Below are 57,671 nucleotides of genomic sequence, written 5' to 3'. Positions count from 1 at the left end.
TTCTGCTAGTTCATTTAGTGTGAGATTATTCTTTGAATAGATTTCGAGAAACTTTAATAGACCATATATTCCGTCAAAAACAGGTTGAAAATCAGGAAATATAAGGCCATCTTCACTAGCTCCAAATTTGGATTCTGTTCTTAATAAAGTTTTTGTTAGTTCAGAAGGTGAAATTTTGCTTCTTATTATTCTTCCTCCTAAATTATTAGCTATCTTTTCTATTGATTGGGAAATATTCACTGGTATGACTATTTGCGAGTTTGGATAAAGTTTTAATGTAAGATAGGTGAGAACTGCGATTAACTCATCTTTTGCAAGATATTTTCCCCCTGGTGTTATGATTGAGAAACTTTCACCGTCATTATTGATAATTAAGCCAAAATCAGCCCCAACAGCCTTTGTAATTTTAATAACTTCTTCATTGGGAACCTTTATTTTATGTGTATCTTCTCCATATATGTTAAGAGATATGTTTTCTATCTTTAATTGGGAGAGTATATTGGGTAAGAATAAAGAAGCGCTATTTCCTTGATAATCAATTACAACTTTATATCTTTTTTTCTCAATACTTGATTTATCTATTGATTTAAGTAATCCCCATGTATAATATTCTATTACATGCGGAGGAAATTTTATTTCTCCTACTTCTTCTGTGTAAGTTCTTCTAAAATCTTCTCTGAAGAAAGTATTTTCTATTTTTCTTTCAGTATTTTTATCAATGTTAATACCTGATCTATCAAAAAATTCTATTAATATTTTTTCAGGATCATAAGGTGATATTCTTATATGAACGCCTGCAACAGTATCCAAATTTGGGGTAGCATATCTGGATACGGGTATTGGAAGGGTCCTTATATCAAACACATTTACACCTGTAGAGAGAATACCTGTTAAAATAGCTCTTTTTATCATTCTGCAAGCTGGCCTTGCATCTCTACTCATTACCACATAAGATGATTTGGGAAGTATGGTACCAAAAGACGCGCCTATTTTAGTTGCAAATTCAGGGGTTATTTCTATATTTATTTTTCCTGTAATTCCCCTTTGACCAAAGAGGGTTTTTCTCCAATGGCTTCCCCAGACAATACTTGTATTAACAATGGATCCAGTCTCTATATATTTATTGGGCCATATTTTAACTCCTGTATTAATAAATACTCTATCTCCTATTGTATTGTTGTCACCTATGCTTGCTCCTTCTTCTATTTTTACGGAGTTTTTTATATTACATTTACTACCTATTATGGATGAATAAATATTTGTTTTTTTACCTATATAGGTATTATTAAATATCACACTTCTTTGAATCTTGGCTTCGCTATCTACAAATACAGAATCTCCTAAAACTGTTGGTCCAAGAATAGTTGCATTTTCTTTTATTTTTGAAAATTGGCCAATGTAGACGGGCGGCTTAATAAAGGCTGAGTGAGAAATGTCCACATCTTCGTTTACAAAGATACCAGGAAGAATTTCTCTACCTGGAATCTTTATTTTTACTTTACCAGTTAGTATATCAATATTGGCTTTGAGGAATTGTTCTAAATTTCCTATATCACACCAATATCCATTTGCTATATAACCATATAAAGGTGCACCTTTTTCAAGAAGCGTTGGGAATAGGTCTTTACTAAAATCAAAGGGCTCATTTTCTGGTATATAATCTAAAACCTCAGGTTCCAAAATGTATATACCTGTATTAACCGTATCACTAAATACCTCTCCCCAACTGGGTTTTTCTAAAAATTTAACTATTCTTCCCTCATCATCTGTAATTACCACGCCATACTCTAGAGGATTTTCTACACTTGTTAATACAATTGTAATTAAGGCTTTTTTTTCTTCATGGAATCTTATAATTTCTTGAAAGTTAAAATCTGTTAAGGCATCTCCACTTACTATTAAAATTCTTCCCTTTTCCTTATCCTTAAGGGCATATTTTACACTTCCAGCTGTACCGAGAGGAGATTCTTCAATAGAATAATCGAGTTTTATGTTCCAATTGGACCCATCATTAAAATATTCTTGGATGATTTCAGGTAAATAATATAGAGTAGCAATAAATTCTTTAAAACCCTGTTCTGAAAGAAGGTTAATAATATGTTCCATTATAGGTTTACCAACAATGTGGGTCATAGGTTTGGGACGTGTGATGGTTAGAGGTCTTAATCTTGTTCCCTCTCCCCCTGCCATTACAACAACTTTCATGAAAAAACCTCCCTTACCAATCAGTTTTTAGATATTCTCTATAAATCTCAAAGTAAACCTTTTTAGTTTCTTCAGCAATACTTTTCCAAGAATATTTTTCCAAAGCTTTTTTCATTGCCATTTTTCCAATATTTTCTTTTAACTCATCATTGTATAAAAGCATTTTTATTTTATTTGCTAAATCTAATATATTTTTAGGTTCAAAAAGTATACCGTCTATTCCATCTTCAATTATCTCAGCAAAGCCACCAAGCCTACTTGCTACTACAGGCTTTCCTAAAGCCATAGCTTCTAATGCAACTATCCCAAAGGGTTCGTAGATACTGGGAAAAACACATATATCAGATGCATGGAGTAGAGCATTTCTTAGGTTATCATCTACAAAGCCTGTGAATATAACTTTTTCTTTGACACCTAAATTCTTGCTTTCTTCAATTAAATAATCAAGTTGTGGCCCTGTCCCTACAAAGATGAATTTAACTTTTGGATAATCATTATTAATATAGGGTATAGATCTTAAAAGATACTCTGCTCCCTTTTGATAGTGCATTCTACCAACGAAGAGTATCATTTTTTCATCTTGACTAAGATATCTGCTTTTTATTTCATTATAATTTAATGTGGTTTTTAAGTTTTCGGGGTTTATACCGTTAGGGATAATTTTTATTTTGTCATCCGGTAAGTTAAAAAGATATTTTACTTCATCTTTCATATTGTTACTGCATACAATTACTTTCCAAGATTCATATGTTAGCCACCATTCTACATTGTGGATAAATTTTTGTTCTTCAGTATATATCCCTTGATTTCTACCATGTTCGGTTGCATGAATTGTTGATATAAGAGGTTTTTTAAGAGAGTGTTTTAGTACATATCCAGTAAAAGCAGATAGCCAGTCATGAGCATGTATGATATCTATGGGATTTGTTCTGTTTATTTCTAAGGCTTTAATCATCATGGAGATATTGAGAAAGAAGATCCATGAGATAAAATTGGGGGTGTCTATTATTTTTTCTGGTACTCTATAAACAGAGAGATTCTCTTTATGCTCTTCCCAAGGGACATCTTTTGTACCACATGTTACGATGGAAACTTTAGTATATTTCTCTGCTAAAGCATCACTGAGATCTTTCACATGTCTACTGAGTCCGCCTACAATTCTTGGTGGATATTCCCAGCTTAACATTAAAACATGAAGTTTTTTTTCGCCTTTTTGAAGCATATATAATTCATATCCTCTTCTCAATATTTCTTTTTCTTGCTCGAAGGTAAGAAGATTATATGCATCATTAAAATACAAGAATCTTCCATCTGAGAATACATCTTCCTCGATTTTAACATTATTAGAGTCATAGGATTCCATAAGAAACCATAATACTGTTTTGTCCTCTTCAGGATGTCTTTCTGTAGCGGGAGCAATATAGTGGGTCTTTCCTATAAAATCTATAATTTTCACATTCAAATTTGTTTCTTCTTTTACCTCTCTTATAGCTGCTTCTTCTGGAAGTTCTCCTTTTTCAATATGTCCCTTAGGGAGAACCCAATTAGAATTTTTTCTTTTTAGGATAAAAACTTTTTTGTTGATAGGATTAATAATTACTCCACCTGCTGAAATGGCATTTTTCATGAGTCTTCTCCTATTAAATCATTTACAAATCTTAATATTAGATCCTTAGGAATTCCACTTTTTTCTATTTCTTTCATTATTTCATCATGTCTAAGTCCTTTCGCTCTTAAGCTTTCTATCATTTTAGATACAAATTCTTTTCTTTCCCAAGGGAAGATTATCCATGCCTCTGTTTCTTTTATGTAAAAATCGGGTTTAATGATAGACCAGGGTTTGTAATATATGGTAGCAATTTTTACTTGAGTGGCCCCACATTGTTCTAAGTGTTCTTTAGCAACCTTTAAGCTTTTTCCACTATCTGCCACATCGTCAGCTATTAATACTTTTTTCCCTTCAACAATTGTTGAGATAGTTTGAGTTATAATTGGTCTTTCTTTAGTTTCTCCAACCCCTCTATAAAAATCAATTTTAAGATTAGCTGTATAAGAGTTTCCAAGAAGATCAGATAGTATTCTTGCAGGAATCCATCCTCCTCGTGCAATCCCAACTATAACTTCAGGATTAAATTTATTCTTATTAATCTCATCTGCAAGATCAAGACATAGATTATAAATTTCTTCCCAGCTGGGTGCCAAGTACTCCATTTTTCGCCTCCTTGCTTAATATTTTTATTTTTTCTAATTATATTCTATATTAAAGTGGCTTCTTTTAAAAGAAAATTTAAAGTTTTTATTAAGAATAAGTGTTATAATAACCTTAATAAAATAAAAACAAATCTAAATTAGGAGGTGTTTCTAATTATGCCTGCAATTCTTGATGTTCGTGGTAGAGAAGTTTTAGACTCAAGAGGAAATCCTACTGTAGAAGCAGAGGTCTATTTAGAAGATGGTTCTATAGGAAGGGCTATTGTTCCTTCAGGAGCATCTACAGGAAGTAGGGAGGCTTTAGAGTTAAGAGATAACGACCCTAAGAGATATAAAGGAAAAGGGGTTTTACAGGCGGTAAGAAATATAAATGAGGTAATTGCACAAGAAATAATTGGTATAGATGCATTAGATCAATATACAGTTGACAAAACAATGCTAGATCTTGATGGTACTGATAACAAGTCAAAACTTGGAGCAAATGCTATACTGGCGGTATCTCTTGCTACTGCAAGAGCAGCTGCAGAATCCTTAGGTGTCCCTCTTTATTTGTATTTAGGTGGAGTACAGGCAAGAGAATTGCCAACTCCTTTGATGAATGTAATTAATGGTGGAAAACATGCTGATAACCCATTAGATTTTCAGGAATATATGATTGTTCCCTTAGCTACTACTTTTAAAGAGTCTCTAAGATGGGCTGTTGAAGTTTTTCATACCTTAAAGAATATCCTTAAGAGTAAAGGTTTAAATACAAATGTAGGTGATGAGGGTGGTTTTGCACCATATTTAGAGAAAAATGAGGAACCTCTGGCTATATTGGTGGAAGCAATTAAATCTGCAGGATTTGAACCTGGTAAGGATGTAGCTTTAGCGTTAGATCCAGCTGCTAGTGAATTTTATGAAGATGGTAAATATATTTTGAAGGCTGAAAATAAGGTTTTATCATCTTTAGAGATGATTTCTTTCTATGAATATCTATGTGATAAATATCCTATTGTTTCTATAGAAGATGGACTTTCTGAAAAAGATTGGGATGGTTGGGAGAAGCTAACAGAAAAGTTAGGTAAGAAAATACAGCTTGTGGGTGACGATATATTTGTTACCAATCCAAAAATCTTAGCAGAAGGGATCAGAAGAGGAATTGCAAATGCAATATTGATAAAAGTTAATCAAATTGGTACCTTAACAGAGACTCTTGATACCATAAGAATTGCCCATCAAGCTGGCTATAGAACTGTCATATCTCATAGGTCTGGAGAAACTGAAGATACATTTATTGCTGATTTAGCAGTAGCAGTGAATAGTGGGCAGATAAAAACAGGTTCTTTGAGTAGAACTGATAGAATAGCTAAGTATAATCAACTACTTAGAATAGAAGAAGATTTAGGGGATTCTGCAATTTATAGGGGTATATTGAACTTCAAGAGATAGTTTTATATAATCTACTTAAGCTTCGTATAATCCCGAGAATATGGCTCGGGAGTTTCTACCAGGCAACCGTAAATTGCCTGACTACGAGCGGAAGAGCTCCTTAGGGTCTAAAGATCCAAGCGGAGCTGGCAAGATTGTTGATCTTGCTACACCGAAGGGATAAAAGCCCAGGCGGGTAGGTTCCCTCGTAAGGAGAACCTATGAGCTTGGGCTTTTTGCTTTTAAAGGAGGTAAAAAAAGTGTTAGAAAGATATAGTAGAAAGGAATTAAGAGAAGTTTGGTCTGATGAGAAAAGATATTCTCTTTGGTGGAAGGTAGAAGAGGCAGTATTAGAAGCAAGAGCTAAATTAGGAGAGATCCCAAGTGAAGCATTTGAAAAAATAAAAAAGAAAGCAAGATTTAAAGTCGAAGAAATTAAGGAGATAGAAAAGATTAATAATCATGAGATGATAGCATTTTTAACTAATGTGGCTCAATATGTAGGAGAAGGATCTGAATACATCCATCAAGGACTTACATCATCAGATGTTATGGATACTGCTTTTTCTTTACAAATTTTAGAAGCTCTTAATTATATAGAATCAGATCTCTTAAAATTGTTAGATGAAATAGCAAAAAAAGCAATTCAATACAAAGATTTGCCTATGATGGGAAGAACTCATGGAATGCATGCAGAACCAATCACCTTAGGTTTTAAGTTTTTGGGATGGTGGTCAGAGCTTAAAAGAAATTTAGAGAGGTTGAGAAAGGCAAGAGAAAACATAAGATATGGAAAATTTTCAGGTGTTGTTGGTACATTAAGTCATTTGTCACCTGAAGTAGAAGAATTGGCATGTAAGATTTTAGGATTAGAACCTGAACCAGTTGCTACACAAATTATTCCAAGAGATAGACATGCAGAAGTAATTTATGTTTTAGGAATGATAGCTTCGTCTTGTGAACGAATTGCTCTTGAAATTAGACATCTCCAAAGAACGGAAGTAAGAGAATTGGAAGAACCTTTTAGGGAGAGGCAAAAGGGATCGTCAGCTATGCCTCATAAAAGAAATCCTATTCTTTCTGAAAGAATTTGTGGACTGTCAAGAGTAATAAGGTCATATATGAATTCTGCTTTTGAAAACATTCCTTTATGGCATGAGAGAGATATTAGTCATTCTTCTGTAGAAAGAGTAATATTTCCAGATGCTACTACCCTCACTGATTATATACTTAATCTAACTTATGAGATAGTTAAAGATTTAAAAGTTAATGAAGAGAATATTCTAGAGAACATGAATACTAATTATAGAATATTTTATTCTCAAAACTTATTATTAGCTCTTACCCAAAAAGGGGTTTTAAGGGATATTGCTTATTCATGGATTCAAGAGGATGCATTTAAGGCTATCAATGAAAAAAGAGATTTTTTAGAGGTAGTTTTAGAAGATAAGAGAGTTACAGAAAAACTTTCTAAGGAAGAGATAGAAAGTTGTTTTTCTCCGCAAGTATTCCTTAAAAATATAGATTTTATATTTCAGAGATCTGGAGTTAAGGAGGAATTAAAGTGAAAGAATGGACAGTTATATTAGAGATCTTTTTAAAAGAGGGGATCTTTGATCCTCAAGGTAAAACTATTAGAAATGCTCTTCATTCCTTAGACTTTGAAGAAGTAAAAGATGTGAGGGTTGGAAAGGTCCTTAAAATTAAACTGATGGGGAATTCTGAAGAGGAAGTGATGGAAAAAGTTAGAAAAATGAGTGAAATTGTACTTGTTAATCCAGTTACAGAAGATTTTTCAATAAGGGTGGAAAGAGAATGAGGGTAGGAGTAGTGGTATTTCCAGGCACAAATTGTGATATGGATACCTTTTATGCTTTAAAGATTACAGGACATGACCCAGTTTTTCTCTGGCACAAAGATCATGATCTTCAAGAGGTGGATATGGTAATACTCCCTGGAGGATTTTCTTATGGAGACTATTTGAGAGCTGGTTCTATTGCAAGATTTTCTCCTATCATGAATGAGGTAATAGATTTTGCAAATAAAGGTGGATATGTGCTAGGTATATGTAATGGGTTCCAGATACTTTTAGAGGCAGGTCTTTTACCTGGAGCTATGTTACCAAATGTTACCAATACTTTTATATGTAAACCTGTTTTTATAAGAGTATTGAATAATCAAAATATCTTCTTGAATAGGTATTTAGTTAATCAGGTTATTAAGATACCTATAGCCCATAAAGAAGGTAGATATTATATATCAGAAAAGGGATTAGAAGATCTGAAGGAGAACAATCAAATAGTACTTAAATATGAATATGAAAATCCAAATGGTTCAATTGATAATATTGCTGGAATTATTAATAAAAAGGGTAATGTAATGGGTATGATGCCTCATCCTGAAAGAGCAGTAGAAGATATTTTGGGAAGCTCTGATGGGATTAATCTGTTCTTATCATTTCTAAAATAAAGGGGTGTAATCATGGGAATTTTTGGGCTTAAGGAAGAAGAAATAAAACATGCAAGAGAATTGCTTGGTAGAGAGCCAAATGATATAGAATGGTCTGTTATATCTGTAATATGGTCTGAACATTGTAGTTATAAACACTCAAGGAAATATCTAAAGGATTTTTATTCAAAAGCAGAGTGGGTAGAACAAGGTCCAGGCGAGAATGCAGGGATTGTAGATCTAGGAGATGGATATAAAATAGTGTTCAAGATAGAAAGCCATAATCATCCTTCAGCAGTTGAACCATTTCAAGGAGCTGCTACAGGAGTTGGAGGAATTGTAAGGGATATATTGGCTCTTGGAGCAAGGCCTATTGCTCTACTTGATTCATTAAGATTTGGTTCAATTGATAAACCAAAAAATAAGTATCTTTTTGAGGGAGTAGTAAGTGGCATAAGTTTTTATGGTAATTGTATTGGAGTACCTGTTGTGGGAGGAGAGATAGTATTTGATGAATGTTATTCATCAAATCCCTTAGTAAATGTTATGTGTGTAGGATTATTATCTCCAAATCAAAAATCTTATCGAGGAAAAGCTGAAGGTGAAGGTAATCTTCTAGTACTTGTTGGCGCAAGAACAGGTAGGGATGGTCTTCAAGGAGCAAGTTTTGCTTCAGAGAAGCTTGATGATGAAACTCACAAAAAGAAACCATCAGTTCAAGTAGGGGATCCCTTCTTGGGTAAGCTTCTTATTGAGGCAACTTTAGAGGCTGCAGCTAAGGATGGTGTTATAGGTATTCAAGATTTAGGTGCTGCAGGTCTTGTGAGTGCCTTATCAGAGTCTGCACGTAGAGGAAGAAGTGGAGTAAAAGTTTATCTTGATAAGGTTCCTCAAAGAGAGGAAAATATGACACCAGAAGAAATATTGTTATCAGAATCTCAGGAGAGAATGCTTTTTGTAGTTAGACCAGATAAAGTAAAGGATATTATTGAAGTGTTTAAAAAATGGGATCTCGAAGCAGAAGTTATAGGAGAGGTAATTAAAGAAGAAAGGTTTATAGCTTATTTTAATGGAGTAAAGGTTGTTGATCTACCTACCGAGCTTTTAGTGGATGGTTCTCTTATATTTGATCCACCATCAATGGGGCCCAAGAAGGAAAGGAAAGAAAACGTAGTAACAGTCACTAATGAGGATGTGGAAAAATATATAGAGATTCTAATTCAAGATATAAAAACTAAGGAAAAAATCTATACCCAGTATGATTATTCCGTGCAAACAAATACAGTTTTACCACCTGGGTTTGGTGATGCTGCTGTTTTGAGAATTAAAAATACTAATAAGGGTATTGCTATAGTTACAGATGGGAATGGTAGATATTGTTATTTGAATCCTAAACAAGGGGCTATGTATGCTGTAGCAGAGGCCTGTAGAAACATTCTTTGTGTTGGTGGCAAACCATTAGCTATAACTGATGGATTGAATTTTGGGGATCCCGATGAACCGGATGTTTTCTATCAATTTAAAGAAGTAGTAAAGGGTATTAATTTGGCATCAAGAATATTGGAAATACCTATAGTAAGTGGAAATGTTAGTTTTTATAATGGTCAAGGTGATAACAAAATTTTCCCTACTCCTATTATTGGTATGGTTGGAATTATTGAGGATCTTTCATATTTAATAACACCGGGATTAAAAGAATATGAAAATCCTATATATGTGATAGGTGATTTTTCAAGATTAACTTTAGATGGATCAAGATTTATGAAAGATCTTTATGGGGTTATAGAAGGTGACCCCCCATATGTAGATTTAATTTGGGATAGAAAATTAAAATATTTTTTAGAGGAAATAAGGTTGGAAAAAATTATTCTTTCTTTACATGATGTAAGTGAGGGGGGAATGTTGGCTTCTTTGTTAGAACTATCGATATGGGGAAATAAAGGATTGTATGTAAATCTCCCAAGAGAAGATAAAGCTAAAATGCTTTTTGGTGAAGGTTCTATTTTAATTGCGGAGGTATCAAGAGAAAAAGAAACTATGTTTTTAAAATATGCAGAGAAATATAACTTAAATGTACAAAAAATAGGTAAAGTAATTCCAGATAAATTTATAGTTAGACCTTTTCTTGAATTAGACATAAAGACCCTTTTCTGAAAGAAGGTGAAAGGTCAAATGACCTTAAGAGAAGAATGTGGGGTTATAGGAGTTATAGTTTTTAGTGAAAGATATGCAAGTTTTTTGGCATATAGAGGATTGTTAAAATTACAACATAGAGGCCAGGAAAGCGCGGGAATTGTAACTTTTTCCAGTGAAGGATATCATGTTCATAAGAATTTTGGTCTTGTTTCTCAAGTTTTTGATGAATTATCTCTTAAAAATTTAAAGGGAAAAATTGCTGTTGGACATGTTAGATATTCTACTTCTGGTAAGAAATCACCTCAAAGTATTCAGCCCTTTGTAGTGAATCTTCCTAGGTATGGTTATATGGCTCTTGCCCATAATGGTCATATATCTAATGCTAATTCTTTAAGAAGAAACTTGGAAAAAGAAGGGATAATATTTCAAAGTGATTCAGATACTGAAGTTATATTACATTTAACAGCTAAATCAAAAAAGCAAAGTTTACAAGAAAGGCTTGAAGAGGCTCTTAATCAAGTTGAAGGAAGTTACTCTCTAATAGTTGGAACCCACGAAGGTGTTTATGCAATCAGAGATCCATCAGGATTTAGACCACTTTTTATGGGAAGGCTCCAAGATGGTGGAGTTATTTTTGCATCTGAGACATCAGCTTTAAAAGATTTACCTATAATAGAAATTAAAGAATTGAATCCTGGTGAATGGGTTTTTTTCAGTAAAGATGGAAATGTTTTTAATTATAGATCATTTCAAGATAGACCCTCCAGATTTTGCTTGTTTGAATTTATATATTTTTCGAGGCCAGATAGTCTTTATGATGATAGGACGGTTTATTATTATAGAAAACAAATGGGAAGAATATTAGCAAAAGAAGTTCCTGTATCTGCAGATTGGGTTGTTCCTGTTCCTGATTCAGGTATTCCTGCTGCTATTGGGTATAGTGAGGAGTCAGGTATACCTCTACAGATGCTTCTTATGAGAAGTCATTATGTAGGCAGAACATTTATACAGCCAAGGCAAAAGGAAAGAGAATTGTCAGTAAGAATGAAATTTTTATTTGTTAGCGATTTAATTAAAGGAAAAAAAATAGTATTGGTAGATGATTCTTTGGTGAGAGGTACTACTGCCAAAATCCTTGCTGAGAAATTTAGGGAAGAAGGTGCTAAAGAAGTACATCTTAGACTTTCTTCACCTCCCCTTATTTCTCCTTGCCATTATGGAGTAGATATACCTAATACAAAAGAATTAATAAGTTATCATTACTCTCCTGAGGAGATTGCCAGACTTTTAGGTTTTGATTCTGTTGCTTTTTTAAGTATGGAGGGTTTAGTTAGTATACTTCCAGAAAGGGGTTATTGTGGAGAATGTTTTGGAAGAAAAATAGTAAAAAAAGAAAAAAAATTACTTATAGTCTGAGTGGTGTTAATATTTCTAAGGTAGAAAGAGCATTACAAGAGGTTAGAAAGGATATTGAATCTACCCATCAGGCATATGTATTACCTTATTGGAACGGTTTTTCCAGTATTTTAGAATTGGATTTTAAGCTATTTAAGAATCCTTTATTCTTACTTAGTACTGACGGAGTGGGAACTAAGTTGAGTCTTGCAGTTAAATATCGTAAGTTTTCAGGTATAGGTTTTGATTTAGTAGCTATGAATGTTAATGATATTCTAACCTCTGGCGGTAAGCCTTTAGCCTTTTTAGATTATTTTGGTGGATCAAAAATTGATCCAGATGTCTATAAAGAAATTTTGAAGAGTATTTCTTTAGCTTGCAAGGAAGCAAATTGTAGTTTGGTTGGTGGAGAAACTGCTGAAATGCCGGGTATATATAGGGGTAAGGAGATTGATTTGGTGGGTTTTGTACTTGGAATTGTAGAAAAAGATAATTTGCTTCCTAAAAAAGATAAAATGAAGGATGGTAATATTTTAATTGGGGTCACATCTTCCGGATTTCATAGTAATGGTTATTCTTTAATAAGGTATATTTTGAAAAAGAAGAAAATATCTTTGAAGAAAGATATAGACGGACATAATCTGTTAGAGGAGTTATTAAGACCGACAAAAATATATTCCCCTAAAATTTTGCCTCTCTTAGAGAGATATCGAGAAAATATTCTTGGCATTGCTCATATAACGGGTGGGGGAATTGTGGGTAATCTACCAAGAATTATTCCAGATAATTTAACCGCTATTATTGAATCTTCTTGGGAAATTCCATGGATATTTAAATTTTTTATAAAGAAAGGGAATATAAGTATAAAGGAGGCTTTTAGAGTTTTCAATATGGGGATTGGCTTAATTCTTGTGGTTTCTGATAATGAAGAAAAGATATTGGAAGATTTAGATTCTATGGGAGAAAAGAGCTATATTATAGGATCATTAAAATCTGGGAAAGGTGGCGTAAAAATTGAATGGAAAAGAAAAGACTTGGAGTTCTAGTCTCAGGTAGGGGTTCAAACTTACAAGCTCTTATTGATGCTTCAAAAAAAGATGATTATCCAGCGAAGGTAGTAGTTGTTATTAGTAATAAAAGAGAAGCTTATGCTATTGAGAGGGCAAAAAAGGAGAATATTCCCGTTTATGTTGTAAAAAGAGAAGATTACAGATCCAAAAGGGAATATGAGGAAAAAATAAGAGAAATTCTTCTTGAATATAAAGTAGATTTAGTAGTATTGGCGGGATATATGAAGATTATAGGTAAAACCCTTCTTGATGCTTTTCCATGGAAAATTATTAATATCCATCCATCTCTTCTTCCCTCCTTTCCAGGATTGGAAGCTCAAAAAAAGGCATGGGAATATGGAGTGAAAATAAGCGGATGTACTGTTCATTTTGTGGATGAGGGTATAGATTCAGGTCCAATAATAGGTCAGAGAGCAGTACCTGTCTATGATGATGATACTCCAGAGACTTTGGCTGAAAGAATATTGCAGGAAGAACATAAGTTAATAGTAGAATCTGTCAAAAAAATTCTAACCGAAGGATACAAGATAATAGGAAGAAGAGTAGTATTTAAGAAGAAGGGGGCTGAGAATATATGAAAGTGATGGTTATTGGAAGTGGTGGGAGAGAGCATGCTATATGTTGGAAATTATCCCAAGATAAAAGGGTTAAAAAAATTTATGCTCTTCCTGGGAATGCTGGTATCAGTAGTTTTGCGGAATGCGTACCTATAAAATCTGAAAATATAAATGAAATTGTAAGTTTTGCTAAAGAAAATAGAATTGATTGGACTATTGTAGGACCTGAAATGCCTCTTTCTATGGGTGTTGTAGATAGATTTTTAGAGGAGGGTTTAAGTATATGGGGACCAATTAAAAATCTAGCAATGCTAGAGGCAAGCAAGGCTTTTGCTAAGAAAATTATGGAGAAAGCAAAAATACCTACTGCAGATTTTAAGATATTTGATGATTTTGAATCTGCTAAAAGTTTCGTGGAAAAGGAGCATTATCCTTTAGTAATTAAGGCTGATGGTTTGGCTGCTGGTAAAGGTGTTTTTATTGTTAACTCTCAAAATGAGGCTGTAGAAGTCTTGGGTAAGTTATTAAAGGAAGGTATTTTAGGAGAAGCTGGAAGGAGAGTAGTGATTGAAAAATTCCTTGAAGGTAAAGAATTTTCTCTCATTGTAGCTATTAAAGACGGGGAAATCTATGTACTTCCACCAGCTCAAGACTATAAAAGAGTGGGAGAAGGAAACACTGGTCCTAATACTGGAGGTATGGGCTCTTTTGCTCCTGTACCATGGATTGATAGTAGTTTAATAGAGAAATCTTTAAAATTGATATTTAAGCCATTATTATCTGAACTTGAAAAGAATAATTTAAAATATGAGGGTTTTCTTTATGGAGGATTGATTTTGGTTAAAAACGAACTATATGTTTTAGAATTTAATGTTAGACTTGGAGACCCAGAGGCTCAGGTTATTCTTCCTATTATTGGTTTTTCTTTATTGGATCTTAAAGATGGTAAAAATATCAAAACATATAATGAGTATGAATATTCCGAAAAAAAAGCTGTATGTGTTGTACTTGCATCTAAAGGATATCCAGAAAAGTATGAGGTCGGTAAAGAAATTAGTGTAAAGGAGACAAAAGAGACAATAATTTTTCATGCAGGAACTTCCTTTAGGAATGGTAAATTGGTTACTTCTGGTGGAAGAGTATTAAATGTGGTAGGTTTAGGTAAATCCTTTAAGGAGGCGAGGGAGAAGGTTTATAAAAATATCCAAAATATCTTTTTTGAGAATATGTATTATAGGAAAGATATTGCCTTAGAAGTAGAAGATATGTGATTTTCACAAAAAAATTTTCAAAAATTATTGACATAGGGGGTTGATTGTATTATATTTAGCGTTGAACAAAATTTTGAGGAAAGGGGTAAAAGGAAGAAGAGATGTTAGGACCGCATTTAGTTTTAGACTTATATGGGTGTCCTAAGGAAAAGTTGGAAGATGTACAATATATCTATGATCTTTTAGATGAACTGCCTGATATGATAGGCATGCAAAAGATTATGCCACCATATGTAATGAGATATGTACCCGAGGATGATCCTTTAGATTGGGGTATCTCAGGAGTGGTGCTTATTGCAGAAAGCCACATTGCAATACATACATGGCCAGATTTAAACTATGCGAGTGTTGATATCTTTTCGTGCAAAACCTTCAATATTGATAAGGCTAAAGAAATACTTGAAGAAAAACTTTTACCTGAAAGATCTGATTGGGAAATATTGGTAAGAGGCAGAGATTTTCCGGTCAATCTCTTAAAAAGAGGAAAAAATGGATCAGTATAGACCCCTTCCTTCCTTTGGTGGACTTTCGTCTTTTACTATCGAAAATTCAAGAGTTGTTATTGTTCCTTTTCCTTTGGAAGTTACAACCACATACAAAAAGGGGACCCGTGAGGGTCCCCTGTCCATTTTGTTAGCTTCCTACAACATTGAATTATATGATGAAGAGATTGACGATATACCTGCTAAAATAGGTATCTTTACTTTTCCTGATTTTTTTCTTCCTTTAGGAGACTTAAAGAAGAGTTTGTTAAATATTGAGATGATAGTAAAAGATATTCTTGAAAAGAATATATTTCCCATATTTTTAGGTGGTGAACATACGATAACAAAAGGAATTTTAAGAGCTTATCTAAGTATGGGTTATAATTTTTCTGTTCTTCATTTCGATGCACATTCAGATCTTAGGGAAGAGTATGAAGGTACTGAAGATAGTCATGCGTGTGCACTGAGAGAAGCTTCAGAGAGGCTTAATATTGTTCAGGTAGGTATAAGAAGTTTAAGTGAAGGAGAAAGAGAATATATTAAAAAGAAAGCAAATATTAAGGTTTTTTGGGATTTTGAAATTCATACAAAGGATTTTAATATGGTGATTGAAGATATATTAACGAGCATTGAAAATGAAAATGTTTATATTACCTTTGATTTTGATGTGTTTAATCCTTCTGAAATGCCAGCTACAGGTACACCTGAGCCTGGTGGATTATCTTGGTATGAAGTGCTGAGTATTTTAAGGGAAATATTTAAAAATAAAAAAGTAATAGGAGTAGATTTCGTAGAATTTTCTCCTATTCCTGGGCTTAACTATGCAGATTATATAGCAGCGAGACTTATTTATAAAATAATAGGATATTATAAAAAATACAACATGGAGAAAACTAATGGATAAAAAGCGTATTGCATTAGTATTTGGTACAAGACCAGAAGCTATAAAAATGGCTCCTGTAGCATATGCCTTAAGGAATGTTGAGTTTTTTGAACTTCAGATTATCCTTACTGCACAACACAGAGAGCTATTAGATCAAGTTATGGAAATCTTTAAATTAAATTCTGATTACGATTTAAATATAATGCAGGAAAAACAAACCCTTACTCAAATAACCGTAAAGGTACTTGAGGGATTAGATGTAATATGGCAAAAAGATTCTCCTGATATGGTATTGGTACATGGAGATACGACTACAACCTTTGCAGCCAGTTTAGCTGCTTTTTATAAGAAGATATCCATTGGACATGTAGAAGCTGGTTTAAGAACTTATGATAAATATCAACCGTATCCTGAGGAGATGAATAGACATCTTACAGGTGTACTTTCTGATCTACATTTTGCTCCAACAAAGAAAGCAAAAGAAAATTTATTAAAAGAAAATATACCATCTAACAATATTTTTGTAACTGGTAATACAGTGATTGATGCTCTTTTATTTGTATATAACAACCTTGAAAAATTTGAGGTTAAACTTCCTGAAGAAGTTCCCAAAGGGAAATATATTTTAGTTACTTCTCATAGAAGAGAAAACTGGGGAAAACCTTTGGAAAACGTTGCCTTAGCATTAAAAGAAATCTTGAGTGAATTTGAAGATCTTTACATAGTTTATCCTGTACACCCAAATCCTATTATAAGAGAAACTGTAAATTCCATATTAGGTAATGAGAGGAGAGCTATTCTTATATCTCCTGTTGATTATGTAACAATGGTATATCTAATAGCAAATTGCAACTTAGTTCTTACAGATTCGGGGGGTCTTCAAGAGGAGGCTCCATCCTTAGGAAAACCTGTATTAGTTTTAAGGGAGGTTACTGAGAGACCTGAGGCAGTTGAGGCAGGTACAGTGAAGATAATAGGAACTGAGAGAAAAAGAATAGTGGAAGAGGTAAGTAAATTATTAATTGATGAAGACGAGTATAATAAAATGGCAAGAGCTCTAAATCCTTATGGTGACGGAAAGGCAAGTGAAAGAATAAGAGATATTCTTCTTTATTATTTCGGATTTAGCTCCTCTCTTCCAGAAGAATTTAATCCATACCATTCATGAGACATTATTTAGACTTTATTTTAGATATAATATTTCCCTCAAGATGTATTTTTTGTGGTAGATATGGATTAGGTTATGTTTGTCCAGAATGTTTTAGTAAATTCAAAATTCCTAATAAATATTGTAGATCTTGCGGAAGACCTCTTACAGGTATTTCAGAAATCTGTTATAATTGTACTAAAGAGAGCCCTATATGGAGCGGATTTGAATTTTTAGGATATTATGATGATATGTGGGAAACAGTAATTAAGAACCTCAAATTTAGAAATAAACCTAATGTGGCTAAATTTATAGCAGATCTTGCTAAGGATAAAATCTTAAGTAAGAAATGGAACATTGATTTTCTCACCTATGTACCATTGAGTAATAAAAGACTTGTGGAGAGGGGTTATAACCAATCAGAATATTTAGCGTATTTTTTAAGTAAAAGTCTTAAAAAACCATATGGTTCTCTTTTGTCATTAAATAAGGAGGTAAAACCACAAAAAACACTTAGTTTAAAGGAAAGGAAGGAAAATGTTAAAGGAGCATTTGGTTTAGTAGAAGAGGTAAAATATTTGCATTATGGAAATATTTTGATTGTAGATGACGTCTATACTACTGGATCTACAATAAAGGAGTGTGCTTATACCTTAAAAAACAATATAAAAATTTTGGATAAGATTTATGTATTTGTAGCTGTAAGAGCTCTTTTATAAAATTTTCAAGGAGGTTGGATTATGCAGATTAACTTTTCAAGTAAAAATGTGTCTATTTCTCCTAATTTGCAAGAATATGCTGAGAAAAAACTTTCAAAACTATCTCGCTTTTTTGATAATATTGAAAATATAGAGGTTATCTTTTCGGAAGAAGATTGGAAAGATGGTAGTCGAGCTCATAGAGTAGAAGTTACTATTAGGGCAAATGGAAAGATAATAAGAGCATCAGAGGCCAATCAAGATTTTAGAAGTAGTATAGATTTGGTAATTGATAAATTGGAAAAACAACTTAAAAAATATAAAGAAAAAATGATAGACAGAGAAAAGAGGGCTCCTTCTTTGACTGAAATGTTTACAAAAGAGGAAGATGAAGGAGAGAAAAAGGTTGTTAAAGTTAAAAGATTTTCATTGAAACCTATGGATATAGAAGAAGCCATATTGCAAATGGAACTTTTAGGTCATGATTTCTTTGTTTTCATAGATGCAGATACTTATAAAACTTCTATTTTATATAAAAGAAAAGATGGAAATTATGGATTAATTATTACGGACGAAGGAGAATAAGTAAATAATATGGGATTACTATCTAAATTATTTGATTCCAATTCAAGAACTTTAAAAAGATTAGAAGAATACGTAAAGAAAATTAACGCTTTAGAACCTGAGATAAGTAAATTATCTGACGATGAACTAAAAAGAAAAACATCAGAGTTTAAACAGAGATTAGAAAGGGGTGCTACCCTTGATGATTTATTAGTAGAATCCTTTGCAGTAGTAAGAGAGGTAGCAAAAAGAACTCTTGGGATGAGACACTTTGATGTACAACTAATGGGTGGTATTGTTCTACATCAAGGAAAAATAGCTGAAATGCAAACGGGAGAGGGTAAAACTCTGGTAGCAACTCTTCCTGCCTATTTGAATGCCTTAGAGGGAAAAGGAGTACATATAGTAACAGTTAATGATTATTTGGCTAAAAGGGATAGATATTGGATGGGACCAATTTATGAGTTTTTAGGTTTGGAAGTTGGTCTTTTACAAAATGATACTCCAATTTTAGAAAGGGAAAAAGCTTATTTGGCAGATATTACATATGGTACTAATAATGAGTTTGGATTTGATTATTTAAGGGATAATATAGCATTATCAGCTGATCATTTAGTTCAAAGAGAATTAAACTATGCGATTATTGATGAAGTAGATAGTATTCTAATAGATGAGGCAAGAACTCCTCTTATTATTTCAGGTCCAGCTAAGGGAGATAGTCGGATATATAAGCTTGCGATTAGAACTGCAAGATATTTGAAGAAGGATGAAGATTATACTACTGATGAGAAAACAAGAACAGTATCTTTAACAGAAGAAGGTTTGAGAAAGGCAGAAAAATTTTTAGGTGTAAAGGACCTATATGATTTTCAAAATATGGATTTAGCTCATGCTCTTCTTCAGTGTTTAAAGGCTCTTAATTTTTATCATAGAGATAGGGATTATATAGTTAAAGACGGAGAAGTGATAATTGTTGACGAATTTACAGGAAGATTAATGTTTGGAAGAAGATATAGTGATGGATTGCATCAAGCTATTGAGGCAAAAGAAGGTGTAAGAATAAGGGAAGAAAATGTTACTTTAGCAACTATCTCTATACAAAATTATTTTAGAATGTATAAGAAAATAGCTGGTATGACGGGAACTGCAGCTACTGAGGAAGAAGAATTTGTTAAGATTTACGGATTAGAGGTAGTTGTTATACCTCCGAATAAACCTTTAAGGAGAACCAATTATCCTGATCTTGTTTTTAAAACAGAAGAAGAAAAATTTGAGGCTGTGGTAAAGGAAATTGAAGAGTTATACAAAATTGGAAGGCCTGTGCTTGTAGGTACGACATCTATAGAGAAGTCAGAAAGATTAAGTAAAATGCTTAAAAAGAAGGGAATTCCCCACAATGTATTAAACGCAAAATATCACGAAAAGGAAGCTGAAATTATTGCTAAAGCAGGCCAGAAATATGCTGTAACTATTGCTACAAATATGGCAGGAAGAGGGACAGATATTGTTTTAGGGGAAGGAGTGGCTGAGCTTGGAGGTCTTCATGTTATAGGAACAGAAAGACATGAAAGTAGAAGAATTGATAATCAGTTAAGAGGACGTGCAGGTAGACAGGGAGATCCCGGTTCTTCGAGGTTTTACGTTTCATTGGAAGATGATCTTTTAAGACTTTTTGGAGGAGATCAGATAAAAGCTTTAATGGATAGATTGGGAATGGAAAAAGGGCAACCTATTGAATCTCCTTTACTTACGAGATTAATAGAAAATAGCCAAGCTAAGGTGGAAAAGTTAAATTTTGAAATAAGAAAACAACTTTTAGAGTATGATGATGTGCTTAATAAACAAAGAGAAGTAGTTTACTCTGAAAGAAGAAAAATATTAACGATGGATAATTTGGAAGAAATAGTACAGAAGATTTTAGATAGAGTATTAGAAAGATTCTTTAATCAGATGTCTTCTCAGGAAAAGGAAAGCTGGAAAAATATGTTTCTTGAGGTATTCGGATTTTTACCATCAAATTGGGAAGAGATTATAGCTGAAGATAATTTTGAGACTATTGAAGAGAAATTAGAGAAGGTAATTAAAGAAAAATATGAAGAGAGAAAGATGAAATTTGGAGAAGATACCTGGAAAGAAATTGAGAGAATAGTACTTTTATATGTAATTGATAAACTCTGGATAGAGCATCTTAATGATATGGAAGTTTTGAGGGAAGGTATTGGTTTGAGAGCTATTGCTCATCATGATCCTTTAGTAGAATATAAAAAAGAGGCTTATCAAATGTTCCAAGATATGGTAAATACTTTTGATTGGGAAAGTATAAGATACTTATTTAATATCCGTGTTACTGAAGAAACAAAAACAGCAAATCGTGGAAGGAGGAGTTGATTTGGGAGTTTCTGTAGCGGATTTGTTAATATCATATGAAGAAATATTAGAGACTTTCAATAAATTGGGTGGTTATCTTTGACTTAGATAGGATAAAGTCAAGATTAAAGGATTTAGAAAATAAAATTGCCAAGAGTAGCTGGGATGATCCGGAGAAAAATAAAGCCCTTTTAAGTGAATATAACAACTTGCAAAAGGAGTTAAATGATTGGCTTTCAATAGAAAAAGAAATTATTGAATTGAAAGAGTGGAGAGATCTTATTGAAGAGGGAGATGAATTTAGAGAGGAGTTTGAAAGGAAATTAAAAGAAATTGGAGAAAAACTTAAGAACTTTGAGATTAATTTAATTCTTAAAGAACCACATGATAATGCTAATGCTATTCTTTCTCTACATGCAGGGACAGGAGGTACTGATGCTCAAGATTGGACTGAAATTCTTTTAAGAATGTATATAAGATGGGCGGAAAGAAAAGGCTTTAACGTAAAAATATTAGATATATCTCCAGGGGAAGAAGCAGGAATAAAAAGTGCTACTTTATTAATAGAAGGTGAGAGAGCTTACGGATATCTTAAAGGGGAAAAAGGGGTTCATAGACTTGTAAGGATTTCCCCTTTTGATGCTAATCATAGAAGACATACGTCCTTTGCTTTAGTAGAGGTTATTCCTGAAATTCCTGAAAGTAATATTGTTATAAGACCTGAAGATTTAAAAATAGAAACTTTTAGGGCAGGTGGCGCAGGGGGACAACATGTAAATAAAGTTGAATCAGCTGTTAGAATAACCCATATTCCAACTGGTATAGTAGTTCAATGTCAAAACGAGAGGTCACAGCATGCTAATAAAGAGATGGCTTTAAGGGTTTTGAGAGCTCGTCTTGAGGAATTGGAAGAAAGGAAAAGAAGAGAACAAATAGCATCTTTAAAAGGAGAAGTACAAGAGATAAGTTGGGGGAATCAAATTAGATCTTATGTATTTCATCCATATACATTAGTAAAGGATCATAGAACTGGTTTAGAAGTGGGTAATGTACAAGCGGTTATTGATGGTGATTTAGATCCTTTTATTGAAGCATATTTATTTAGTGAATGGCAAAGGAAAAAAGATAAATGAAAAGAGTGCTTCTTTTTGGATACTTTGGTGAGGGGAATCTTGGTGATGAGCTTCTTTTAAAGAGCTTATTATTCTCTTTGAGTACGAATTTTGAGATAGGTGTTTTATCAAATAAAAAAGATAAAAATTCAAAGTATAAGGTTTTTAGTAAATTTTCACCCCTTCAAGTATATAAAGCTTTAAAATGGGCAGAAGTTGTTGTTGCAGGAGGGGGAGGTCTTTTTCAAGACAAAACAAGCTTAAAATCTTTTTTTTATTATTTATCTATAATTTTCTTTGCTTTACTTTTTAATAAAAAGATATATCTTTTGGGCCAAAGCTTTTCTCCTTTAAGAAATAGAATTGAAGAAAAGCTATTAGGTTATATATTAACTCAGTGTAACAAAGTATATGTAAGAGATTCTTTTTCTTATAATTATTTGAAAAAGATAAATGTCCTGGAAGAAAAGATTAAATCATCAACAGATTTAGTCTTTTTATTAGACTTTAATTATAAAAAGTTAGAGAGAAAATATATAGGAGTTAATTTGAGAAGATGGAAAGATTATAGTTTAAATGATATATACTCCCTACTTACTAATTTAGAAGGATTAATGGAAAAAGAGATGGTATTTTATGCTTTACATACTGAAGACAAACATCTTTTTGACGAATTAGGCAACCATATAAAATCAAAAATTAAATTTGTAGAGCTAACGGATGATAATATTGAAGAGTTTTTTCCTATGAATATAATTTTTATTGGCATGAGACTTCATAGTCATATCCTATCTGTACTTTTTGAAATTCCTTTCATTGCAATTTCTTATGATGAGAAGGTTAAAGGTTTTTGTGAAGATATTGGCTGGAAATTCGTAGTTGATGAACTTTCATCTGATAAAATAAAAGATTATGTTGCCGAAATTTTGAAAAATTATGATCAATATAAGGAATACTTAAAGAAAGTAAAAATTATGCAAAAAGAGAAAATAAAGGAGGACTTAGACAATTTTAAGAAAGAAATATGTTAAATGTGGATATTTTAGGGATTAAATTTACATCTTTAGAAGATGATGAATTTAAAAAATTAATACTCTCCTTTATAGAGAGTAATAAATGTAATACTATATTCACTCCAAATGCAGAAATGTTGGTAATTGCTAATGAAAATCCTGAGTTTAAAAAGGTGTTATATGAGTCTGATTTAAATATTCCAGATGGGATTGGTATAACTCTTCTCGCTAAAAGAAAGGGATATTTTATTAGAAAATTCCCGGGTATTGAGGCTATGGAAAAAATTCTTTCTTTAGCAGAAATATATGGATTTCCAATATTTTTTCTTGGAGCAAAAGAGGAAGTTGTTAGGAAATTAGTTGAAAATCTAAAATTAAAATATCCAGATTTATTAGTAGCAGGATTTAGAAATGGTTATTTTTCTGATGAAGAAGAGGAAAAAATAATTAAGATGATTAATGAGTCTGGAGCAAAGATTTTATTCGTGGCTTTAGGTGCTCCTAAACAAGAATTTTTTATTAGCAAATATAGAAGGGATTTGAGGGTAAGAATTGCTATGGGGGTTGGAGGTAGTTTTGATGTTCTTTCTGGTGTAAAAAGAAGAGCTCCTTGGATTTTTAGAAGACTTGGGTTAGAATGGTTTTACAGAATTTTACAAGAGCCTAAAAGAATTTTTGTAAGGTTTCCAAGACTTCTAAACTTTTTGCGTATATATACCAAGGGGTAGAATTTATGAAAAAAATTATTGATTTATTGGGAATAACTTTGGGGGCTTTTTTGATAGCTGTAAGTATAGATGTATTTTTAGCTCCTAACAAGCTTGTGGGTGGGGGAGTTAGTGGAATAGCTATTATTCTATACTATATTTTTAGATCTCCTGTTGGTATTACTATGCTTCTTTTAAATATACCCATATTTGTGTTGGGTATTAAGATACTTGGTTCTTCTTTTGGCTTTAAAACTCTGTACGGAACTTTTGTACTATCTTTATTTGTAGATCTAATTAATCTTTTCAAATTACCTGTTATAAAAGACCCAATAATTGCGACAGTTTATGGTGGTATATTGGGGGGATTAGGACTTGGTATAGTATTTAAATACGGAGGATCTACTGGTGGAACAGATATTTTAGCTCAAGTATTTTCTCGTTTTACCGGATTAAATCTGGGACAATCATTGTTAATAATAGATGGAATTATAGTTATTTCTGCAGGTTTTATTTTTGACTTTGTTTTGGCTTTATATGCTCTTCTTGTTATTTTTATTCAAGGATATTCCATAGATTTAGTACAACAAGGATTATCATATACTAAAGCTGCTCTTATTTTCTCAGATAGGCCAAGGGATATTGGAGAAAAAATTCTCAAAGAATTAGGCAGAGGAGTTACAGTGTTTTATGGTATGGGATTATATACTGGGAAGGAGAGGGAAATTTTATACTGTGTAGTAAGTCAATCAGAAGTTGGTAGATTAAAGGAAATAATTCATAAAAATGATCCAAAAGCTTTTGTTGTAATAACACCAGCTCATGAAGTATTAGGGGAGGGATTTAAATCTTTCAAACAATGAAAAGAGAAATAATTCTTGCATCTAATTCTCCTAGAAGAAAGGAACTTCTTAAGAGTATAGGTATTGATTTTAAAGTTTTACCAGTAGAGGTTGAAGAAATAGAAGGGAAAAGAGGTATCTCGCCTGTAGATTTGGTGAAGAAAAATGCTTTAATGAAGGCTCAAAAGGCAGCAGAACTATGCCAAAATGAATATACTTTAATTATTTCAGCTGATACTATTGTAGTATTAGATGGAGAAATTGTTGGTAAGCCAAAAGATGAAAAAGATGCTATAAGAATTCTTAAGAAGCTAAGAGGTAAATATCATTATGTTTTTACGGGTATTGTTGTATGGGCAACTCCTGAAAATATACATTATATTTCTTCTGTTAGAAGTAAGGTAAAAATGAGGGATTATTTGGATGAGGAGATAGAAAGATACGTTGCAACAGGTGAACCTATGGATAAAGCTGGCGCTTATGGAATTCAAGGTAAAGGAGCATTATTAATTGAAAAAATAGAAGGTGATTACTATAATATAGTGGGATTACCATTAGTAAGGTTGAATTATCTTCTTGATAAATTTGGATATAATCTTTTATAAAATATTATCAAAAAAAGAAGGAGGACTTATGGCTTTGAATTTTTTGGCAGGAATTTTTTCTAAGGATTTAGGTATTGATTTGGGAACTGCAAATACAGTTGTATATGTTAGAGGTAAGGGTGTAGTTATTTTTGAACCATCTATGGTGGCAATAAGAAGAAGCGATAAGAAGGTTGTTGCTGTTGGTGAAGAAGCAAAGAAAATGCTTGGAAGAACTCCTGAAGAGATTATTACTATAAGGCCATTAAAGGATGGAGTCATAGCGGATTTTGATGCTGCAGAAAAGATGATTAGATACTTTATAGAGAAGGTTCACAATAAGAGAGATTTTTTAGTAAGTCCTCGAATGGTTATAGGTATACCGTCGGGAACAACCCCTGTAGAGCGTAGAGCTGTTTTAGATACTGCATTTTCTGCTGGTGCAAGAGACGTTTTGCTTGTCACAGAGCCTATTGCTAGTGCATTAGGTGCTGATCTCCCAATATGGGAACCTTCTGGTAATATTATTGTAGATATTGGTGGAGGGACTACTGAAATAGCTGTTATTTCATTAGGAGGAATAGTGGTTAGCACCTCAATAAAGGTGGCTGGTGATGAGATGGATGAAGCTATTGTTCATTATATAAGGAAAAAATACAACCTATTTATAGGAGAAAGAACTGCAGAAGAGATAAAGATTAACCTTGGAAATGCTGCTTTTGGGGAAGAAAATAAAACTTATATGGAAGTTAAAGGAAGAGATTTACTTACTGGGGTGCCTCGTAATATAGAGATTAGTTCGGCAGAAATTAGAGAAGCTTTAAAGGATACCATTGATATGATTGTAGAAGCAATTAGAGATACCTTAGAAAAAACACCTCCAGAACTTGCAGCAGATATTATGGATAAAGGTATAGTTTTAGCTGGTGGAGGTGCTCTCCTGAGAGGTCTTGATTCATATATATCAGAACAAATAGGGGTTGTAACTATAGTTGCGGAAGAGCCTTTACTTTGTGTAGTAAAAGGAACAGGAAAAATTATTGAAGAATTTGATAAATATAAACAGGTACTTGCTTCAGTTAAAGAGAGCTATTGAGAAGTATTTATAAATGGATAAACAAAGAATTAAATGGCGGTTGGTATTTTTAGTACTGCTACTCTCTATTCTTCTTTGGGGTAGTGGATACGTAGAAATTTGGACCACTAATATTCAAAAAGCATTTTCTAATATAATTAATGACTTAAAGATTTTTATTAATGAATTGAAAGCTATTTTTACTTTAACTGAAAGTTTGCAAAAGGAAATAGAGATATTAAGGAACGAAAACTTTGATTTATATAAGGAAAATTTAAGGTTTAAAATGATTTTAGAAAATCTAAGACGGAAAGAAGAGACAGCAATATGGTTAAAGGAATTGGAAAAGAAAAATTTTTCGTTTGTTTATGCTAACATTATTGGAAGAGATCCTGTAAAGTGGAATCTTGAATTTAAAATAGATAAGGGAGAAAAAGATGGTGTCAAAAAAGGGATGGCAGTAATTTATAAGGATCAGATAATTGGAAAAATTTATAAAACAGAGAAAAATTTTTCAATTGTAAAGACAATCTATGACCCTAGTACAGTAGTAGGAGTAATGATATGGGAAACAAAAGATTATGGAATAGTTAAAGGAGCCTTTGATCATATAGAAATGGCTTACATATTTTCAGATCATGGTATTAAAACTAATCATAATGTAATAACTTCTGGAATTGATGAATATATACCTTATGGTTTAAAGGTAGGATATATTTCTCATTTAGAAGAGAAGAATGTTTTAGCTTTTACCAGAATAAAAGTATATCCAATGGTTGATTTATCAAATATGGAGGGTGTTGCAGTTTGTCTGAAATTTTAATCTTTTTAAGTTCTTTAATTTTAGCTTTTTTGCAGACAAAAGTTTTCTTTTTAGGATTTCATCCTGATTTGGTTTTAGTTTTTTTTGTTTTTCTTCTTTTTAAAAGTTTATATTTTCAAGGAATATCTATTATTCTATCTTTTTCTTTAAAAATTTTTTCTACTATTCCTTTCTATTTATTTCTGATTTATTGGGTTATTATTGAAGTTATAATAAAAATGTGGAAAAAGAGTTTTATCTCTATTCATAAAAGTAGTGCCTTCTTTTTAATAATTGGTCTTAGTACCTTTTCCTTTTTATTTTGGAACTTTGGCTATAATTTTAGTTTGAATTATGTAATAGACCTCTTGAGATATATATCATCTAATCTTGTATTTTTTATCCCTTTTTATTTTTTTATTCCTGAGATTTATTCTACTGAAAAAGAATGAAGAATCATGAAATTTTCTTTAAAAGAATAATAGAAGTAGCTATTTTGCTGATTATATTAAGACTTTTCTATCTTCAAATATATAAAGGTGATTTTTATCAAGATCTTGCCCAAAGAAACTATATGAAATCAGTAATCCTTCCTGCCCCTCGAGGTATCATATATGATAGAAATGGAGTTATTTTAGCTGAAAATAAGATAAAATATTCATTATATTTAATTCCTCCTTACAAATATGAGAGAGAAAAAGTAAAGAGATTAAGCAATGTTATAAAAATGAAGGATAAAGATATCGAAAAGATTTATAATAAAATTTCACCGTTCTATCCTGCGGTACTTTTAAAAAATAATTTAGATATAAAGGAAATATTACTTTTAGAAGAGAATAGAGAGGATTTACCACCATTTTCTATAAATATTGAATTTGAGAGATATTATCCTTTTGGATCATTAGCTTCTCATGTTATTGGATACATGGGTGAGGTAAGTAAAGAAGAACTTGAAGATGATGAAAGTGATTATTCTTTGGGGGAAAAATCTGGGAAATACGGAGTAGAGGCATTCTATGAAAAATATTTAAGGGGCAAGAAGGGGTTTAAAGGAATATTATTGCATGCTTCAAATACTGAAAATATCACAGTTGGCCAGAAGGATCCTGTACCTGGTGAATCATTAATATTAAGTTTAGATCTGAATATTCAAAAGGTTGCTGAAGATGCCTTAGGAGAGGAAAGGGGCTGTGTCATTGTATCTCGGGCAGATACAGGAGAAGTTTTATCTATGGCAAGTCATCCTGCCTTTGACCCTAATAAATTTATAACAGGTTTTACAAAAGAAGAATGGAATAATCTTATTAATGATATCAACAAACCATTAAACAATAAGGCGATTTCAGCCTTATACCCTCCAGGTTCTATTTTTAAATTGATAGTTGCTCTTTCTGCCTTAGAAAATAAAAAGATCTCACCAAATGATACTTTTTATTGTCCAGGAGAATTTTACTTAGGAGGATATTCTTATAAATGCTGGAAAAAGGGTGGACATAGAAGAATTAATTTTGTGGATGGAATAGCTCAATCTTGTAATGTGGTTTTTTACAATGTAGGATTGAGGGTAGGAGAAGATCAGATTTTTAAATATGCAAAAGATTTTATGTTAGATTCTAAAGTGGGTATAGATTTGCCAGGAGAGGTAAAAGGATTTATTCCATCTAAGGAATGGAAAGTAAAAACCTTTAAAGAGCCTTGGTATCCTGGAGATACAGTAAATCTTTCCATCGGTCAAGGTTTTGTACTGGTTACTCCTTTAGAAATACATGCTATGATGAGTATGCTTGCTACAGAAGGAATATTGGTTAAACCGCACGTTTTAAAGGGTATAGTAACTGAAAATGGTATAGAAGAGGTTAGGCCTGAGATTATTAAAGAAGTAAAGATAAATAAATCAATATGGGAAATATTAAAGGAGGGAATGAAAAAAGTGGTGGATGAAGGAACAGGAATAGCTGTAAAATTTCCAGGAGTAGAAATATTTGGAAAAACAGGAACAGCTGAGAACCCGCATGGAGAAAGCCATGCTTGGTTTTCCTCTTTCTTTAGAGTTAACGATGTTCCTTATGTGGTGACTGTTTTTGTTGAGCATGGAAAAAGCGGAGGAGGTAGAGCAGCTCCAATAGCAAGAAAGATAATTGAATATATGATAAAGGGGGGTAAAAATATTGAGTAATATATCTATAAAAGGAGATTTAAAAGAAGGTATAAAGATGGTAGTTAATCCATCTTTATCTTGGGATGAAATTAAAAATCTTATAATTGATGAGATCAAGAATAAGGAAAAATTTTTTAAAGGTGTAAATATTTATATAGACTTCCAAGGAAGAGAGATAGATAATTCAGATTGGGAGGAACTCCAAAAACAAATTTATAAAAATTATGGTATAATGCTAAACAGGGACTTACCTAAGATAAGAGTTCCTTACTCCAATATTGCAAAGATTATTATCGGTCCTATAAGAAGTGGTAAACTTGTTAGTTCAAAAGAAAATCTTTTAATTTTAGGAGATGTAAATTCAGGGGCAGAAATAATTTGTAATAAGAGTGTTTTTGTTTTAGGAAAGATCAGAGGTTCTATATGGGCAGGATATGAAAATAATGACAAAGCTATTATATTTGCTTTGGGACTTGAGCCTGAAAAGATTCAAATCGCCTCTTATATTTTAGATATGCCCAAAGCAAGGTATAAAAAGGCAGGTTATTTTTTATATATAGAGGATGGTAAATTTAAGATTGATACATATTAATTTAGGGGGTAAAAAAGATGGGTAAATCTATAGTGGTAACTTCAGGGAAGGGTGGTGTTGGTAAGACTACCGCTGTGGCTAATATTGGAACTGGTCTTGCTATGAGTGGTCTTAAAGTTGCTCTTGTAGATACAGATATAGGACTTAGAAATTTAGATCTTCTTCTGGGTTTAGAAAATAGAATAGTTTACAACATAGTGGATGTGGTGGAAGGAAAATGTAGTCTTAAACAAGCATTAGTTAAGGATAAAAGATTAAATAATCTATATCTTTTACCTGCTGCCCAAACAAAAGAAAAGGAAGCTGTTTCTATTGAACAGATGAAAGGGGTAATAAATGATCTTAAGATAGAGTTTGATTATGTATTAATAGACTCTCCAGCTGGTATAGAGCATGGATTTAAGAGTGCTATATCGGGTGCTGATGAGGCTATAGTTATTACTACTCCTGAAGTTTCAGCAGTAAGAGACGCAGATAGAGTTATTGGACTTTTAGAAGCTTATGGACTTAGAGATCCGAGACTTATTGTTAACAGAGTAAGGTTTGATATGGTAAAAAATGGTGAAATGCTTGGTGTTGATGATTTGTTGGATATTCTATCTATAGAACTTTTAGGAATTATACCAGAAGATGAAAATTTAATAATAAGTATAAATAAAGGAGAACCTATTATTTATTCAGGAAATAAGTATAAATCCGCTTTAGCTTTTAATTTAATAGTGAAGAGGCTTTTAGGAGAAGATGTATCATGGGACGAGCTTGAAAAATCCGAGAGCTTCTTAGAAAAGATTTTTAAAATATTTAAGGGGTAAAAAGGGGAGGTTAAGATGATTATAACTAATATATGGAGTAAAAAGATATCTTCTAAAGAAATTGCAAAAGAGAGACTTCAAGTTATTCTTGTTTATGATAGGGCAAAGATTGAACCTAAAATGATAGAAAGTTTAAAAGAAGATTTAATTAAAGCAGTATCTAAATATCTCACTTTTGAACCTGATAATATGAGAATTGAATTATCTCAGGAGGATAACAAATCTATTTTAAGAATTGATATACCATTAAAAGAATAGATTTTTTAGGAGAGGTAAGAATTATGGACTTTCTTAAAGACTTAAGTGAGGAACAGTTATCCGCAGTTTTAGATGTGGATAATCCTTTACTTGTACTTGCAGGAGCTGGAAGTGGTAAAACAAGGGTAATAACTTACAAAATAGCTTATCTCATATCTGAAAAGTATGCAAAGCCTGAAAACATTGTGGCTTTAACTTTTACGAATAAAGCAGCTTTTGAGATGAAAAGTAGGATAACAAGACTGATATCGTCAGAAGATGGTGAAAAAGTTTGGGCTGGAACTTTTCATGGATTTGGATTATATTTTTTAAAAACCTATGGAAAAAGGTTTGGGTTTCCAAGCAATTTTGTGATATATGATGAAGATGCACAAGAAGAAGTTGTAAAAGAGATACTTAAGGATTTTGCAAGAGAAAACGATTATAACTCTAAAGATATTAAAGATAAAATCTCTCGCCTAAAAGATAAGCTAATTACTCCTGAAGATTTTCAGTATATGGTTTCTAATAATTTTGATGAGATAATATTAGAAATCTATAAGAAATATGAAAATTATTTAAGGAAAAATAATGCTGTTGATTTTGCAGACCTTCTCATTTATTCTATTAAATTATTACAAGAAAATCCTGCTTTAAGAGGATATGTTCAAGACAAATTAGAATATGTTTTAGTCGATGAATATCAGGATACTAATAAGGCCCAATACGAGCTTTTTAAAATTCTTGTGGAAGATAAAAAAAGATTTTCTGTAGTTGGAGATGACGATCAAAGTATATATAGCTGGAGGGGGGCTGATTATCAAAATATTTTTAGATTGGAGAAAGATTTCAAAAATTTGAAAGTAATATTTTTAACTAAAAATTATAGATCTACACAACAAATTCTGGATATAGCAAACGCCTTAATAGTAAATAATGATAAAAGATATCCTAAAAAGTTATGGAGTGATAAAAAGAATGGAAATTATCCTATACTTTTTAGGGCTGTAAATGAAGAAGATGAGGCAAGCTTTGTGGTAAGACAAATAAAAATAGAACTTTTAAAGGGTAAAAATCCTTCTGAAATTGCAGTTTTATACAGAACAAATAGGCAATCAAGAGTGTTCGAAGAAGCCTTTATTAGGTCTAATCTTCCATATAAAGTAATAGGGGGAATAAGTTTTTTTGATAGAAAAGAAGTTAAAGATATAGTAGCATATTTAAATATCCTACATGATCCCAATGATATTATAAGCTTAAAGAGAATAATTAATGTACCTAAGAGAGGTATTGGTGAGGCTACTTTTAATTTTATAAAGGAATATTATAACAAGGGTTATTCTTTACTGGAAGCGGTTAAGGAAGTCTCAAAGACGAAGAAAGAGGTAAAAAGTTTTTTAGATATTTGGAATTATTTATTAGAAATAAAAGATAAGATTAATATTGAAGGCCTTATAGAGACTGTTATTGATAAAACTGGCTATATGAAAGAAATAGAGAAGTATGATAGAGATACTTTAGAGGTAAAAAAAGAAAATCTCTTAGAATTAATTGAGTTTAGTAGGGGGTTTTCAGAAAAAAATGATTTGGGAGAATTCCTGTCTCATCTTACGTTAAGTGGTAGTAAGATAGAAAATTCTCTTGAGAGTGATAAGATTTCTCTTATTACTCTACACAGTGTAAAAGGATTGGAGTTTGATATTGTATTTCTTGTAGGTCTTGAAGAAGGGATACTACCTCATTATAATGCAACTACAAGAGAAGAAATAGAAGAAGAGAGAAGATTGTGTTACGTGGGTATAACAAGAGCCAAGGAGAAATTATATATGTCTTACGCTTCAAAAAGATATAATAGGTATCAAGAACCATCTCGATTTGTCGAGGAAATTTCACATCTTCTAAATGTGAAAAAGTAAGTATTTTATGGTATAATAAATAACGCGAGTCGGGGCGTAGCGCAGGGGAAGCGCGTCCGTTTGGGGTGCGGAAGGTCGCTGGTTCGAGTCCAGTCGCCCCGACCATCTTATTATGCGGGGCGTAGCGCAGTTGGCTAGCGCGCCTGCTTCGGGAGTAGGAGGTCGCTGGTTCAAGTCCAGTCGCCCCGACCAATTTGGTTGTTTATGAAGAAGTATTTTCATGTCTATATTTCAGGAGTAGTTCAGGGAGTTGGTTTTAGATATTTTGCCTATAAGTGGGCAAAGCGTCTTGGTATTTTAGGTTATGTGAGAAATCTAAATGATGGAAGAGTGGAAGTAGAAGCTATAGGAGAAGAAGAAGCATTAAAACTTTTTTTGGAAAAATTAAAAGAAGGTCCCTTAGGAGCAATAGTGGAAAAGGTTGATGTGGTTTGGAGCGATGAAAATATAAATAACTTTACTGATTTTGAGATAAGATGAAAGGGACTATGAAAAATTATAGATGGTATGTAGACACAGTTGCTGAAGATCAGCTACATTGCTATATGGTAGAGGAAGTTTTGGTTGACATTGTTTCCTATTATCAAAAGATTCAAATTATTAAAAATCCAACCTATGGAAAATGTTTGATAATAGATGGAAAAATTCAGTCCGCAGAAAAGGATGAATTCATATATCATGAAGCTCTTATTCATCCTTCTATGATATTGCACCCTAATCCTTATAAGATATTAGTTGTTGGTGCAGGAGAAGGAGCTACCCTCAGAGAGCTTTTAAAATATAACTATGTGGAAATTGTTGCAATTGAAATTGATCCTGAAGTAGTTGAGTTTTCTGAAAAGTATTTATGGGAATGGCATCAAGGTTCTTTTAAAAGTGAGAAAGTTAAATTAATATTTCAAGATGGATGGGAATTTGTTAAGAATACAAAGGATAAATTTGATATTGTGGTTTTAGATCTACCTGAACCGTACCCTGATACTCCTGCTTACCGATTATATTTACCAGAGTTTTATTTTATGGTTTGGAATATATTAGACGATAATGGAATATTAGTTACACAGGGAGATACAACACAATTAGGGCAAGAATATAGGCATTTTTGGATAAGGGATAATTTAAAGAAAGTATTTTCTAATTCATATTCATACCAGACTTTTATTCCTTCATTTGATAGTAGTTGGGGATTTTTGATTGGTTTTAAGGATGTGAGTGTCTCACCATTCTTACAAAGAGATGAAATTAATAAGCGGATAAAGGAAAGAATTCACGGTGAATTAAAATTTTATGATGGAGACACTCATTTATCTTTATTTTATATTCCTAAGTATTTAAGAAGTTGAATTGACTTTGGATTTTAAAGATACTGATTTATTCAAACAAAAAAGAGGAAATTTAGTAGAGATATTAAGGAATGAAGGAATAAAATCTCCTGACGTTCTTAATGCTATTAGTAAAGTTCCAAGACATCTTTTTGTACCCCAAGAGTATATAGATTTAGCTTATGTAAATGAAGCATTACCAATAGGTTTTGGGCAGACCATATCCCAGCCTTATGTGGTAGCCATAATGACAGAAGCTTTAGGACTTACTAAAAAGGAAAAAGTCTTAGAGATAGGTACAGGTTCTGGTTATCAGGCAGCAATATTGGCTGAACTCTCAAAGGAAGTATATACAATTGAGCGGATCAGAGAACTGTCAGAGAGAGCCCAAAAAATTTTAAAATTTTTAGGTTATACTAATATATATTTTAAGGTAGGAGATGGTACTTTGGGTTGGGAAGAAAAAGCGCCTTTTGACAGGATTATTGTAACGGCTGCATCTTACGATGTTCCTCTTCCTCTATGGGAGCAGTTAGAAGAGGGGGGAATTATGGTTATTCCCATAGGAGGGAGAGATTTTCAAAATTTATATAAGATTATTAAAAAAAATGGCAAAATGTTGAAGGAAAATCTTGGAGGTGTTAGATTTGTCCAGTTGAAAGGAGAGTTTGGATGGAAGGATTAGATAAAATAAGAAGTTTAGCTGAGTTGTTACGAGAAGCAGAAAGGTGTAAAAATTGTCCATTATGGGATGAAAGAACTAATTTAGTTTTTGGCGAAGGAAATCCTAATGCTGTTATTATGTTTGTTGGTGAAGCACCTGGTTTTCATGAAGATCAACAAGGTAGGCCTTTTGTTGGGGCTGCAGGAAAGCTTTTAACAGAACTTATTGAATCCTTGGGGTTGAAAAGGGAAGATGTATATATAGCCAATGTTTTAAAATGTAGACCTCCTAATAATAGGGATCCTCTTCCAGAAGAGATCAATGCTTGTTATCCTTTTTTAAAAAAACAGATAGAAATAATTAGTCCACAAATATTATGTGCTTTAGGAAGGCACGCTGCCTATGTATTATTAGGGCATACAGTGAATATGAACACATCTCATGGTAAATACTATCAAGTTGATGGGAGGTTGGTATTTGTAACGTATCATCCAGCTGCGGCTTTATATCATGGGAAGCTTCTTGATGGAATTAAAAAAGATTTTATTGAACTTAAAAAATTATATGATGATGTTATACAGCAAAAGGAAGAGCAAAACAAAAAGGGAGAAAAAGAACAACTTTCCTTTTGGTAAAAAATATTAATTGAAAGGAGAGGATTTATAATGGATAAAGATTCTGTCCTTAAGGGATTAGATGGATTTTCTAAACTTGCAAAGCAAGATATTCTTATGAGTGTGAATACAGAAAACCCAGATTATTGGAGAAAAAATGCAGAAGCAAGAGACAGTAAGTATAAGGAGCTTTATAAAAGTATAGAGGAAAAGGGATTAGAAGAGACAATAAAGTTTGCTATTGAAGAATATAAAAATTTAATAAATGATGAAAGTGATCCAGAATTAAGAGGGAAAAAAAGAGCATTAGAGAGTTTTTTTGTTCTCTTGGGTTTAGATCCTTCTCAGTTATAATACAAAAGTAATATTTTTTTGAAACTTGGCGATATGTATGGGATTTGTACATCTCCATGTACATTCAGAGTATAGTTTGCTTGATGGTGCCTGTAAGCTTGATGAATTGGTAGAAAAAGCTGTTAATTTTAACATGCCTGCTGTAGCTTTAACAGACCATGGTGTAATGTATGGTGTTATTGATTTTTATAAAATAACGAAAGAGAAGGGAATTAAACCTATAATTGGTTGTGAAGTATATGTAACTCCAGATTCACGCTTTGAGAAAAAAGGCCAAAGAGGAGATCTTTTTCATTTAATTCTTCTTGCAAAAGATTTTGGGGGTTATAAAAATTTAACCAAATTAGTTAGCTTGTCTTTTATAGAGGGCTTCTATTATAAACCAAGGGTTGATAAAGAACTTTTAAGAGAATATTCAAGAGGATTAATAGCTCTTACAAGTTGTCTTGCTGGAGAAGTACCTACCTACATCCTAAACAACAGAATAGACAAAGCAAAAGAAGCTATAAAAGAGTATTTAGATATATTTGGAGAAGATTTCTATTTGGAACTTCAAGATAATGGTTTAGAAGAACAAAAATATGTTAATGAAAAATTAATTGAATTGTCTAAAGAATTTAGTGTCCCTCTTGTAGCTACTAATGATGTGCATTATTTAAATAAAGAAGATGCTGAGATTCATGATATCCTCCTATGTATTCAAACAGGATCTAAATTAAACGACAAAGATAGGTTAAGATTTAAAACAAATGAATTTTATTTTAAATCAGAAGAAGAGATGTCTAAAATTTTTGAAAGTATACCTGTAGCTTTAGAAAACACAGTAAAAATTGCAGAAAAATGTAATTTAGAACTACCTTTAAACAAGGTTATTTTACCAGTATTTGAAGTACCTGAAGGTGAAACATTAGATTCTTACTTTGAAAGACTTTGTTGGGAAGGGGCAAGAAAAAGATTTGGAGATAATATTCCAAATCACATTAGAGAAAGATTAGAATACGAAATTTCAGTAATAAAACAAATGGGATTTTCTGGATATTTCTTAATTGTACAGGACTTTGTAAGGTATGCAAAGAGTAAAGGGATTCCAGTAGGTCCTGGAAGAGGTTCTGCTGCAGGATCTTTGGTTTCCTATGTTTTAGGGATTACAAATATTGAGCCTACAAGATGGGGATTGATATTTGAAAGATTTTTAAATCCTGAGAGAATAACAATGCCTGATATTGATATTGATTTTTGTTTTGAAAGAAGAGAAGAAGTTATTGATTATGTAAGAAATAAATATGGTAAAGAACATGTGGCTCAAATTATTACTTTTGGTACTATGGCAGCTCGTGCATCTGTAAGAGATGTGGGTAGAGTTTTAAATGTTCCTTATAACGAAGTAGATAGAATTGCAAAATTAATACCTCCTAACAGTAGTATAGAGGAAGCTTTACAAAGTTCACAAGAATTACAAAATCTTGTAGAAAATAATGCTCAAGCTAAAAAGATTATTGATATTGCAAAAAGGATCGAAGGACACGCAAGGCATGCTTCAATACATGCTGCTGGTTTAGTTATTTCTAAGGATCCACTAATAGAGTATGTGCCTCTCCAAGTAATGAATAGCAGTGAAATTGTAACTCAATTTCCAATGACAAATTTAGAAGAACTTGGACTATTAAAGATGGATTTTCTTGGTTTAAGAACTCTTACTGTAATTTATGATACTTTGGAAAAGATAAAAGAAAATTATGGAGTTGATATAGATATAGATAATTTACCGCTGGATGATCCTAAGGTTTATGAATTGTTACAGAAAGGTGAGACGATAGGAGTCTTTCAATTAGAGAGTAGAGGAATGAGAAATCTTTTAAGAGAAATAAAGCCAGAAAAATTTGAAGACTTAATAGCAGTATTAGCTTTATATAGGCCTGGTCCTTTAGGAAGATTAGAAAGTTATATAAAGAGAAAGAGAGGAGAAGAAAAAGTAGAATATATGCATCCTTCTTTAGAACCTATTCTTTCAGAAACCTATGGCGTGATTATATATCAAGAACAGGTTATGGAAATTGCTCATAGATTGGCAGGATTTTCATTAGGACAAGCTGATGTTTTAAGAAGGGCTATGGGTAAAAAGAAGCCAGAAGTTATGGAAGAGCAAAGAGAGATATTTGTTAAAGGTGCAAAAGAGAGAGGTATTCCAGAAGAGGTAGCTAAGGATATATTTGAGGATATGGCAAAATTTGCAGAATATGGTTTTAATAAGTCTCATAGTGCAGCTTATGCCTATGTGTCTTATCAAACTGCTTTTCTTAAAGTTTATTATCCAAAGGAATTTATGTCATCATTATTAACAAGTGTGAGAAGTAATACTTCAAAGTTAAGTAAATATATAGCAGAAGCCAAAAGAATGGGTATTAAAATTCTACCCCCAGATGTAAATGAAAGTATGGTTCATTTTACAGTTACAAATGAAGGAATAAGATTTGGACTTTCTGCTGTAAAAAATGTGGGTGAGGGAGTTGCTGTAGCAATTGTAAATGAGAGAGATAAAGGTAAATTTAAATCTGTTTTAGATTTTGTTAGAAGATTGAATTCTCGAGTGATTAATAAAAGAACTTTAGAAAGCTTGATAAAAAGTGGTGCTTTTGATAGTTTTGAATTAAGTAGAAGATCTTTACTTGAAAATATTGATAAGCTTTTAGATTCAGTACAATCGACTAAAAAGGTGCCAGTAACACAAGCATCCTTAATAGATACTATGGAATTAATTAGAGATCCAATGATTATGAATACTGAAGAATTTACTTTGGAAGAAATAATGGAGATGGAAAAAGAGATGCTCGGTCTTTATGTTTCCTATGATCCTCAAGAAGAATTGAGAGAAATATCACAAAAACTCTTTGAAAATACTATTGATGAGTTGGTAGATGTTGAATCTGGAAGCTGGATTATCGTGCCTGGGATTCTTAAGAATGTGAGGGAAATTTTAGATAGAAAGAACCAAAAAATGCTTTTTGCAACATTAGAAGACTACACAGGTAAAGCTGATATAATTGTTTTTTCTTCTGTTTATAATAATTTTAAGGATGTTTTACAAGAAGGTAAGAGAGTTGTGGTAGGAGGTAAGTTAGAAGTAGATAAAGATGAAAATGAGGAAATAGTAAAAATTATGGTAGAACAGGTAGATGAATTGGATGGAAATGTTCTTTTAATTAATTTAAACGCAAATAGAACGTATGAGTTGATTTATAAAATTAGGGAGATATTAAAAAATAGAAAAGGATTAACGCCTGTGATAATAAAGGTTGATAATGAAAAAATTTTAATATCACCTGAATTTTGGATTAAATGGAATGAGGATATCAAAAAAGATCTAATTCAACTATTTAAGTTTGGTGTTACTTTTGAACTAAGACATATAAAAGATCTGTAATTAGCTAAAATAACTTTGTATGGTAAAATAATCAAAAATTAAAATTTTAAGGAGGGGAAATGTTTAGGGATTTTCTAAGAAGAAATGAAAACAAAGATAAATTTAGAGATATTCCCGATGGTTTATGGATTAAATGTCCTCAATGTTCTCAAATCATCTATTCCAAGGATTGGAATGAAAATCTAAAAGTATGTATAAAATGTGGATATCATGATCAGTTAACCGCATACGAACGCATAGATCTTTTAATTGACGATGGCACTTTTGAGGAATTTGATGCTCATATTTCACCTATTGATATACTCAGTTTTATAGATACAAAACCCTATACCCAAAGAATAAAAGAGGCACAAGAAGCTACCGGTTTAAAAGATGCCATTATTGTTGGTAAAGGGGAGATTAATGGAATTCCTGTTCATATAATAGTGATGGATTTTAGATTCATTGGGGGCAGTATGGGGTCAGTTGTAGGAGAAAAAGTGGTGAGAACAATTGAAAGAGCATTAAGAGATAGAATGCCTGTGGTTAGTGTAATATCTTCAGGAGGAGCAAGAATGCAAGAAGGTCTTTTTTCTTTATTTCAAATGGCAAAAACAAGTGCTGCAATTGCAAGACTAAATGAGGCTAAAATACCATATATCAATGTGTTAACACATCCATCAACTGCAGGTGTCTTAGCAAGTTTTGGTTCCTTAGGAGATGTAATTATTGCTGAACCAGGTGCACTAATTGGTTTTACAGGGCCTCGAGTTATTGAACAAACAATTAAACAGAAGCTTCCGGAGGGATTTCAAAGGTCAGAGTTTTTATTAGAGCATGGTATGGTAGATTTAGTAGTAGAAAGGAAGAAGCTTAAAAATACTTTATTTATAATATTGACTCATCTTTGGAGGAAATCATGGAAAGAAGATTAACTCCTTGGGAGAGAATACTTCTTGCAAGACACCCAAACCGTCCTACCTTTTCTGATTTTTTAGATGCATTGTTTGACAATTTTATTGAATTACATGGAGATAGGTTATATGGTGATGATTCTGCAATCATCGCAGGGTTAGGGACTTTTAATGATGAAAGTGTGGTAATTATAGGTCAAGAGAAGGGGAAGTCTGTTCAAGAAAAGATGAAAAGGAATTTTGGTATGCCCCATCCTGAAGGTTACAGAAAAGCTTTAAGAGTTATGAAGATAGCAGAGAAATTTTCTTTACCAGTAATATCCTTTATTGATACGGCAGGAGCATATCCAGGTATAGGTGCTGAAGAAAGAGGACAAGCTTGGGCAATAGCTCAAAATTTAAAAGAAATGTCTGTATTAAAAACCCCAATAATAGTAGTAGTTTTAAGTGAAGGTGGAAGTGGTGGTGCTTTAGGAATAGGGGTTGGAGATTATATAATGATACTTGAAAATGCCTATTACTCGGTAATATCTCCAGAGGGTTGTGCGTCAATTTTGTTTAGGGATTCTTCTAAAGCTCCCGAGGCTGCTGAGGCTCTTAAGATTACTGCTGAAGATCTTTATAAGTTAGGTCTTGTTGATGAGGTAATTCCAGAGCCTAATGGGGGTGCTCATCAGGATTTTGAAGGGACAATTAATAATTTGAGATTAGCTTTAAGGAGGGTATTGAAGAGGTTGAGAGAGAAGGAAATAAAAATCTTATTAGAAGAAAGATGGTTGAAGTTAAGAAATTATGGAAGATTTCAAGAGGAGGAAAAAGAAAAATGAAGGTAGGGGTACTTACTAGTGGTGGTGATGCGCCTGGAATGAATTCTGCAATTAGAGCTATTGTCAGATATGGATTATCTAAAAATTTAGAAATTATAGGGATTGAAAGGGGATATCAGGGTTTAATTGAAGGGGATTTTAGAAGGCTTGGAAGAGATGATGTGAGTGAAATTGTTCAACGCGGTGGAACAATTTTACATACTGCTCGATCAAAGGATTTTGAAAAGGAAGAGGGTATTTTGAAAGCTATAGAGAACATAAAAAATCAAAACATAGATGGTTTAATTGTAATTGGTGGAGAGGGTTCTCTTAAAGGAGCTTTTGAGCTATATAAGAGAGGTATAAAAGTAGTAGGAATTCCAGGAAGTATAGATAATGATATATGGGGAACTGACTTTTCAATAGGTTTTGACACTGCGTGTAATAATGTTATTGATGCTATAAATAAAATAAGGGATACAGCTGCTGCTCATGAGAGGACTTTTGTTATAGAAGTTATGGGTAGGGAGTGTGGATATATAGCTTTTGTTGCTGGATTAGTTAGTGGTGCGGATATTGTGCTTATTCCCGAGGTACCTATAGATTTTCCTTATATTACAGAAAAATTAAAAGAAAGGCAAAAAAGGAATAAAAGACATAATATTATAGTGGTTGCGGAGGGAGTTGGAAGTGCTTATTTTATTGGAAAACAAATTGAGGATAGGGTAGGTATACCTACTCGTATTGTTGTACTTGGACACATACAAAGAGGAGGATCCCCATCAGTATTCGATAGGACTATAGCAACTTTTATGGGTGTGGAAGCTGTGAAAGTTCTAATGAATGGGTTTTCGGGAGTAATGATAGGATGGCAAAATAATACTACTGTTTCTGTCTCTTTAGAGGATGTAATAAATAATAAGAAAAGAGTACCTTCTGAATTGTATTGGGAGATGGAAAAGATATGGTAAGATTAAAATTTTGGTGCCGAAGGCCGGAGTCGAACCGGCACGGGTGTTACCCACCCACCAGATTTTGAGTCTGGCGCGTCTGCCAATTCCGCCACTTCGGCACTTTTTATAAATATTAACTTTTAAAGCTATATTTTGTCAAGTGTAAAGGAAGGAGAGAGAAGATGAAAAGACTTTTTTGTCCATGGAGGATAAAATATGTTACAGCTGAAAAATCAAAGGAATGTATATTTTGTACAAAGCCTATGGAAAGTAAAGATGAAGAGAACTACATATTATTAAGAGGTGAATATAATTTCATAATCCTGAATTTATATCCTTATAATAATGGACATTTAATGATAGTACCTTATAAGCATACAAATGATATTTTATCTATTGATAAAGAAACATTACAAGAAATGATGTTTCTACTGCAGGTATCTGTCGAGGCGTTAAATAATATCATGAAACCTCATGGTTTTAATATTGGTATGAATATAGGAGAGGTAGCTGGTGCAGGTATATCAGAGCACTTACATTTACATGTTGTCCCAAGATGGAATGGTGATTCAAATTTTATGGTAGTTATAGGTGATACTAAAGTAATACCAGAGGATTTAGCATCTACATATAAAAAATTAAAGCCTGTAATTGAAAAAATCTATAATGAAAAAAAGAAGTATTAAGAGATTTCTGAGATATATTTATTTAAAGCTTGTAAGAATTCAAGATACACCAGAGAAAATATCTTTAAGCTTCAGTATAGGAGTGTTTATTGGAATTTTTCCTACTTTTGGATTAGGTGGAGTTATAATGATTTTTATTTGTTACATATTTAAACTCAATTATCTTGCGGGCATTTTAGGAACATTCATAATGAACTACTTTACATCTCCCTTTTTTTGGACATTGAGTTATATATTAGGAGATTTTATAACAACAGGAAAAGTTAGATGGCGTGGATTAGAAAGAACAGGTGCAAAAATTTTTATTCTAAGATATCTTTTGGGAAATCTTATTATATCAATTTTATTTTCAATTTTATCTTTTTTTGTTGTGAAAGATATTATAATCACATATAGAAAAAGGAAGAGGAAGGTAAAACCCCCCTCTTCCTAAAAAGTCTTCGTTTTTATTTATTAAAGAATGTTTTTACACTTTCGTAAAATGCTGGATCAACATTCTTGGTTTTTCCTTCAATTAGTGTAATATCTACTGGTACTAATTCGCTTCCTTTTACTGCAATAAAGTAACCAGATTTACCTTCATGTACTAAATCAACTGCTGTTTTACCAAGTAATAATCCTAAGATTCTATCTCTAATAGAAGGACTTCCTCCTCTTTGAAGATGGCTAAGTATTACAGCTCTTGTTTCGATTCCAATATTTTTCTGAATTTCCTCTGCTAAGACATTACCTACTCCGCCCAATCTTATATGTCCAAAAGCGTCGACCATTCCTTCTTGTCCCTTTTGGTATGTGAAACCAGGTAACTGTACACCTTCAGCTATGGCTACTACTGCATACGTATGACCCCTAGCATATAGTTTTCTTATATGATTATATAATTCTTCAAGATTTGGTTCTACTTCGGGAATTAAAATATAATCTGCTCCACCTGCCAATCCTCCATAAAGAGCAAGCCATCCAGCATGTCTACCCATTATTTCGACTACTATTACTCTTGCATGAGATTTTGCAGTATCTCTTAATCTTTTAATAGCATCTACTACTACCTCTACTGCTGTATCAAAACCAAGTGTATAATCTGTTTCTTCTAAGTCTTTATCTATGGTTTTTGGGATTCCAATCATGGGAAGTCCAAGCTTGCTAAATTTTGATGCTACTCCCAGGGTATCTTCTCCACCAATAGCTATTAGGGCATCTAAATTTAGTTTCTTAAAACTTTCGATGCATTTTTGTACATCCTCTTCCTTCTTAAATGGGTTTGTTCTTGAACTACCTAATATGGTTCCACCAATTTCTAATATGTCTTCCACATCTTCTAATTTTAAGGGTATGGCATCTGCTTTAATAAGACCAGCCCAACCGTATTTTAATCCTATAACTTCATCTCCATAATCTAAAGCTCTCATAACTACTCCACGTATAGCTGGGTTGAGGCCTGGACAATCTCCACCACCGGTAAGCACACCTATACGTTTTTTACTCATTTTTCATCCTCCTTTTGTTAAATTTTAATGGTTATTATGATTTTATTATTAAGTGGAAAAATTGACAAGGTTTTTAACCCTTGTTAGACTTTATTACTATGGTTAAAACTAATATTTTTGAGGGAGAGTTAGGATGAAGAAAAAAGTTAATAAGATTGAAGAGAAATATACTGACCATTATCTTAGACTCTTTATTTTTGCATCTTTGTTATTATTAATTTTCTTAGTACCTATTACTCAACCCCATTTTTTGCGGATACACGATGTTTCAGAGCTACCTAAGGTAACATTAATAAGAATATTAGGTAGTTTAGCTTTATTACTTGTCGGTCTTTGGTTAATTTTAGGAAAAAGAGAATTTATACTACCTCCTAAGAGTGTTTCTATATGGATTTTTTTGTTCTTAATTTCTTGGATTTTATCTACAATTTTTTCAACTAATTTTTATCTAAGCTTTTTTGGTTCCTATATGAGACAGATGGGGTTTCTTAGCTATTTCTTTTATTTTGTTATTTTTTTCCTTATCTATGATATTGTTGATTCTCGAAAAGAACAAAACTATTTTTTCTGGGCAATAATTTTCTCTACAGTTATTGTAACTTTTGTTGGAATTTTACAGATATACAGATTGATGCCTTGGTTTGAGAAGGTAAGAACTGAATCACGAATTATTTCTACCTTAGGGCATGCTGATTTTTTAGGCCATTTTTTAGTAATGGTTATTCCTATTATTTTGTCAAAGATTTACACCTCGGAAGAATACTATTCAAGAATATTATATCTTCTAATTTTTCTTTCTTCTTTTTTAGTTTTATTAGGTAGTTATACACGTGGTTCCTGGATAGCCTTCATTATATCTCTGGTATTCTATTATGGATATATGTTTTTAAGAAATAGAAATTTTATAAAGAAAAATTCTATAATCACAATATTGCTAATCGTAGGAATGATATTTACAGTAGGAATCTTCTATTTTACAGAACAAGAATACTATATAAAAAGACAAAATTTAGGAGTTTTCTCGTTAAAGGAAAGATTCCAAAGTATTGGTGTAGGATTAGGAGTTACACAATCAAATCCTCGTGTATTGACGTGGAGAGATAGTATTAATCTTTTTACGGATAAAATTTTAAAATCACCAAGGTTACTGATAGGACTTGGTCCTGAAACTTTCTCTTTCAATTTTACTCCATATAAGTCCTTAGATCTTGCAAGATATGATCGGGGTAAAGGATATCCGGATAGGGAACATAATGAGTTTCTTGATATTCTATTTCCTCTTGGCATTTTTGGCCTTCTATCTTTTTGTATGATATTAATAAATACTTTCAGAAACGGTATTTACATGATTGATAAAATTCCTAATTCAGAGAGGATATTATATTTAGGGGTTATTTCAGGGTGGATTAGTTTTATCATCCAAAGTTTGGTTCTTTTTGGATTATCAGCTACATATCTTTATTTTTGGTCTCTTACTGCTTTTATACTTCTATCCTATAAATTTTATGATTCTGATAAAGTATGGAAGATAGATGTGAGGAATCTGCCTCATATGTTAAAAAGTATTCTATTTATTATGTTTACTTTTATTAGTTTGTTTAGCATTTATATATCAGCAAGATTTTTCAGAGCAGAGGTGTTTTATAGATTCGGTTTGGATTACTCTGTTACAGGAGATGCAGGAAAGGCATCAGCTTTATTTGAGGAAGCAATTAGACTTCGTCCTCAAGAATCAGCATTTAGAGAAGCAGCAGTAAAGGCCTATTTAAATATAATAGGAGCTATTACTAATGAAAATGATAAAAATTATGCCTTTAATAGAGGTTTATATCATATTGAGGGTATGCTTAAAAATGCATATTACAGATCTTTAACATATAACCTTGTAGGAGCATTTTATGCACAGTCTTATCATTATTTAGGAGAAAAGGATAAAAGTTTACTATATAAAGCTGAAGAAAGTTTATATAAAGCTTTATCTTATGATAAATATTCAGTACCGCCTATGGAAAATTTGATAAGATTATATTCTTTTGATTTGAAAGATCAGAATAAAGCGTTGGAAATCGCAAAAAGGATATTAGAAATAGATCCTAATCATGAAGAAGCATTGAATTATATGGCACAATACTACTATGGGAAGGGGAAATATGAAGAAGCAAAGAATATTTATGAAAATCTCCTTAGTCAAAAACCGGACAGTAAGGATTTGTATGTCAATTTAGGATTAATTTATTATCAGTTGAAAAATTATAAGAAAGCTGAGGAGTTATTATTGAAAGCACTATATTATGATCCCTATGACGATAAAATTTTAGCCCTTTTAAAGAAAGTTTACGAAGCTTGGGGAGTCAATAAATCTTTACCCCAAATAAAATTAAACGATAAGGTTTTAGTACAAAGGGGTCTTGACTATTATAATAATAAAAATTATCAGAAAGCCATAGAGCTTTTTGAGAAAGCATTAGAGGCAAATCCTAACTCTTTTGAAGCTATGAATAATATTGGGGCTTGTTATTATATGTTGGGAGATTATGATAATGCTGAGTATTGGTTTTCAAAAGCAATAAATGCTAAAATTGACTATATTCAAGCTTATTCTAATCTTGCTTATGTTTTAATACAAAAAGGAAAGATAGATATGGCTGAAAAAATTATAAAGGATGGACTTAAATACAAGCCTAACGATGAATCTTTAAAGAGTCTATTAAATGAAGTGGAAAAACTTAAGGGGAAAGGGAGTAATTAAAAATGAAGAGAGTAGAATTAACTGATCAAGCTTTAAATATATTACAAAAGAGATATCTCAAAAAGGATGAAAATGGAAATGTTATTGAGACTCCGGAAGAGATGTTTGAGAGGGTTTCTGAAAGTATTGCTAAAATTGATCTTATTTATGACTCTAACGCTAATTGGGAAGAAACAAAAGAAAAATTTTATGATATGATGGTTTCTTTAGAGTTTCTTCCTAATTCGCCTACACTTATGAATGCTGGTAGACCATTAGGACAACTATCAGCATGTTTTGTTATACCAATTGAGGATTCATTAGTGAGCATATTTGATGGATTGAAGTATGCGGCTTTAATACATCAGTCTGGAGGAGGTACTGGATTTTCATTTTCTCGCCTTCGTCCTAAGGGGGATATTGTTAGGACAACTGGAGGTGTTGCTTCTGGACCAGTAAGTTTTATGAAGGTTTATGATGCAGCAACAGATACCATAAAGCAGGGTGGTGTAAGAAGAGGCGCAAATATGGGAATTCTTCGAGTTGATCATCCTGATATTTTTGAATTTATTACCTGTAAAGATAAAGAAGGAGTGCTACCCAACTTTAATATATCTGTCGCTATTACAGATAAATTTATGGAAGCTGTTTTGAGGGATGATGATTTTGATTTGATAAATCCGAGAAACAAAGAAGTTGTTAAAAAAGTAAAAGCAAGAGAAATATTTGATCTTATTGTGGAACAGGCTTGGAAAAATGGGGAACCTGGGGTAATATTCATTGATGAAATTAACAGAAAAAATCCGACGCCTGGTGTTGGAGAAATTGAGGCTACAAACCCTTGTGGTGAGCAACCTTTACTTCCTTTTGAATCTTGTAATTTGGGATCTATAAATCTTGGTAAAATGATTAAGAGTAATGGTGATAAGAATGAGATTGATTGGGATAAATTAAGAGAAACAGTACACAAGGCAGTTCATTTTTTAGATAATGTAATTGATGCTAATACATATCCTTTAAAGCAAATAGAAGAGATTACAAAAACTAATAGAAAAATTGGCCTTGGTGTTATGGGTTTTTATGACCTTTTAATTCTTCTTGAAATTCCTTATAATACTCAGAAAGCAAGAGATATTGCAGAGGAAATTATGAGGTTTATCCTTGATGAAGCAAGAAATGCTTCTTTAAATCTTGCAGAAAAAAGAGGAGTTTTCCCAAATTGGGAAAAGAGTATTTATAAGGATATGGGTTTAAGGTTAAGAAATGCTACTTTAACTACTATTGCTCCTACTGGAAGTATTAGTATAATAGCTAATGCTTCTTCTGGTATTGAGCCTATTTTTGCTTTGGCATATAAAAGAAAGGTGAGCTTAGGGGAATGGAATGAGGTTTATCCATTGTTTAAGGAAGCGTTAATAAAGGAAGGGATATATTCAGATGAATTAATAGAAAAGATATTAGAAAAAGGCACTATTAAAGATATGGAAGAGATACCAGAGAAGATAAGAAAATTGTTTGTTACAGCATTGGATATAGATTATGAAGATCATGTTCTAATGCAAGCTGCATTTCAAAAATATGTAGATAATGCGGTATCAAAGACTGTAAATTTAAAACAATCAGCTACCAGAGATGATATAAGAAAAATTTATCTAATGGCTTATGAGTTAGGTTTGAAAGGAATAACTGTATATAGAGATAAATCAAGAACAGAACAAGTTTTGAGTGTAGAAACGAAAGAGGCAAAGGAGGATAAAACTGAACATAAAGTAAAACCACGACCACGTCCAAATATAACTTATGGTGCAACAATAAAAATAAAGACTGGTTGTGGTAATCTGTATGTAACAGTGAATGAAGATGAATTTGGCATATGTGAAGTGTTCTCAACCTTAGGTAAAGCAGGAGGATGTGCAGCATCTCAAACTGAAGCAATCTCAAGACTAATTTCTTTGGCCTTAAGGAGTGGTGTAGATATAAATTCTATTATTAAACAGTTAAAGGGAATACGATGTCCTAATCCCACAAGATCAGAAGAGGGTGATTTTATCTTCTCTTGTTCTGATGCTATTGCAAAAGCATTGGAAAAATATTTAGTGCTAAAAGAAGGTGATGTAAATTTTTCCTCTCACAATAATTTTGTAATTATGCCTAAATCTTCAGATAAGGAAAGTTCCTATTCAGGAGTTCCATGTCCAGAATGTGGTGCACCTCTACAGATAGTAGAAGGTTGCTTAACGTGTAGAGTTTGTGGTTACTCAAAGTGTTATTAAAAAATAAGCCCCCTTAAAATGGGGGCTTATTTTATGCTTTGGGTTTAATCTCTCTAATACCTAAGGTATAAGGTTGTAGAGCTTTCGGAATTAAAATGCTTCCGTCTTCTTGTTGATAATTTTCAAAGATAGCAATTAATGCTCTTGAAATTGCAATAGCTGTACCATTTAGCATATGTACATATGCTACTTCTCCTGTTACTCTTCTAAATCTTATATTTAGTCTTCTTGCTTGGTAGTCTGTGCAATTTGAACAGCTTGTGACCTCTCCAAAATCTCCTCTCCCTGGCATCCATGCCTCAATATCAAATTTTCTTGCAGCAGGTGCTCCCAAGTCACCAGAGCAAATATCTAAAACTCTATATGGTATTTCTAGTTTTTGGAAGATTTTTTCCTCTAATCCTAATATGTATTCATGCATGTCTTCTGAATCTTCAGGCCTACATATAATAAATATTTCTGCTTTACTAAATTGGTGGACTCTATAAAGACCTCTATTATATCTTCCATATGCTCCAGCCTCTGTCCTAAAACAGTGAGAAAAGCCTAAATATTTTAGTGGAAGATCTAACTCATCTAAAATTTCATCTTTGTGGTAACCACCTAAAGTTATTTCTGCAGTAGCAATAAGGCCTAAATCAAAATTTTCTACTCTATAAATTTGGGCTTCAGGTCCTCTTGGTTGAAAACCTATGCCATCAATGATCTCCATTTTGGCTAAGTCTGGAGTAATAAATATTTTGAAACCTTCTGGAACTAAAGTATCTATAACCATCTGCATAAGAGCAAATTCTAATATTACAGCTTCATTTTTTAAATAGTAGAAGTTTGATCCTGTAACTTTACTACCTCTTTCAAAATCCAATAAATCATTCATCATTCCTAAGTCCAAATGGTCCTTGGGAGTAAAGTTGAATTTTTTAATTTCTCCCCATCTTTTAATTTCTACATTATCATTTTCATCTTTTCCCCTTGGGGCTTTTGGTGAAAGAAAATTAGGAAGTTGCCAGAGACGTTGATAAAGTTCTTTCTCAATATTTTTGAACTCTTCTTCGATTTTTTCAATTTTTTCCTTTAATTCTTTAGCTTCTTTGATTAACTTTTCCCTTTCTTGATCTTGTTTTTTGCCTATTTCTTGAGATATTTTATTTCTTAGTGATCTTAGGTTATCTAATTCTTTTTGGAGTTCTCTTCTTTTAGAATCTAATTCTAAAATATAATCCACATTATATTTTTCTGGATCTAAGTTTCTTAATAGGATATTTTCTTTCATTAGATCAGGATTTTCTCTTAATGTTTTGATATCAATCATGGTTTACCTCCTAAAATTTAAAAATATTTGCAAGAAAAAAGATTATGTTTACTATTATTAAGATAATCATAAAGATCTTTTCTTCTAAGCTATTTGTACGAAATATTTTCAGACTTATTTTCCATTTTATTGGAAATACGGGATTAATCCCATGAAATGTCATCATATCGCCTATTAAATGGCCTAAATAGCCAATATTAATTCCTATATAGAATCCATTATACATGTTTATAAAACTTAATGGAAGATTTTTAAGGTTATTAATATACATTGCAGATAGAAAAAGATTTATAATTAATAAACCCCATATACTATGAAGTAAGCCTCTATGTACAAATAAGGGCTTTAGTAATAACTTAAAAACTAAAGATAGAATTATGGATACAATTGTAAAAATAACAAAAAATAAGATTATTTTGTCATATATATAGTTAAGTCCAGTTTTAGAACATATCAGTAAAGATAAAGCTAAACTGAAAAAAACAGATAAAATAGGAATTAGTAAGTTGAGCAGTGTTTTTGTTGGAAGAAGTCTTTTTGAGACTTCTGAGTGAGGTGCATCAACATCTGGTACAAAAGTACCAATAGTTGTTCCTATGATGGTGCCAATACCCCAAGGAGTTAGTATCTTTTCTGGCATCCCATCTGATAGTTTGAGGATGGTCTGTAGAACTAAGTAATTTAAAGCTAAATGTGTCTTATATATCATTATTTACTATTTCCTCCTTGTATGATATATTTTATAAGTATAACAGAAAATTCAAAGTCTATTTAAAAATGTCTGTGAGGGGGAATAAGGAGAATGATGATTAATATTAGTAGAATTTTAGATTTTGTTATTTTTGGAATAATTATTGTTTTTCTTGTGTTCTTATATAGACTTTTAAGTTCATCTCAAGGTAAAATTACAGAGATATATGAGATAAATAAAAAAATAGAAGAATTGTCCAATAAGGAAGAAGCTTTGAGGAGAGAGATAAGGGAAATTTCAGAGATGTTGAGAGTTTTAAGAACACAAGAAGCATCTTTATTAGAAGAAGTTAAAAAAGTAGTAGAGAAACAATCCACAACCTTAAACTTTCAAGATTTAGATCAAAAAATTGCTCTATTAGATAAAAAAATCACAAGGATTTTAGAAATTATTATGTCTAAATAAAAAATACCCCCTCCTTTAAAATAAATAACAAAAGAGGGGGTAAGTAGTATTTATGCTATTGAATATTTTTGAGCTTTAAGATTTCACCTAATGTTATAGGCGGAGGAGAAAATTCTTTTAGTTGTTCTTTAATTTCCTTTTCTAATCTCTCTTTTAATAGAGCTTTTCTTGAAATAATAATTTTTCTGTTTTGAGTGTTGATTTTTATGATTTTAGCTTCTATATAATCTGTAACGTTTTCATTATCTTCTTTATCAAGGTATACTTGATTTTGAGGTAGGAATCCTTCTATACCTGGTTCTATTTCTACAATTATTCCATCTTTTGTTTTTTCTATTATCTTTCCTTTTATGTTATCTCCTTCTCCATATCTTTTATCTATGTCTTCCCAAGGATCTTTTAGTAAATCTCTTCTACTTAAAGTGAGTTTTCTATTTTCCTTATCAATATTTATAACTTTAACCTCTATTATGTCTCCTATTTTAAAGAAAATTGAAAGGTTATCTATTCTTTCCCAAGAGAGATATTTTTTAGGAATTAAGCCTTCTAAGCCTGGTTTTATTTCTAAGAAGATCCCAAAGTCTGTAATATTAGTGATTTTACCTTTTGTTATATCTCCTACTTTTAAGATACCATCGATTACTTCCCAGGGATTGGGTTCGGTTTGCTTTACACTCAATATGATTCTTTGCCTTTCATCATCAACCGATAATACCTTTACTTTTATTTTGTCTCCGACTTTAAATTTTTCTCTTTCTTCATTAACTCTTCCCCATGTGATCTCATTTTGAGGTACATAACCAAATAAATTATCTGTTTTAACGAGAATTCCATTTGTGATTTTAATTATTTCTCCTTCTATAATACTTCCTATGGGGTATTTTTCTTTAAATACACTCCATGGATTGGGTTGTGTTTGTTTAATACTGAGTTCTGCAGTTTTTGATTCATCATTTAACTTTAAAATCTTAGCTTTAACAATATCTCCAACCTCAAAAAATCTCCTAACATTTTTAATAAGGAACCACGATAATTCATCATAATTGACAGTTCCGATTATACCAAAACCGAGATCTACTGTTATTTTATCATCTTCTACTTTTATGATCTTGCCTCTCACTATATCAGAGTTTTTAATTTTTTCCCATAGATCTAATTTTTTTTCTTCTTGTTCCTTCTCTAATAATTCTCTAACGGATATAATTAATTGTTTTCTTTCCGGGTTAATTTTTACTATTTTCCCTTCCACTTTTTTGTTTAGATAAAATTTTGGAGGTTTTAATGGGGGCATATCTATCTCTCTATGTGGTATTATTCCAGTGATTTCATTTTCAATCTCAATGATAAATTTTCTATCATGATAGTCAATTACTTTACCCTTTATAGGTTTTTCGTTTTCATATGCCCACATTAACTCTTCCCATATTTTATTTTCTATGGCTTTTTTGTTTGATACTAAAATAACACCATCTTTAAAATTAATATGCTGAATAATGACGGGTATTTTATCTACCTTTTGTTTTTTCTCAATCTTGGATTTTATTTCCTTAGATAATTCAGTGTATGGTAAAAATGCATCATATTTTTTTCCAATATCTAACCATATCCCATCTTTATCCTCACTTAGAACAGCACCGTAAACGAGAGTGTCTATAGTTAATGATAAATCTGAATCTTCTAATTTTATTTCTGATAATTCTTCCATATATAGAATCCCTCCTTTAATATAGCTTAATAAATTACTAAAAACCTTTTTAATTATATCATCAATTACTGTTATAAAAAATAAGCCTGCCCCTTGACTTAGATTCGATTTATGTATATACTTTTCAGTGTCCAGTTGAGATAAGTTTATGAAAGAAAAAATTGAGCCGAGGTAGCTCAGCGGCAGAGCAGCTGATTTGTAATCAGCGGGTCGGGGGTTCGAATCCCTTCCTCGGCTCCATAAGATGTGTGAATATGGGGAGGTACCCAAGTGGCCAAAGGGGGCAGACTGTAAATCTGCTGGCGGACGCCTTCGGGGGTTCAAATCCCTCCCTCCCCACCATTTAATATCGCGGGGTAGAGCAGCCAGGTAGCTCACCGGGCTCATAACCCGGAGGTCGAGGGTTCAAATCCCTCCCCCGCAACCAATTTTTTATATTTAATGGGCCCACGTAGCTCAGTCGGCAGAGCGTACCCTTGGTAAGGGTAAGGTCACCGGTTCGATCCCGGTCGTGGGCTCCATTTTAAATATAATCTAAGGTGTTTTATTTTCTAATTTTTATAATCAAAACCAAATTTTAGGAGGAGATAAAGGATGGCGAAGGAGAAATTTGTAAGGACGAAGCCACATGTAAACATAGGTACGATAGGTCACGTAGACCATGGTAAGACGACATTAACGTCGGCCATAACGATGGTATTAGCGGCGGAAGGGTTAGCGAAGCCATTGAAGTATGAAGACATAGATAAAGCGCCTGAGGAGAGGGCGAGAGGAGTGACGATAAACTTATATCATGCGGAATATGAGACACCAAACAGGCATTATGCGCACATAGATGCGCCAGGGCATGCTGACTATATAAAGAACATGATAACAGGGGCTGCACAGATGGATGGAGCGATCTTAGTAGTATCAGCGGCGGATGGGCCAATGCCGCAGACGAGGGAGCACATACTATTAGCGAGGCAAGTAAACGTGCCATACATAGTAGTATTTTTAAACAAGATAGACATGGTAGATGATCCAGAGATTGTGGACTTAGTGGAGATGGAAGTAAGGGACTTATTAACGAAGTATGGATATCCAGGGGATGAAGTACCAGTAATAAGGGGGTCAGCATTAAAAGCGGTAGAGGTAATGAGTCAGAATCCGAACACGAAGAGAGGGGAGGACAAGTGGGTAGATGCGATATGGGAATTAATGGATGCGGTAGACAGTTACATACCATTACCTGAGAGAGATGTAGACAAGCCATTTTTAATGCCAATAGAGGACATATTTAGCATAACTGGTAGAGGGACAGTAGTTACGGGGAGAGTAGAGAGAGGAAGAGTGAAGGTAGGGGATGAAGTAGAGATAGTAGGGTTAACAGATGAGATAAAGAAGAGTGTAGTAACAGGGGTAGAGATGTTCAGGAAGCAATTAGATGAAGCGATAGCTGGAGACAACATAGGGATATTATTAAGAGGGATAGACAAAGATGAAGTAGAGAGGGGACAAGTAGTAGCGGCGCCAGGGAGTATAAAGCCACATACGCATTTCAAGGCGCAAGTATACGTATTAAAGAAGGAAGAAGGGGGAAGGCACACGCCATTTTTCAGTGGATATAAGCCACAATTTTATTTCAGGACTACTGATGTAACAGGGGAGATAAAATTACCTGAGGGAGTACAGATGGTAATGCCAGGGGACAATATAGAGATGGAGATAAAGTTAATAAAGCCTGTAGCATTAGAGGAAGGTTTAAGATTTGCAATCAGAGAAGGTGGAAAGACTGTTGGTGCAGGTGTCGTAACTAAAATTATTGAATAATAACTGAGAGGTGTTATAATAAAATGAGAGTAATCATAACATTGGCTTGTACAGAATGTAAAGAAAGAAATTACACTACAGAGAAAAATAAGAAAAACGATCCAGATAGATTAGAGTTAAAAAAGTATTGCCCAAGATGTAGAAGGCATACTGTTCATAGAGAAGTAAGGTAGGCCCGTAGCTCTAATAGGGAGAGCACCGGACTCCAAATCCGGGGGTTGCAGGTTCGAGCCCTGCCGGGCCTGCCAAAAATTTTTATATTTAGGAGTGTGTACTATATATGGTAAAGGCAAGTATATTGGATAAAATAAAAAATTTTTGGGCTGAGGAAAGATTAGAATTAAAGAAGGTTGTGTGGCCTGATAAGAATAAGGTCTTTCAATTATCTTTAGCCTTAGGGATAACATTTATATTGTTAATTATAATTATATCATTCTATGATTTTGTCTTTACTCTTTTAAGTAGACTTATTTTAGGAAGTTTTACAGGCTAAAATGGAGGTAATGTCAGTGACAGGGCCTAAATGGTATGTAGTACATACATTGGCTGGACATGAACATAAGGTAAAAGCAATATTAGAAAGACAAATAAAGCTATTACATTTAGAAGATAAGGTATTTGAAATTGTTGTTCCTGAGGAAAAAGTAATGACAGTAAAAGGTGGAAAAAAGAGAATTCAGGTAAAAAAAGTTTTTCCGGGATATCTTTTTATTAGAATGGTGGAAGATGAAGATGTAAAAAGGCTTATTAGAAATACTACTGGGGTTACTGGTTTTGTTGGAACTCCAGGAAAGCCGAGTGCGCTTAATCCAGAAGAAGAACATTGGATTAAGAGATTTTTGGAGCAGAAAGAAATAAGGCCAGAACTTAAGGTTAAAAAAGGAGATAGGGTATACATTAAATCAGGACCATTTATGGGATATGAGGGATTTGTGGATGAGGTTTATCCTGATAAAGGAACAGTTAGAGTTCTTTTATCTATTTTTGGGAGAGAAACTCCAACAGAAATTGATCATACTCAAGTAGAGAAAACTGATTAAAAGGAGGGAATAGTCTTGCCTAAAAAAATTGTTGGAAAAGTTAAGCTACAGTTACCCGCAGGAAAAGCAACGCCTGCTCCTCCAGTAGGTCCTGCTTTAGGGCAATATGGGGTAAATATAATGGAATTCTGTAAGGCCTATAATGCAGCAACAGCTGGTCAAGAGGGAATGATTATACCGGTTGAAATTACTATTTATGAGGATAGAACTTTTACTTTCATTACTAAAACACCTCCTGCATCTGATCTCCTAAAAAAGGCTGCTGGTGTGGAAAAGGGATCAGGAGAGCCTAATAAAGTAAAAGTTGGAAAAGTTAAAAAAAGTAAAATAAGAGAAATTGCAGAGTTAAAGATGAAGGATTTAAATGCACATGATATAGAAGCTGCAATGAGAATGATTGAGGGTACAGCTAGAAGTATGGGGATTGAAATAATAGAAGGATAGATGGGTTTAGGTGGGAGAGGATATACCTCGTTAAAACCACAAAGAGATAAGGAGGATATAAAATGGCAAAAAGAGGAAAAAGATATTTACAATTAGCATCATTAATTGAAAAGGGTAGATTATATTCACCCAAAGAAGCTGTAAGTTTAGTAAGAAAACTTGCTACTGCAAAATTTGATGAAACTATTAACTTGGCTATAAGATTAGGTGTTGATCCTCGTCATGCTGATCAACAAGTTAGAGGTACAGTTGTACTACCGTATGGCACTGGTAAAGAGAAAAAGGTATTGGTTTTTGCTGAGGGAGAAAAAGCTCAAGAAGCAAAAGAGGCTGGAGCTGATTATGTAGGAGGAGAAGAGTTAGTTAAACAAATTGAGAATGGTTGGTTAGATTTTGATGTTGCTATTGCTACTCCTGATATTATGGGTACATTAAAGATTCCATCTCGACTAGGAAAGATATTAGGTCCAAGAGGACTTATGCCAAACCCAAAAACTGGTACAGTAACTAATGACATAGCAAAGGCAGTAAAGGAATATAAAGCAGGAAGAGTAGAGTTTAGAACAGATAGATATGGAATAATTCACGTTCCTGTTGGAAAGGCTTCATTTTCTGAGGAGGCTTTGTATAAAAATTTAATGACAGTTTTAAGCACTATATTAAGATTAAAACCCCCTTCTGCTAAAGGTCAATATTTTAAGAGTGTGCATATATCTCCTTCAATGGGGCCGAGTGTTCCTATTGATACTAAAAATCTTGCAGATATTATAAGACAAGAGGAGGCAGCATAAACTTATACAGATATTAAATAAAGTTCTATAACTTGGGCCGAAGACCGTAGGTAAAAAATATTAAAATCCTACGTAGGCCTTACTGGTTTTTCAAAATATATGTATATTCTATAAGGGAAAGCCAGAAGGCTTTCCCTTATGTTTAATAAAAAAGGAAAAGGAGGTGAAAAATTTGCCAAAGCCAGAGAAAGTTCAAAAAGTCGAAGAGATGTATAAAAAAATGGAAAAAGCTAATGCATTAATATTTACAGATTTTAAAGGTCTAACAGTGGCTGATCTTTTCGAGCTACGTAGCAAAATTAGAGGATTACAAGCAGAATATAGGGTAGTAAAAAATACATTAGCTTTATTGGCCATCAAAAGGTTATATCCTGACAAAGAATTTGACAAGTTTTTTGTAGGACCTACAGCAATAACTTATTGTTATGATGATCCTTTTGCTGTTATAAAAGCTTTAGCAGATTATTCAAAAGATCATGAAGCCTTAAAGCTTAAAGGTGGAGTGGTAGACGG

56 protein-coding genes, 8 tRNA genes and 1 riboswitch (2 of these 65 cut by a window edge) are annotated in these 57,671 nt (G+C 32.6%); of the genes, 56 read left to right on the top strand and 8 right to left on the bottom strand.

Features of this window, described 5'->3' with window-relative positions; genetic code table 11:
- The 3 genes in view from ACY3JJ_RS07510 to ACY3JJ_RS07500 are tightly spaced (at most 13 nt apart) and all read right to left on the bottom strand, a layout consistent with a single transcriptional unit that may run on beyond the window.
- On the bottom strand, positions 1-2,205 hold the 5' portion of the coding sequence (locus tag ACY3JJ_RS07510; RefSeq protein ID WP_463091445.1) for a sugar phosphate nucleotidyltransferase. It extends 279 nt beyond the left edge of the window; 2,205 of the gene's 2,484 nt are visible here — the first part of the coding sequence; it begins with the start codon at positions 2,203-2,205; its stop codon lies beyond the left edge, outside the window.
- Between the two features lie 13 nt (positions 2,206-2,218).
- On the bottom strand, positions 2,219-3,832 hold the full coding sequence (locus tag ACY3JJ_RS07505) for a glycosyltransferase (RefSeq protein ID WP_463091444.1): 1,614 nt from the start codon (positions 3,830-3,832) through the stop codon (positions 2,219-2,221).
- On the bottom strand, positions 3,829-4,416 hold the full coding sequence (locus ACY3JJ_RS07500; protein ID WP_463083605.1) for a phosphoribosyltransferase: 588 nt from the start codon (positions 4,414-4,416) through the stop codon (positions 3,829-3,831). The genes ACY3JJ_RS07505 and ACY3JJ_RS07500 overlap by 4 nt, the downstream gene beginning before the upstream one ends.
- Before the next feature lie 156 nt (positions 4,417-4,572).
- Between ACY3JJ_RS07500 and eno the strand changes: the two genes are divergently transcribed.
- The 39 genes from eno (at position 4,573) to pfkA (ending at position 41,742) form a co-directional block, all read left to right on the top strand.
- On the top strand, positions 4,573-5,847 hold the full coding sequence (gene eno, locus ACY3JJ_RS07495) for a phosphopyruvate hydratase (RefSeq protein WP_463091443.1): 1,275 nt from the start codon (positions 4,573-4,575) through the stop codon (positions 5,845-5,847).
- Positions 5,848-5,849: 2 nt separating this feature from the next.
- Positions 5,850-5,951: riboswitch (purine riboswitch) on the top strand.
- A 135-nt stretch (positions 5,952-6,086) separates the two neighbouring features.
- The gene (purB, locus tag ACY3JJ_RS07490; RefSeq protein WP_463091442.1) at positions 6,087-7,394 is read left to right on the top strand and encodes an adenylosuccinate lyase; all 1,308 of its coding nucleotides are present in this window, start codon (positions 6,087-6,089) and stop codon (positions 7,392-7,394) included.
- Positions 7,391-7,645 carry a phosphoribosylformylglycinamidine synthase subunit PurS gene (purS, locus tag ACY3JJ_RS07485; RefSeq protein WP_463081815.1) on the top strand — a complete coding sequence of 85 codons (255 nt, stop codon included), beginning with the start codon at positions 7,391-7,393 and terminating at the stop codon, positions 7,643-7,645. Before purB ends, purS begins: the two co-directional genes overlap by 4 nt.
- Entirely contained in the window at positions 7,642-8,295 is a 654-nt protein-coding gene (purQ, locus tag ACY3JJ_RS07480) for a phosphoribosylformylglycinamidine synthase subunit PurQ (protein ID WP_463081816.1), read from the top strand. Before purS ends, purQ begins: the two co-directional genes overlap by 4 nt.
- A gap of 12 nt (positions 8,296-8,307) precedes the next feature.
- On the top strand, positions 8,308-10,428 hold the full coding sequence (purL, locus tag ACY3JJ_RS07475; protein ID WP_463091441.1) for a phosphoribosylformylglycinamidine synthase subunit PurL: 2,121 nt from the start codon (positions 8,308-8,310) through the stop codon (positions 10,426-10,428).
- A gap of 18 nt (positions 10,429-10,446) precedes the next feature.
- Complete coding sequence (purF, locus tag ACY3JJ_RS07470) at positions 10,447-11,826, top strand: amidophosphoribosyltransferase (RefSeq protein WP_463091440.1); 1,380 nt, start codon at positions 10,447-10,449, stop codon at positions 11,824-11,826.
- Positions 11,775-12,851 (top strand): phosphoribosylformylglycinamidine cyclo-ligase, encoded by a 1,077-nt coding sequence (gene purM / locus ACY3JJ_RS07465; protein ID WP_463091439.1) that lies wholly within the window; start codon positions 11,775-11,777, stop codon positions 12,849-12,851. The genes purF and purM overlap by 52 nt, the downstream gene beginning before the upstream one ends.
- Positions 12,824-13,453 (top strand): phosphoribosylglycinamide formyltransferase, encoded by a 630-nt coding sequence (gene purN / locus ACY3JJ_RS07460; protein WP_463091438.1) that lies wholly within the window; start codon positions 12,824-12,826, stop codon positions 13,451-13,453. Before purM ends, purN begins: the two co-directional genes overlap by 28 nt.
- The gene (gene purD, locus ACY3JJ_RS07455) at positions 13,450-14,703 is read left to right on the top strand and encodes a phosphoribosylamine--glycine ligase (RefSeq protein ID WP_463091437.1); all 1,254 of its coding nucleotides are present in this window, start codon (positions 13,450-13,452) and stop codon (positions 14,701-14,703) included. The genes purN and purD overlap by 4 nt, the downstream gene beginning before the upstream one ends.
- A 101-nt stretch (positions 14,704-14,804) precedes the next feature.
- Entirely contained in the window at positions 14,805-15,206 is a 402-nt protein-coding gene (gene speD, locus ACY3JJ_RS07450) for an adenosylmethionine decarboxylase (protein WP_463081822.1), read from the top strand.
- Positions 15,193-16,092 (top strand): agmatinase, encoded by a 900-nt coding sequence (gene speB, locus ACY3JJ_RS07445; protein ID WP_463091436.1) that lies wholly within the window; start codon positions 15,193-15,195, stop codon positions 16,090-16,092. Before speD ends, speB begins: the two co-directional genes overlap by 14 nt.
- Positions 16,085-17,239, top strand: coding sequence for a non-hydrolyzing UDP-N-acetylglucosamine 2-epimerase (gene wecB / locus ACY3JJ_RS07440; protein ID WP_463091435.1), 1,155 nt, complete (start codon positions 16,085-16,087; stop codon positions 17,237-17,239). The genes speB and wecB overlap by 8 nt, the downstream gene beginning before the upstream one ends.
- The gene (locus tag ACY3JJ_RS07435; protein ID WP_463091434.1) at positions 17,236-17,937 is read left to right on the top strand and encodes a ComF family protein; all 702 of its coding nucleotides are present in this window, start codon (positions 17,236-17,238) and stop codon (positions 17,935-17,937) included. Before wecB ends, ACY3JJ_RS07435 begins: the two co-directional genes overlap by 4 nt.
- A gap of 21 nt (positions 17,938-17,958) precedes the next feature.
- The gene (hpf, locus tag ACY3JJ_RS07430; protein ID WP_463091433.1) at positions 17,959-18,501 is read left to right on the top strand and encodes a ribosome hibernation-promoting factor, HPF/YfiA family; all 543 of its coding nucleotides are present in this window, start codon (positions 17,959-17,961) and stop codon (positions 18,499-18,501) included.
- Between the two features lie 9 nt (positions 18,502-18,510).
- Entirely contained in the window at positions 18,511-20,868 is a 2,358-nt protein-coding gene (secA, locus tag ACY3JJ_RS07425) for a preprotein translocase subunit SecA (protein WP_463091432.1), read from the top strand.
- A gap of 1 nt (position 20,869) precedes the next feature.
- Positions 20,870-21,980, top strand: a protein-coding gene (gene prfB, locus ACY3JJ_RS07420; protein WP_463091431.1) for a peptide chain release factor 2 whose coding sequence is annotated in 2 segments (ribosomal slippage) — positions 20,870-20,941 and positions 20,943-21,980 — 1,110 coding nt in all. Because the reading frame shifts where the segments join, the coding sequence is not laid out codon by codon here.
- Positions 21,977-22,990, top strand: coding sequence for a polysaccharide pyruvyl transferase CsaB (gene csaB, locus ACY3JJ_RS07415; RefSeq protein WP_463091430.1), 1,014 nt, complete (start codon positions 21,977-21,979; stop codon positions 22,988-22,990). Before prfB ends, csaB begins: the two co-directional genes overlap by 4 nt.
- Entirely contained in the window at positions 22,984-23,700 is a 717-nt protein-coding gene (locus tag ACY3JJ_RS07410; protein ID WP_463091429.1) for a WecB/TagA/CpsF family glycosyltransferase, read from the top strand. Before csaB ends, ACY3JJ_RS07410 begins: the two co-directional genes overlap by 7 nt.
- A 5-nt stretch (positions 23,701-23,705) precedes the next feature.
- Positions 23,706-24,542, top strand: a complete 837-nt coding sequence (locus ACY3JJ_RS07405; protein ID WP_463091428.1) for a YitT family protein — start codon at positions 23,706-23,708, stop codon at positions 24,540-24,542.
- Positions 24,539-25,126 carry a Maf family protein gene (locus ACY3JJ_RS07400; protein ID WP_463091427.1) on the top strand — a complete coding sequence of 196 codons (588 nt, stop codon included), beginning with the start codon at positions 24,539-24,541 and terminating at the stop codon, positions 25,124-25,126. Before ACY3JJ_RS07405 ends, ACY3JJ_RS07400 begins: the two co-directional genes overlap by 4 nt.
- Before the next feature lie 28 nt (positions 25,127-25,154).
- On the top strand, positions 25,155-26,201 hold the full coding sequence (locus tag ACY3JJ_RS07395) for a rod shape-determining protein (protein ID WP_463091426.1): 1,047 nt from the start codon (positions 25,155-25,157) through the stop codon (positions 26,199-26,201).
- 13 nt (positions 26,202-26,214) lie between these two features.
- A complete protein-coding gene (mreC, locus tag ACY3JJ_RS07390) occupies positions 26,215-27,003 on the top strand; it encodes a rod shape-determining protein MreC (RefSeq protein WP_463091425.1) in 789 nt (262 codons plus the stop codon).
- Positions 26,988-27,434: a hypothetical protein gene (locus ACY3JJ_RS07385; protein ID WP_463081835.1), complete on the top strand. Its 447-nt coding sequence runs from the start codon at positions 26,988-26,990 to the stop codon at positions 27,432-27,434. Before mreC ends, ACY3JJ_RS07385 begins: the two co-directional genes overlap by 16 nt.
- Positions 27,431-29,158 carry a penicillin-binding protein 2 gene (gene mrdA / locus ACY3JJ_RS07380; protein WP_463091424.1) on the top strand — a complete coding sequence of 576 codons (1,728 nt, stop codon included), beginning with the start codon at positions 27,431-27,433 and terminating at the stop codon, positions 29,156-29,158. Before ACY3JJ_RS07385 ends, mrdA begins: the two co-directional genes overlap by 4 nt.
- Positions 29,151-29,732, top strand: coding sequence for a septum site-determining protein MinC (locus ACY3JJ_RS07375; protein ID WP_463091423.1), 582 nt, complete (start codon positions 29,151-29,153; stop codon positions 29,730-29,732). The genes mrdA and ACY3JJ_RS07375 overlap by 8 nt, the downstream gene beginning before the upstream one ends.
- A gap of 17 nt (positions 29,733-29,749) precedes the next feature.
- On the top strand, positions 29,750-30,544 hold the full coding sequence (gene minD, locus ACY3JJ_RS07370) for a septum site-determining protein MinD (protein WP_463081838.1): 795 nt from the start codon (positions 29,750-29,752) through the stop codon (positions 30,542-30,544).
- Between the two features lie 15 nt (positions 30,545-30,559).
- Positions 30,560-30,802 (top strand): cell division topological specificity factor MinE, encoded by a 243-nt coding sequence (gene minE, locus ACY3JJ_RS07365; RefSeq protein ID WP_463081839.1) that lies wholly within the window; start codon positions 30,560-30,562, stop codon positions 30,800-30,802.
- 23 nt (positions 30,803-30,825) lie between these two features.
- A complete protein-coding gene (locus tag ACY3JJ_RS07360) occupies positions 30,826-32,697 on the top strand; it encodes an ATP-dependent helicase (protein WP_463091422.1) in 1,872 nt (623 codons plus the stop codon).
- A gap of 30 nt (positions 32,698-32,727) precedes the next feature.
- Positions 32,728-32,802 (top strand) — tRNA-Pro (locus ACY3JJ_RS07355).
- A 10-nt stretch (positions 32,803-32,812) separates the two neighbouring features.
- Positions 32,813-32,889: transfer RNA gene (locus ACY3JJ_RS07350), tRNA-Pro, on the top strand.
- A gap of 12 nt (positions 32,890-32,901) precedes the next feature.
- Positions 32,902-33,177 carry an acylphosphatase gene (locus ACY3JJ_RS07345; RefSeq protein WP_463081841.1) on the top strand — a complete coding sequence of 92 codons (276 nt, stop codon included), beginning with the start codon at positions 32,902-32,904 and terminating at the stop codon, positions 33,175-33,177.
- Between the two features lie 8 nt (positions 33,178-33,185).
- Positions 33,186-34,040: a spermine/spermidine synthase domain-containing protein gene (locus ACY3JJ_RS07340; RefSeq protein ID WP_463091421.1), complete on the top strand. Its 855-nt coding sequence runs from the start codon at positions 33,186-33,188 to the stop codon at positions 34,038-34,040.
- A gap of 7 nt (positions 34,041-34,047) precedes the next feature.
- On the top strand, positions 34,048-34,704 hold the full coding sequence (locus ACY3JJ_RS07335; RefSeq protein WP_463091420.1) for a protein-L-isoaspartate(D-aspartate) O-methyltransferase: 657 nt from the start codon (positions 34,048-34,050) through the stop codon (positions 34,702-34,704).
- A complete protein-coding gene (locus ACY3JJ_RS07330; RefSeq protein WP_463091419.1) occupies positions 34,692-35,318 on the top strand; it encodes a uracil-DNA glycosylase in 627 nt (208 codons plus the stop codon). Before ACY3JJ_RS07335 ends, ACY3JJ_RS07330 begins: the two co-directional genes overlap by 13 nt.
- A 30-nt stretch (positions 35,319-35,348) precedes the next feature.
- Complete coding sequence (locus tag ACY3JJ_RS07325) at positions 35,349-35,651, top strand: hypothetical protein (protein ID WP_463091418.1); 303 nt, start codon at positions 35,349-35,351, stop codon at positions 35,649-35,651.
- Between the two features lie 37 nt (positions 35,652-35,688).
- Complete coding sequence (locus tag ACY3JJ_RS07320) at positions 35,689-39,072, top strand: DNA polymerase III subunit alpha (RefSeq protein WP_463091417.1); 3,384 nt, start codon at positions 35,689-35,691, stop codon at positions 39,070-39,072.
- 59 nt (positions 39,073-39,131) lie between these two features.
- Positions 39,132-39,986 carry an acetyl-CoA carboxylase, carboxyltransferase subunit beta gene (accD, locus tag ACY3JJ_RS07315; protein ID WP_463091416.1) on the top strand — a complete coding sequence of 285 codons (855 nt, stop codon included), beginning with the start codon at positions 39,132-39,134 and terminating at the stop codon, positions 39,984-39,986.
- Positions 39,971-40,792, top strand: a complete 822-nt coding sequence (locus ACY3JJ_RS07310; protein ID WP_463081848.1) for an acetyl-CoA carboxylase carboxyltransferase subunit alpha — start codon at positions 39,971-39,973, stop codon at positions 40,790-40,792. The genes accD and ACY3JJ_RS07310 overlap by 16 nt, the downstream gene beginning before the upstream one ends.
- Positions 40,789-41,742 (top strand): 6-phosphofructokinase, encoded by a 954-nt coding sequence (gene pfkA / locus ACY3JJ_RS07305; RefSeq protein WP_463081849.1) that lies wholly within the window; start codon positions 40,789-40,791, stop codon positions 41,740-41,742. Before ACY3JJ_RS07310 ends, pfkA begins: the two co-directional genes overlap by 4 nt.
- Positions 41,743-41,753: 11 nt before the next feature.
- Here pfkA and ACY3JJ_RS07300 read toward each other — a convergent pair.
- A tRNA-Leu gene (locus ACY3JJ_RS07300) sits at positions 41,754-41,843 on the bottom strand.
- Between the two features lie 63 nt (positions 41,844-41,906).
- Here ACY3JJ_RS07300 and ACY3JJ_RS07295 point away from each other — a divergent pair.
- Positions 41,907-42,410, top strand: coding sequence for an HIT family protein (locus ACY3JJ_RS07295; RefSeq protein WP_463091415.1), 504 nt, complete (start codon positions 41,907-41,909; stop codon positions 42,408-42,410).
- Complete coding sequence (locus ACY3JJ_RS07290; RefSeq protein WP_463091414.1) at positions 42,391-42,843, top strand: DUF2062 domain-containing protein; 453 nt, start codon at positions 42,391-42,393, stop codon at positions 42,841-42,843. The genes ACY3JJ_RS07295 and ACY3JJ_RS07290 overlap by 20 nt, the downstream gene beginning before the upstream one ends.
- A gap of 13 nt (positions 42,844-42,856) precedes the next feature.
- On the opposite strand, the gene ACY3JJ_RS07285 is transcribed toward ACY3JJ_RS07290, so the two are convergent.
- Entirely contained in the window at positions 42,857-43,897 is a 1,041-nt protein-coding gene (locus ACY3JJ_RS07285; protein ID WP_463091413.1) for a 6-phosphofructokinase, read from the bottom strand.
- Positions 43,898-44,030: 133 nt separating this feature from the next.
- Between ACY3JJ_RS07285 and ACY3JJ_RS07280 the strand changes: the two genes are divergently transcribed.
- Positions 44,031-46,646 carry a tetratricopeptide repeat protein gene (locus ACY3JJ_RS07280; RefSeq protein ID WP_463091412.1) on the top strand — a complete coding sequence of 872 codons (2,616 nt, stop codon included), beginning with the start codon at positions 44,031-44,033 and terminating at the stop codon, positions 46,644-46,646.
- A 2-nt stretch (positions 46,647-46,648) separates the two neighbouring features.
- Positions 46,649-48,898: a vitamin B12-dependent ribonucleotide reductase gene (locus tag ACY3JJ_RS07275; protein ID WP_463091411.1), complete on the top strand. Its 2,250-nt coding sequence runs from the start codon at positions 46,649-46,651 to the stop codon at positions 48,896-48,898.
- A 31-nt stretch (positions 48,899-48,929) separates the two neighbouring features.
- On the opposite strand, the gene serS is transcribed toward ACY3JJ_RS07275, so the two are convergent.
- Together serS and ACY3JJ_RS07265 are read right to left on the bottom strand one after the other, a co-directional pair.
- Positions 48,930-50,210: a serine--tRNA ligase gene (serS, locus tag ACY3JJ_RS07270; protein WP_463091410.1), complete on the bottom strand. Its 1,281-nt coding sequence runs from the start codon at positions 50,208-50,210 to the stop codon at positions 48,930-48,932.
- Between the two features lie 10 nt (positions 50,211-50,220).
- Positions 50,221-50,919, bottom strand: coding sequence for a metal-dependent hydrolase (locus ACY3JJ_RS07265; RefSeq protein ID WP_463091409.1), 699 nt, complete (start codon positions 50,917-50,919; stop codon positions 50,221-50,223).
- Between the two features lie 93 nt (positions 50,920-51,012).
- Here ACY3JJ_RS07265 and ACY3JJ_RS07260 point away from each other — a divergent pair, with 93 nt between their 5' ends.
- The gene (locus ACY3JJ_RS07260; protein ID WP_463091408.1) at positions 51,013-51,366 is read left to right on the top strand and encodes a hypothetical protein; all 354 of its coding nucleotides are present in this window, start codon (positions 51,013-51,015) and stop codon (positions 51,364-51,366) included.
- 55 nt (positions 51,367-51,421) lie between these two features.
- On the opposite strand, the gene ACY3JJ_RS07255 is transcribed toward ACY3JJ_RS07260, so the two are convergent.
- Positions 51,422-53,071 (bottom strand): S1 RNA-binding domain-containing protein, encoded by a 1,650-nt coding sequence (locus ACY3JJ_RS07255; protein WP_463091407.1) that lies wholly within the window; start codon positions 53,069-53,071, stop codon positions 51,422-51,424.
- A 165-nt stretch (positions 53,072-53,236) separates the two neighbouring features.
- Between ACY3JJ_RS07255 and ACY3JJ_RS07250 the strand changes: the two genes are divergently transcribed.
- The 12 genes from ACY3JJ_RS07250 to rplJ all read left to right on the top strand — a co-directional run.
- Positions 53,237-53,311: transfer RNA gene (locus ACY3JJ_RS07250), tRNA-Thr, on the top strand.
- 16 nt (positions 53,312-53,327) lie between these two features.
- Positions 53,328-53,413 (top strand) — tRNA-Tyr (locus tag ACY3JJ_RS07245).
- 8 nt (positions 53,414-53,421) lie between these two features.
- Positions 53,422-53,498 (top strand) — tRNA-Met (locus ACY3JJ_RS07240).
- 18 nt (positions 53,499-53,516) lie between these two features.
- Positions 53,517-53,592: transfer RNA gene (locus ACY3JJ_RS07235), tRNA-Thr, on the top strand.
- Between the two features lie 73 nt (positions 53,593-53,665).
- On the top strand, positions 53,666-54,883 hold the full coding sequence (gene tuf, locus ACY3JJ_RS07230) for an elongation factor Tu (RefSeq protein WP_463091114.1): 1,218 nt from the start codon (positions 53,666-53,668) through the stop codon (positions 54,881-54,883).
- Between the two features lie 23 nt (positions 54,884-54,906).
- A complete protein-coding gene (gene rpmG, locus ACY3JJ_RS07225; RefSeq protein WP_463081860.1) occupies positions 54,907-55,056 on the top strand; it encodes a 50S ribosomal protein L33 in 150 nt (49 codons plus the stop codon).
- Positions 55,055-55,131, top strand: a tRNA-Trp gene (locus tag ACY3JJ_RS07220). Before rpmG ends, ACY3JJ_RS07220 begins: the two co-directional genes overlap by 2 nt.
- 32 nt (positions 55,132-55,163) lie before the next feature.
- Complete coding sequence (gene secE / locus ACY3JJ_RS07215) at positions 55,164-55,376, top strand: preprotein translocase subunit SecE (RefSeq protein WP_463091406.1); 213 nt, start codon at positions 55,164-55,166, stop codon at positions 55,374-55,376.
- Between the two features lie 10 nt (positions 55,377-55,386).
- Complete coding sequence (gene nusG / locus ACY3JJ_RS07210) at positions 55,387-55,923, top strand: transcription termination/antitermination protein NusG (RefSeq protein WP_463081862.1); 537 nt, start codon at positions 55,387-55,389, stop codon at positions 55,921-55,923.
- 15 nt (positions 55,924-55,938) lie between these two features.
- Positions 55,939-56,367, top strand: a complete 429-nt coding sequence (rplK, locus tag ACY3JJ_RS07205) for a 50S ribosomal protein L11 (protein WP_463081863.1) — start codon at positions 55,939-55,941, stop codon at positions 56,365-56,367.
- A 62-nt stretch (positions 56,368-56,429) separates the two neighbouring features.
- Entirely contained in the window at positions 56,430-57,158 is a 729-nt protein-coding gene (rplA, locus tag ACY3JJ_RS07200) for a 50S ribosomal protein L1 (protein WP_463091405.1), read from the top strand.
- A 172-nt stretch (positions 57,159-57,330) separates the two neighbouring features.
- Positions 57,331-57,671 carry the 5' portion of a 50S ribosomal protein L10 gene (rplJ, locus tag ACY3JJ_RS07195; RefSeq protein WP_463091404.1) on the top strand. It continues 196 nt past the right edge of the window, so only the first 341 of its 537 coding nucleotides appear in the window; the start codon lies at positions 57,331-57,333; its stop codon lies off the right edge, out of view.

It is taken from the genome of Dictyoglomus sp. DH (genome assembly GCF_055181375.1).
Note: the sequence above shows the minus strand (reverse complement) of the source record. Positions and strands in the feature narration are given on the sequence as shown.

Bases quoted from the DNA above. Each gene is read 5' to 3' on its own strand.
- ACY3JJ_RS07505 (WP_463091444.1), bottom strand. From the start codon at position 3,832: ATGAAAAATGCCATTTCAGCAGGTGGAGTAATTATTAATCCTATCAAC.
- ACY3JJ_RS07500 (WP_463083605.1), bottom strand. From the start codon at position 4,416: ATGGAGTACTTGGCACCCAGCTGGGAAGAAATTTATAATCTATGTCTT.
- eno (WP_463091443.1), top strand. From the start codon at position 4,573: ATGCCTGCAATTCTTGATGTTCGTGGTAGAGAAGTTTTAGACTCAAGA.
- purQ (WP_463081816.1), top strand. From the start codon at position 7,642: ATGAGGGTAGGAGTAGTGGTATTTCCAGGCACAAATTGTGATATGGAT.
- purL (WP_463091441.1), top strand. From the start codon at position 8,308: ATGGGAATTTTTGGGCTTAAGGAAGAAGAAATAAAACATGCAAGAGAA.
- purF (WP_463091440.1), top strand. From the start codon at position 10,447: ATGACCTTAAGAGAAGAATGTGGGGTTATAGGAGTTATAGTTTTTAGT.
- purM (WP_463091439.1), top strand. From the start codon at position 11,775: ATGTTTTGGAAGAAAAATAGTAAAAAAAGAAAAAAAATTACTTATAGT.
- purN (WP_463091438.1), top strand. From the start codon at position 12,824: ATGGAAAAGAAAAGACTTGGAGTTCTAGTCTCAGGTAGGGGTTCAAAC.
- purD (WP_463091437.1), top strand. From the start codon at position 13,450: ATGAAAGTGATGGTTATTGGAAGTGGTGGGAGAGAGCATGCTATATGT.
- speD (WP_463081822.1), top strand. From the start codon at position 14,805: ATGTTAGGACCGCATTTAGTTTTAGACTTATATGGGTGTCCTAAGGAA.
- speB (WP_463091436.1), top strand. From the start codon at position 15,193: ATGGATCAGTATAGACCCCTTCCTTCCTTTGGTGGACTTTCGTCTTTT.
- wecB (WP_463091435.1), top strand. From the start codon at position 16,085: ATGGATAAAAAGCGTATTGCATTAGTATTTGGTACAAGACCAGAAGCT.
- ACY3JJ_RS07435 (WP_463091434.1), top strand. From the start codon at position 17,236: ATGAGACATTATTTAGACTTTATTTTAGATATAATATTTCCCTCAAGA.
- hpf (WP_463091433.1), top strand. From the start codon at position 17,959: ATGCAGATTAACTTTTCAAGTAAAAATGTGTCTATTTCTCCTAATTTG.
- secA (WP_463091432.1), top strand. From the start codon at position 18,511: ATGGGATTACTATCTAAATTATTTGATTCCAATTCAAGAACTTTAAAA.
- csaB (WP_463091430.1), top strand. From the start codon at position 21,977: ATGAAAAGAGTGCTTCTTTTTGGATACTTTGGTGAGGGGAATCTTGGT.
- ACY3JJ_RS07410 (WP_463091429.1), top strand. From the start codon at position 22,984: ATGTTAAATGTGGATATTTTAGGGATTAAATTTACATCTTTAGAAGAT.
- ACY3JJ_RS07405 (WP_463091428.1), top strand. From the start codon at position 23,706: ATGAAAAAAATTATTGATTTATTGGGAATAACTTTGGGGGCTTTTTTG.
- ACY3JJ_RS07400 (WP_463091427.1), top strand. From the start codon at position 24,539: ATGAAAAGAGAAATAATTCTTGCATCTAATTCTCCTAGAAGAAAGGAA.
- ACY3JJ_RS07395 (WP_463091426.1), top strand. From the start codon at position 25,155: ATGGCTTTGAATTTTTTGGCAGGAATTTTTTCTAAGGATTTAGGTATT.
- mreC (WP_463091425.1), top strand. From the start codon at position 26,215: ATGGATAAACAAAGAATTAAATGGCGGTTGGTATTTTTAGTACTGCTA.
- mrdA (WP_463091424.1), top strand. From the start codon at position 27,431: ATGAAGAATCATGAAATTTTCTTTAAAAGAATAATAGAAGTAGCTATT.
- minD (WP_463081838.1), top strand. From the start codon at position 29,750: ATGGGTAAATCTATAGTGGTAACTTCAGGGAAGGGTGGTGTTGGTAAG.
- minE (WP_463081839.1), top strand. From the start codon at position 30,560: ATGATTATAACTAATATATGGAGTAAAAAGATATCTTCTAAAGAAATT.
- ACY3JJ_RS07360 (WP_463091422.1), top strand. From the start codon at position 30,826: ATGGACTTTCTTAAAGACTTAAGTGAGGAACAGTTATCCGCAGTTTTA.
- ACY3JJ_RS07345 (WP_463081841.1), top strand. From the start codon at position 32,902: ATGAAGAAGTATTTTCATGTCTATATTTCAGGAGTAGTTCAGGGAGTT.
- ACY3JJ_RS07340 (WP_463091421.1), top strand. From the start codon at position 33,186: ATGAAAAATTATAGATGGTATGTAGACACAGTTGCTGAAGATCAGCTA.
- ACY3JJ_RS07330 (WP_463091419.1), top strand. From the start codon at position 34,692: ATGGAAGGATTAGATAAAATAAGAAGTTTAGCTGAGTTGTTACGAGAA.
- ACY3JJ_RS07325 (WP_463091418.1), top strand. From the start codon at position 35,349: ATGGATAAAGATTCTGTCCTTAAGGGATTAGATGGATTTTCTAAACTT.
- ACY3JJ_RS07320 (WP_463091417.1), top strand. From the start codon at position 35,689: ATGGGATTTGTACATCTCCATGTACATTCAGAGTATAGTTTGCTTGAT.
- accD (WP_463091416.1), top strand. From the start codon at position 39,132: ATGTTTAGGGATTTTCTAAGAAGAAATGAAAACAAAGATAAATTTAGA.
- ACY3JJ_RS07310 (WP_463081848.1), top strand. From the start codon at position 39,971: ATGGAAAGAAGATTAACTCCTTGGGAGAGAATACTTCTTGCAAGACAC.
- pfkA (WP_463081849.1), top strand. From the start codon at position 40,789: ATGAAGGTAGGGGTACTTACTAGTGGTGGTGATGCGCCTGGAATGAAT.
- ACY3JJ_RS07295 (WP_463091415.1), top strand. From the start codon at position 41,907: ATGAAAAGACTTTTTTGTCCATGGAGGATAAAATATGTTACAGCTGAA.
- ACY3JJ_RS07290 (WP_463091414.1), top strand. From the start codon at position 42,391: ATGAAAAAAAGAAGTATTAAGAGATTTCTGAGATATATTTATTTAAAG.
- ACY3JJ_RS07285 (WP_463091413.1), bottom strand. From the start codon at position 43,897: ATGAGTAAAAAACGTATAGGTGTGCTTACCGGTGGTGGAGATTGTCCA.
- ACY3JJ_RS07280 (WP_463091412.1), top strand. From the start codon at position 44,031: ATGAAGAAAAAAGTTAATAAGATTGAAGAGAAATATACTGACCATTAT.
- ACY3JJ_RS07275 (WP_463091411.1), top strand. From the start codon at position 46,649: ATGAAGAGAGTAGAATTAACTGATCAAGCTTTAAATATATTACAAAAG.
- serS (WP_463091410.1), bottom strand. From the start codon at position 50,210: ATGATTGATATCAAAACATTAAGAGAAAATCCTGATCTAATGAAAGAA.
- ACY3JJ_RS07265 (WP_463091409.1), bottom strand. From the start codon at position 50,919: ATGATATATAAGACACATTTAGCTTTAAATTACTTAGTTCTACAGACC.
- ACY3JJ_RS07260 (WP_463091408.1), top strand. From the start codon at position 51,013: ATGATGATTAATATTAGTAGAATTTTAGATTTTGTTATTTTTGGAATA.
- ACY3JJ_RS07255 (WP_463091407.1), bottom strand. From the start codon at position 53,071: ATGGAAGAATTATCAGAAATAAAATTAGAAGATTCAGATTTATCATTA.
- tuf (WP_463091114.1), top strand. From the start codon at position 53,666: ATGGCGAAGGAGAAATTTGTAAGGACGAAGCCACATGTAAACATAGGT.
- rpmG (WP_463081860.1), top strand. From the start codon at position 54,907: ATGAGAGTAATCATAACATTGGCTTGTACAGAATGTAAAGAAAGAAAT.
- secE (WP_463091406.1), top strand. From the start codon at position 55,164: ATGGTAAAGGCAAGTATATTGGATAAAATAAAAAATTTTTGGGCTGAG.
- nusG (WP_463081862.1), top strand. From the start codon at position 55,387: ATGTCAGTGACAGGGCCTAAATGGTATGTAGTACATACATTGGCTGGA.
- rplA (WP_463091405.1), top strand. From the start codon at position 56,430: ATGGCAAAAAGAGGAAAAAGATATTTACAATTAGCATCATTAATTGAA.